Source organism: Clostridium sp. CF012, assembly GCF_018861755.1.
GTDB lineage: Bacteria > Bacillota > Clostridia > Clostridiales > Clostridiaceae > Clostridium_AD.
In genome coordinates this window covers 57,672-99,304 of the sequence record NZ_JAHLEF010000015.1, presented here as the reverse complement: position 1 = coordinate 99,304, position 41,633 = coordinate 57,672, and the positions used below count along the sequence as shown (strand labels likewise).

Sequence of the window (41,633 nt, the reverse complement as noted above, 5' to 3'; positions counted from 1 at the left end):
AATATATGATTTATTATAATAGATATAGATATCAATGGGATTTAGAAAAGATGACTCCTGTTCAATACAGAAATCATCTCCTTAATTTAATATAAGTTTTTTTAAATTGTCATTGACAAAGGGTACAGATTACTAGCGCTCAAACATGAACTTTTCTTAACGTATCTTTCAAAAAATTTAGTTAAGAATTACTAAGCTTGCTCCAATGCATTCTACGCAATATATACTTTTGTTAGCATAATATAAGAAAAAAATACTATTAATTTTGAAAGAACATGAAATTATATGTTTAGCCGACTGTGGTGAAAATATCTCTTTTATTTTTCTTTTGTCTCTCATCATACTTTTCAAGCATCCACATAAATATTGATGATATAAAAGCTACCATACCTAAAATTAGCCAGGCAGATTCTATACTGATATAGCCCAAGGCTTTGCCCATAGTTATGGGTCCTAAGGTATAGCCCATGCCGAATATTATTGGAAGAACGGCATTCATTCTTCCTCTATGGGACATAGGTGTGTGATTTGCTATAAATGGAGCAATACTTATTGACAAAATGATTTCACCTAAAGTAAATATGAAAACAGATACAAAGAAGAATGGTAGTGTATTTAATACACCTAGCATACCAAATCCAAATGCATATAAAAGGCCTCCATAGATCATCTTTCTAATATGTTTCGCGTTTTCTGACATTTTAGTTATCAGTGGAGTAAAAAGCATAACTATTAATCCGTTAAAGCCAGCCATTAAACCATAATATTTAGCGCCAAGGCTTAAAAAATTTAGTTTTGAATGGATCGGCATCATAAATGACCACTGGGAATAAACAAAATTGTAGCCCAAAGTGCATATTGCAAAATATATGAGAATTGGCCTCTTTAATAATACAGATAGTATTGTTCCTTCCTCTCTGGTTTCTAAATATCTACCCTCCCCTGTGACCTCTTGTTTTGTAAGATGTATAGTTTCTTTAATGAAAATAAGTATTAGACTAAGGGATATAAGTGCAGTTACGGCATCACCTATAAATATAAGTGGTAAATAATTTTCATATAGAAGTCCACCAATAATTGGGCCTATGGCGAACCCGATATTCCAACCCATATAGGACAAAGCATAAGCACCATCCCTATTTTTAGGTGTAGTTAAATCTGCAATAAGTGCATCGTGAGCGGGACCAGCTATAGCCATACTCATAGATGCAATCATCAATACGTAAATCATTTTTATAGATGGGTCCATGAATCCACAAACAATATAAAGCATTGCAGATAAGAAATCAAATATAATAATAACTTTTTTTCTGCCAATAATATCAGTTAATTTACCACCAATAATAGCTGCAGGCATAAATAATAACCCAGAGACACTAATGTAAATTCCAGAGATTTCCTTAGATAAACCGATTTTTTCTGTAAGAATAAGGGTAAGTAATGGCATGACAAAGCAGCCCATAGCATTTATAATTTTTGAAACAAAAATCACATATATTTCTTTTGGTAATCCTCTATAAGGATCAAGTAATGCTGATATTCTTTTCATTTTATAGCCCCCCTAGGTAAAAAACTCTCTTATAAAGCTTAGATAATGACATAAAAATCCCTATATTGTATTATAGTTACAATTATATCATTACAATATAAATTTTGTAATGATAAGTTGTTTTTATAAAGTAGTTAGTGTGATATTATTAATTTGAATATAATTTGGTGGTGATTAAAATGATAAATAAGCTAGAACAGATATTTAAAAATAGAGATTCTAAGCCAATAGGTGAATTTAAAGAAAGTGCAGTTATGATATTACTTATGGAGGATGATGGTGAATTAGATCTAGTATTTGAAGTGCGTGCACTTAAATTAAGGAGTCAGCCAGGAGATGTCTGCCTGCCTGGTGGAAAAGTAGAAAAAGATGAGAACCCAAGGGAAACTTCTATAAGAGAAACCATGGAAGAATTAAATTTAGAAAGAGATCAAATTGAAGTTATAGGAGATATGGATTATTATATAAGCCCTTATGGAAATATAATGCATGCATTTGTAGGAAAACTAAAATATGGACAAATAAACCCAAGCGAAGATGAGGTAAATCATATATTTAAAGTTCCATTAAAATTCTTTTTAGAGAATGAGCCACTGCTTTATAAAATGGAAATAGGACCTGTAAATCAAGATGGTTTTCCATTTCATTTAATAAATGGTGGCAAAGACTATAATTTTAGAAAAGGATATATGGATGAGTATTTTTATGAATATAATGACTATATAATATGGGGTTTCACAGCACAGATTATTAAAAGCTTTATTGAGGTTTTGCAAAATAGTGACAGTATTTAAATTATTGCAGTGGATGATTTATTAAAAAGAGTTGTAGCAAAATAGAAATTAATTTCTATTTTGCTACAACTCTTTTTAATAAATAAACTATTTACTACCCACAACCTTGTTCTTCTTAAGAAATATTGAAACACTTAATACAACAACTGCTATATACACAAAAACATATATAATTGAAATTAATCCTGACTTATTAAAAAATTTCAAATAAATAAAAGCGATTTGTGAGATGAAAGCCCAAAAAAGAGAAATAAAAGCCATGATATTATTTCTATGTCTCCAATTGTCAGGGTCCTTCATGGAGCCAATAATTTTATCACGTCTTTTACTTTTATCACCTGTGTTAATTACTAGAAATTTATAATATAAGAAAAATACAAAGGCTATTATAGAAATCCCTAAAAATATATAGGCTAAAGAAAAACTTGTTATATTCAAAAAAATCACTCCTTTTAGAAATATAATTGCTAAAATGATCATAAAAACACATTTTATATAATTAATATGCCCAAAAAGTTAAAACATATGTTTATTTTATATACGTAATATGTAAGCATTGCAGCCTGTTAGCATGCATAATTAAAAAAAAACAAAAAAAGAGTGGATTTTCACTCTTTTTTATAAAAAATTATTCCTCTTTGTCAGAAACAACACTTTCAAAATAATCTGTTCCCCACTTACACATAACATCTAGTATAGGCATTACACTTTTGCCTTGCTTTGTTAAAGAGTATTCTACTTTAGGAGGAACTTCCGCATATACTTTTCTATTAACCATTTCATATGCTTCCAATTCTCTAAGCTGTTGTGTTAGCATTTTTTGTGTTATGCCACCCATAGACCGCTTCAATTCGCTAAATCTTAATACATCATTTTTGGCTAATTTCCAAAGAATAATTGGCTTCCATTTTCCACCTATAATATCCAGTGTTAACTCTATGGCACAACTATATTCTTTGTTATTTATTTTCATTGGGTTATCTCCCATAATTACCTCCTAGTTTCCCTCTGGAGAGGATACATTTATTAATGCAGTAAGCACTTTAGGATACTAAGGCACTAATAAGTGAGTACTTGATTAAAAAACCTTTAATATTTACAATTATATCATTGATATATTTTATATGCAATATTTCTAAAATATAAATCCCATCCAATATATGTGTAAAATCAATTTGAACAAGCTTTAGTAAATTTTGTGCTTAAGAGGTATAATAAATATAGAATTAACGTAAAGCATTTTAAAAAGAGGAGGAAAATAATGAAAGAAATTCATAATTGGCACAATGAGACCATAGGTTTAAAAGCAGTAGATGTTCTTAAGAAAAATGGCTTTTCAGCGCTTTATTGCAAAAGTGGTGAGGAAGCTTCAGAATTTATAATGAACAATGTACATAAGGGTGACAGAGTAGGTTTTGGAGGATCCATGACTATAAAAAAACTTGGGATACAAGAAAAAGTAAAGTCCATGGGTGGACATGTATTAGATCATGGTGACCCGACTTTATCATTAGAAGAAAAAATGGAAACTATGAGGGGGGAACTGCTTTCTGATGTTTTTTTATGCAGTTCTAATGCTGTAACTTTAGAGGGAGAACTTGTAAACATTGATGGAGTGGGGAATAGAGTAGCAGCCATGTGCTTTGGACCTAAAAAAGTCATTGTTGTAGTTGGAGTTAATAAAATTTGTAAAAATGAAGCTTCTGCTTTTGAAAGATTAGAGCAAATTGCGGCACCCATGAATTGCAAAAGACTAAATATGCCAAATCCTTGTACTAAAACTGGAGTTTGCAGTGACTGCAAAGCGGATACTAGAGCCTGTAGAGTTTATTCTGTAATTAAAAGAATGCCTATGAGAACTGATATTACCGTGGTTGTAATTGGAGAAGATTTCGGCTTTTAAAAAAAATTAGACTATTACATTTTGTATGGAAAATCCACTTATATTTATCTATTTATTTATTGTGTGATTATTGTGAATTTTTTTCAAAAAACACTTCAATTTTTTGTTAAAATGTCTTATAATGTTACCACGGTAACAATGTTGCTAGACTAACAAATTATGGGAGTGGGGTGTTAAAATGTTACAGTGTCCTTTTCTAACGACTATGGAAGAAGATATAGACTGTTTTAAGGAGTGTGCATTCTATAAATGGGCGGATAATGGAGGAAAATGCCCATTTCTTGAATTGAAAAATTTCAAACCCTTCACTATAAAGAATATTTCTGACTATGATTTATTTAATGAGGATAAAACCTCCCCATTAAGAATGTTGTATAAAGAAAAATATTCCTAGGATTATTTATTGGTGTATGTGTATTATTTCTAATAATAGGATATAATTTAGTTTATAGTTAATACAATACAAAACAGGGAAGTGAATTTAAATGGAAAGAACCTTGGTCTTAATTAAACCTGATGGTGTTAAAAGAGGACTTATTGGAAAAATTCTTAGTCATTATGAAGAGAAATCACTAGAAATTGTGGCGCTAAAATTGATTGCTGCCACCACGGACGATGCTAAAGAGCATTATAGGGAGCATAAGGGAAGAGAATATTTTGAAGAATTAATAAATTATGTTACTGAAGGCAAAATGTGTGCAATGATTCTGATAGGTGAAAAAGCTGTGGATGTAACACGCAAAATCAATGGAGATAAAGATCCTGTAAAAGCAGAACTGACAAGTATAAGAGGGGAATTTGCACTAGATAAAACTCACAATTTAGTTCATGCCTCGGATTCTACTGAAAGTGCAGAACGTGAAATTGCAATTTGGTTTTCTGAGCTTACCTGCAAAGATAGTTATAAGAAAACTGTGGATTTGTTCCAAAAAATTGATGGTCCAATAATAAATGTATAATAAAAAGTATATATTACTGCAATTGCACTCTAGGTCCTGAGTAATTCTAAGCTGATTTTATGAAAGATACTAAAAAGTAAAAACTCGCTATACGCTCAAGCGTTTACTTTTCTTAACGTGTCTTTCATAAAATTATTTAAGAATTACTCGTGCTTGTTCGAATGCAGTTTACGTAATATATACTTTTTTAAACGTTCTTTATTATTTTCATGTTACAGTGACTGATGTGAACCACAATTTCCAGAGCAACCACCACAGGATTCGCTACCTGATTTAGAACAATTAGTGTCACTCTCTTTTGTGGAAACTGTTTTAATCCAAAATCTAGAATCACTATAGGCTATTGTGAGTTCTACAATGCTATCCAAAAGAGTTTCATCATATAATATTGGCAAATCATCAATATTATTTTTAATGTCCCCTGTTTTGAAATTATCTAAGTAAATGTCAACTTTTGGAGATTTGCAACAACCACTTGCGTGCATAAATCTTACACTGGTATATTCCACGCTCAGTTTAAGCATTTCTATAAGCTTATCATGAGCAGTTTTAGAAAGTTTTATTTTTAAAGTTTGTTCCATAATTCCTCCTTATATTCCTTTAGGAGACAACAATTTTTTTTCTGTTACTCCTCAAAGGTTTCAGAATAATAATTTAATAAACCCTGCTTAAGATTCCATAAATCAGAAGAAAGATCCACATAATATGCATGAGGATTTTCAAATCTTAAAACTTCACTCCATAATTTAGACACTTCCACAGCGGAAAATGCTTTTATTTCCATAACAGAGGGAGATTCATAAATAGACTGTCCATTCTCAAATATTTTAACCATAAGATCTTTTACATAGTAATTCTTAATTTTCTTCTTTTTCCAAGTATAAACAGGATTAAATAATTCAAGGGGCTTACTTTCATCAATTTCCTCGTTGTGTAAGGAAATAAAATCTGCAATAGCCTTGTGTGATGTTTTGTCAAAAATTCTATATAATTTTTTAAAAGCAGGATTAGTGATTTTTTCTTCGTTTTCACTAATTTTAATTTTTGGTATAATTTGTCCATCATTCTCAACAGCAACTAGTTTATAGACACCGCCAAATACTGGTTCTGATCTCGCAGTAATAAGTCTTTCTCCTACGCCAAAGCTATCAATTTGTGCGCCGTTTTCCAAAACTCCTCTTATTATATATTCATCAAGGGAATTGGAAATGGTGATTTTTACATCCTCATATCCAGCTTCATCTAACATAATTCTAACTTTTTTAGTTAAATAGGTAATATCGCCGCTATCAATTCGAATTGCTTTAGGTCTTTTGCCCATAGGTTTAAGTACTTCATTAAATACCCTTATGGCATTTGGAACACCAGAGAGCAGTACGTTATAAGTATCTATAAGCAATACGCAGTTATCAGGGTAAGTTTCAGACCAAGCTTTAAAGGAATCGTATTCATTATCAAAAAGCTGTACCCAACTATGAGCCATGGTACCCATTGCAGGAATACCAAACATTTCTTCAGCTATGGTGCAGGCAGTACCAACACAACCACCAATAACAGCAGCACGAGCCCCATATATAGCACCATCATAACCTTGGGCACGTCTAGAACCAAATTCCATAACAGGTCTGCCTTTTGCGGATCTACATATTCTACTTGCTTTAGTAGCTATTAAGGTTTGATGATTTATTGTGAGGAGTATCATTGTCTCAACGAATTGAGCCTGCATAATAGGTCCTTTAACTATAACTAAGGGTTCACCAGGAAAAACAGGATATCCTTCCGGCACTGCCCATACATCACAAGAAAATTTAAAATCTTTTAGATAATCTATAAATTTTTTTGAAAAAATATTTTTGCTTTCTAAATAGGATATATCTTCATTTGAGAATTTTAAGTTTGAAAGATATTCAATTAATTGTTGTACACCGGCCATAATACAATATCCGCCGCCATCAGGTATTCGCCTAAAAAACATATCAAAATAGGCGATTTTATCTTGAACATTATTATGGAGGTAACCATTCCCCATAGTTAATTCATAAAAGTCTACTAGCATTGTTAGGTTTCTTTCATTCCTCACGTTAAAATCTTTTGAGTGTTTCATAATTTTTTCCCCTTTGAAATTTAATAAGAGTATATAATGGAATTATAACATATTTATATTTTAATGTTTAAATAGGATTAATACAATAGTATTTTGGGTATAAACATAATATATGACAATTTAAAGTAGGTGGATGAAAATGGAGAATAAGCGCAGTATGAATAATAAAATGGTTAACAATAAAATAAATTCAAATTTAAGTGTACAGCAAAGAGCGGCGGTTTTTTCAGATAATAGGAATTTACTAGTTACTGCAGGGCCAGGTAGTGGAAAAACAGTAGTTATAGTTAATAGAATTGTTCATTTAATAAATGAGCAAAACATTAAACCGAGTAATATTATCGTCATTACTTTTACAAGGGCTGCGGCTATTAATATGAAAAACAGGTATATTGCTATGAATGGAAGAGAGAGGGTTCCGTTTTTTGGAACCTTTCATGGCTTATTTTATAAGATTCTTAAAAATTATTATGGTCAGATAAACATAATTGATACGCTAGAGGTGTATAAGTTAATAAAAAATGTATTGATGTCTTATTTGGATGAGGTAAGCGATGAAAAAGTAAAGGAAGTCATAAATAATATTTCTGTATTTAAAACAAGTGGAAAAGCATTAGAAAATTTTGATTCAAGTATTGATAAGGGAATATTTACAGCAGCTTATAATATTTATGAACAATATAGGAAAGAAAGAAATTTATTTGATTTTGATGATCTGCAAATAGGCTGTAGAGATTTGTTTGTAAAAAATTATAAGATACTTCAGGGTTATAGAGCTTTATTTAAGCATATTCTAGTTGATGAATTTCAAGATTGTGATTCTATGCAAGTTGATATACTAAAACTGTTAAATGAAGACAGTTCTATTTTTGCAGTAGGAGATGAGGATCAATGTATTTACGGGTTCAGAGGCTCTAATCCTGAGTGCATGGTGAAGTTTTCAGAGCATTTTGAAGGGGGAGGAAAAGTACCTCTTTCCACCAACTATAGATGTCCGAAGAATATAGTAGAAATATCCATGAATATTATAAAAAATAATAGCATGAGAAATGAAAAAAATATAATAGCGTTTAAAGAGCAAGATGGTGGTATTGCAGTACTTAATAATGTAAATGAGAACTCTCAGGCAGAGGAAATTAGTAACATTATTCAAAGTCGTCATGATTTGCAGGATAAAAATTATAGAGACAATGCCATATTGTACAGAACAAACGTAGAGTGTAGAAGTCTAGTAGATGTTTTTATTAAAAAAAGAATACCTTTTATGCTTTTGGATAAGGAATATGACTTCTTTCAACATTTCATTTGTAAGGATATAATTGCATATTTAAAATTAAGTATTGATGAATCGGATAAAGAGAGCTTTCTTAGAATAATTAATAAGCCTTTTAGATATGTGAGTAAATTAAATTTAGATAATTTAAGAAGAAATATTGTAAAAGAAGATTGTTTTGAAACTGTAAAGGAAATTTCCGGCGTACCTGTTTTTCAAATGAAGATGTTAGATAAGCTAAAAAAGAGTATTCACATTTTAAATAAAATTTCTCTGAGAAGTGCTATAGACAATATAGTTTTAAGTATAGGCTATCACGACTATATTAGAGAGTATTGTACTAAGTTTAAGATTGATTTAGGTGAAATGGAGGATGTTATTGAGGAGTTTAGACAATCGATAGAGGGGTATAACTCTATAATAGCTTTTCTAGCACATGTAGACCAGGTTAAAGAAGAAATTAGTAAGGGAAAGAAACGCACAGATGAGGATGCAGTAATACTTAGTACAATTCATGGTGTGAAAGGTATGGAGTTTAAAAATGTATACCTGATTAATTGTAATGAAGAGAATATCCCACATGTAAATAGCATGGATAAGAATATAGAAGAAGAAAGAAGACTGTTTTACGTAGGAGTAACAAGAGCTATAGATAATGTTTGGTTATGCATTTCCAAAAACGTAAAAGGAAAAGTCAAAGAAACCTCACGATTTGTTGTGGAATGTAATATCGTAGGGGTATCTACAGATTTGCCTTTTCAAGAAGGAGATACGGTATTGCATAAAAGTTTTGGAATGGGAAAGGTAATTTCAATTACAAGCAAAGACTTAGATTTAAGGTTTGAGGGCGGAGTTACAAGGAAATTTGATGCAGCGGTATTATATAATAACTCACTAATATCAAAAGTTTAAAATATGAATTGTTAATAATCAATAGTGTACTTGCGATTTTCTAATATAAGGAGGGATTAATTGTGGCACTTCCAAAAGGGAAAAACTCTATTAATACTGCTATAGAAAAGGCTAAAGGTGTCAAAGCAACGTCAAAGGATAAGCCTACTGAATCTATTGGTAGAAAAGGAAATCTTAAAATGAAGAAAAAAGGAAAACATAAATAGGGCGAATTACAAGGAAAGCTGATGTTGCTAAAGAAGGCACTACCTTAACGGTAATGCCTTAACCCAACTACATTTATACTAGCATTCTTCTTCAAATATTGGAGCATTTATAAGTGTAGCAAATATTAACTCATGGAAATGATCATCAACGACATTAGTTTCAGCCTCTACAAAATGGACATGCTTTCCATCATTGCCAACAGGGATCGGTAGACCAGTAACTGCTTCAATTATATGAAAGTGATCAAAAAAGTCTGTTCTTGTTTTAACTTTATGAACATGTCCACCTTCAACAGGTATTGCAGGACTGGATACTCCAGCAAATCTATGATTATGAGCATCATCTGAACCTAATTCAGCTAATCTGACGCTTCCTTCAAACTCATGGTCGTGAAATTGTGGTTCTTTTTTACAATGATCTTTTGACATTATATCACTCCTTGTCCTTCGACACTATATAATATGTAGATTAATCGAGAATGACACTAAAAACAAAGGAATATACAAATGAACAATAATATAGAATATGTGATATTTTGTATTATATTATGTAGTTGCAAAGTAAAAGCATAACACATATAATGTAATAGGAAGAAATATTTAACATAGTGTGCAATTGTGTTATACTATAAAGATTATTTGTTTATTAAGGAGGAATATAATGGTTGCATTTAAGAAAATGTGGGAGGATGTAGGCCTAATTTTGTCAAATAAAGAATACTCAGATGTAGAAATTGTGGAAAGATTTAATTGTGGATTTACAGTTAAAGAGCGAGATAATATAATTTTTATTACAAGAGATGACTTTGTAGATTTTTGGTGCAAGCTATTATATTATAATGAAGTATCCTTGGAGCAGGTTTTAAAAGAGGATAAATCAAAACCAAAATATATTTACACTATTATAAAACAATTACCTTATATAACAGAAAACTCTGGAGTAATTAAGTTAATACAGTAGTTTTGTTGAAAGTTGCTATATAATGTTATATAATTTTAATAAGCTCATATTCTATGAATATGAGCTTATTAAATTAAAATAATTTTGTGAAAAAGAGGTATAGAAATGGAAATCACAAATGTTAACGCAGAGGATATTATATTTGCTTTAGATATAGGTACAAGATCCATCATAGGAACAGTGGGGGTAATAGCTGAAAAGAAATTTCAAGTTATTGCTGAAAGTTATATAGAACATGAAGAAAGAGCTATGATTGATGGTCAAATTCATGATATTCAATTAGTAGCTAGTGGAGTAAAAAAAGTAAAAAAAGAATTAGAGGGCAACTTAAATAGTTCATTAACGAAGGTAGCTATTGCTGCTGCTGGAAGGTTTTTAAGAACAACTGAAATAAAGTCTGAAATAGAAATAGATGGCGATAATGAAATTGATAGGGAAGTTATTAGAAGTTTAGAGCTTACTGCAGTTAAAATGGCTGAGGATGAAGTAAATAAGTCCACACAAGGTAAGCTTTATTGCGTAGGCTATAGTGTGAAAAATTACTATTTAAATGGATACGTAATCTCAAATCTAAACGCACACAAAGGAGAGAAGATTGCAGTAGAAATAATTGCAACCTTCCTTCCACGCTCAGTGATTGATAGCCTTTATGCTGTTATGGATAAGGCTGGACTTGAAGTTGTAAGTTTAACCTTAGAACCAATAGCTGCTATGGAAGCTGCAGTGCCACAGAATCTAAGATTATTAAATTTAGCCTTAGTGGATATCGGAGCAGGTACCTCGGATATTGCTATTAGTAGTAAGGATAGCATAAGTGCTTATGGGATGGTACCTATTGCAGGAGATGAGATAACCGAAGTAATAGCACAAGCTTATTTAGTAGATTTTAACACTGCTGAAAAGATTAAAAAGCAGTGCAATGGAAAAGACAAAATTCAATTTATAGATGTTTTAGGCTTTGAAAATGAAATAGAGCCAGAGGAAGTATTAAAAATAATTAATCCTACAGTTACGAAGATTTCAGAAGAAATTGGAAATAAGATAATTGAATTAAATGGAGGGAAAGCCCCTAACGCGGTATTTCTAGTAGGTGGGGGAGCACATACACCGTTTATTAAAGAAAATATTGCTAAAATTTTAAATCTACCAATGCAACGGGTTGCAATTAAGGGGAGAGAGGCAGTAGTTGATTGTATATGTGATGGTAACCTTGGAAGCATAGGAGTTACAGTTTTAGGTATTGCACTTATATCAATAAAGAAACTAGGACATGACTTTGTTGACGTCACCATAAATGATAAGATTATAAGTCTATTTAATGCACATAAACATACGGTTATGGATGTAATGGTACAAGCAGGCATAAACCCCAAAATATTGATTGGCAAGAACGGACGTAATATAAGATTTATAGTTAATGGGATAAAACGAGTTGCCTTTGGAACGCTAGCTAAGGGAGCTGAAATAAAGATAAACAAGCTATCTAGCAATATTGATTCTGAGGTAAAAGAAGGCGATGTTATTGATATGGATTTCTGCATTGATGGAAAAAATGCTGAGCCTAAAATTATGGATTTTGTGAAGAATATTCAAGCAGTTGGCTTTTATTTTGAAGATGTAATACAAAACATTGAGCCTGCAGCATTTATTAATGGCGAAAGAGCTTTAATAAACGCTGTAATAAAAGAAGATGACGACGTTAGCATAATATTCCCTACTACCATGCAGGAATATGCAAAGTATTTCCCAGATATTGCAGGTGGTTCAATTTTTATAATGAATAATAAAGAGTTGCAAGTGGATTATATTATAAAAGAAGGGGACAGAATATATAGTGTAATTGTGAAGGATGAAAAAACTGCGCTGCAGGTGGAAGAGTGCAAGGATAAACAAGCGGATATACCCTTTGAAATGAGTAAGGAAATAGAAAAGAAGCAGTCAATAGTTAATGATAACCAGGCTAGCACAAAAGATGTACATACTAAATTAGAAAGCGGAGTGTCAAAAGTTGTAGTTGAAGTTAATAAAAAAAATATTACCCTTAAAAATAAAGAAAAATACATATTTCTAGATATCTTTGATTATGTAGAATTTGATTTGTCTATTTCAAAGGGAAACTTAATACTAATGCTCAATGGAAGTAAAGCTAGTTATTACGAGACGCTAAATAATGGAGATATAATTCAAATATATTGGGAAAATAGCATTATCGCATCTGAAACAAAATAAAATAAATTAGTTATTCTTGTGGATGATTAACAATTAAAGAGGTGTAAATATTGAATTTTTTAGATAGGGCAAAGAATATTGAAAGTGAGTTAATAGAAATAAGGCGCGATCTTCATGAAAATCCAGAACTTGGCTTTGATTTATTTAGAACTTCTCAAAAGGTAAAAGACTTTTTATTAGTGGAAGGCATTGAATTTTATGAGGTAGCTGGAACAGGGATTTGTGCTATTATTCGCGGCAAGGGTGAAAAAACCATTGCGCTAAGGGCGGATATGGATGCACTTCCCCTAGAGGATAAGAAAATATGCAGTTACTCATCTAAAATTCTTGGTAAAATGCATGCTTGTGGACATGATGCTCATACTACTATACTTTTAGGGACAGCTAAAATATTAAATAGTATGAAAGATGAAATTCGCGGCAATGTTAAATTGTTTTTTGAACCAGCAGAAGAAACTACTGGTGGTGCACCATTAATGATTAAAGAAGGAGTACTTCAAAATCCCAACGTAGATGCAATTATTGGACTTCATGTTGAGGAGTGGTTAGAAGCGGGAACTGTTGGTTTAAAAAGAGGCAACGCCTATGCAGCATCAAATCCCTTTACTATAAAAATAATAGGTAAAGGAGGGCATGGTGCAAGTCCACATATGACTATTGATCCTATTGTTATAGCTAGTAATGTTATAATTTCACTTCAAAGTATTGTAAGTCGCGAAATTCCACCCACAGATGCAGCAGTAATCACTATAGGTTCCATTCATGGGGGCACAGCTCAAAATATTATACCAGAAGACGTGACAATATCAGGAATTATTAGAACTACAAAAGGTGAACATAGAGAATATATAAAAAATAGGTTAGTACAGGTAGTAGAGGGCATCACGCACTCTATGAGAGGGAAGTGTGAGATTGATATAGAGGAAAGCTACCCTTGCCTTTATAATAATGATGAACTTGCAGATATGTTTGAAAAAAAATCAAGTGAAGTAATTGGTGAGGACAATGTACATATATTAGACCAACCTACTATGGGAGTGGAAAGTTTTGCTTATTTTTCCAATGAAAGACCAGCACTATTTTATTTTTTAGGAAGTGGTAATGTGGAAAAAGGTATAGTAAATCCGGCCCATGGAAGTTTATTTGACATAGATGAGAGTTGTTTATCAATAGGTGTAGCTATGCAATGTAAATTAGCTTTCGAATTTTTATTGAATTCCTAACCCATATTAGTATATAATTGATACTTGATGTGTTTTTTTAAAATGTAAGTTGATTTATTATAAAATAAATTAGATTATCTGAAGATCGTCATTAGATAAAAGAACGAGAGATAAAAAAAGAAGAGATAGAAGAATTAGGAGGATATGGATGAGGATAGAAATTGGAGCAAATGAAGCAGGACAAAGAACAGATAAATTCATGAGAAAAGTACTTGGGGATGTGCCACTAAGCAGAATATATAAAGCTTTTAGAAAAGGTGATATTAGAGTTAATGGTAACAAAATTAAGGAAAAACATTCATTAGTAGAAGGTGATATTGTTGAAACAAAATATATTACTAGTGATGTTAAAAAAGAAGAGTTTCAAAGAATTGAGAATAACTTAAAAATAACTTTTGAGGATGCCAATATATTAATGGTGGAAAAATGGCCAGGTGTTTTAGTTCACTCTGATAAAGTGGGTGGAGAAGCTACCTTAATAGATTACGTGCTTTCTTATTTATTCGATAAGGGAGATTATAAACCAGAAAATGAAATAACATTTACTCCAGCACCATGTAATAGACTAGACAGAAATACTTCCGGTATAGTTATATTCGGTAAGAATTTCAAATCTCTCAAACTTTTGAATGAAATGATAAGAGAAAGAAACGTTGAGAAATTTTATATGGCACTAGTAAGCAATAGAATTAAAGATGGAGTTTATGAGGGATATATACGTAAAGATGAGGACGCAAACATATCACAGGTATTCGACACTCAAATGCCAAATACAAAGAAAATAGCAATGGAAGTTAAAACCTTGCAAAGCTGTGGTACATTTTCACTAATAGATATTAATCTCCTAACAGGAAGAAGTCATCAGCTTCGTGCACATTTGAGTCATATAGGCAATGCTATTATTGGTGATTCAAAATACGGAGATAAAAAAATGAATAGTTTCTTCAATAACAAATATGGTTTAGATTATCAATTTCTATATGCATATAAGACAACATTTAAGAATTGCCCAGAAGAACTAGCTTATATGGAAAATAAAACTATTGCAGAAAGTTTACCACCAGTATTAAAAAAGATTAAAAAAGACGTATTTAAATTTTAGAGGGCGTTTAGACCACATTACAGCACTGAGGGTGATGATTTAATGAGTGAAAGTACAAATTTAAATAAGCAATCTACCACAAAGGGCTTTGCCATATTAACTGCTGCAGGTTTTATGGTTAAGTTTTTATCGCTATTATATGTTCCTTTTTTGGCAACAATATTAGGCGAGAGAGGGATAGGGGTATATTCTTCTGCATACAATATATTTATATATGTATATATATTGACAAATGCAGGTATTCCTGTAGCTATTTCCAAGATGGTGTCAGAGCTTATAGCACTAGGAAATTATAAGGATGCTGTAAAGACTTTTAAAATAGCTAGATTTTTACTTCTTATATTAGGAATGGTTATGTCAATTCTAATGCTTATTTTTGTGGTACCTATAGCTAATGTAACACAGAGTGCTACTGCAAAATTAGCAATTATGGCACTGGCTCCAACTATTGTATTATCTTCTGTATTATCAGCTTATAGAGGCTATTTTCAAGGGAGAGGAAATATGACCCCTACCGCAGTATCACAAGTATTAGAACAAGTAGCAAATACTATATTTAGTTTGATTTTTGCTGCGTATTTTATAAAATATGGGATAGCAGAAGGTGCGGCAGGCGGAACAATTGGAACATCTGTAGGAGCACTAGTTGCAGTAATATATATGATTAATTTTTATGAAAAAAATAAAGTTTTCAGAGTTCCTAAAGGATATAACCAATTAGATATAAAGAGATTTACTACTAAAAAAATAATAAAAAAATTATTGGGTGTTGCTGTGCCAATGACAATATGTTTAGGAATACAACAATCAGGTTTATTAATTGATTTGTGGTTAGTTAAATCAAGATTGATATCTTCTGGAATGACTAAAGTACAAGCGGATGTATTATGGGGTGTGTTATTTAAATATACAACATTGATAAATGTTCCTATAGCTATTATTTCATCACTTGCCATAACTATTTTGCCGTCTATATCCAGTTTAATGGCACTTAGGGATAAAAAAGCTGTAAGAAATAAAATCAATTATGCTTTCAGGTTATGTTTTTTAGTGGCAGTACCTTGCGCAGTTGGACTTGCAGTTTTAGCAAGCCCCATAGTAGATCTCCTACATTATGGTTCTAGTGTTGGAAGGTTACTTATATACGGATCAGTTGTAATATTACTTATGGCTGTGGTTAGTATTCAAACTTCAATTCTTCAAGGAATCGGGAAAGTCTACTTAGTTACCATTTATGCAATTTTTGGTTTACTAGGGAAAATAATTACAAATTATATTTTTGTAGCAATTCCAAGCATAAACGTATTAGGTGCAATTATGGCCAACGGAGTTAGTTTTGCAATTCTTTTGATGCTGAACTATATAACTATAAACAAGACACTAAGGATTAAAACTAATTTATTTAATCACGCGATTAAGCCTATAATAGCATCAGGTGTCATGGCCATAGTTGCGAGACTAATGTACGGTAACTTTAATTTTATATTTAGTTTTGTTCGCGAAGGAGCTTTTGCGAATGCTGTTGCTTTATTAATTGCTATGATTTTTGCCGTATTAACGTATTTCATCATATTAGTTCTTATAGGTGGAATAACTAAAGAAGATTTAGAAATATTCCCACGTAAGATTACGCGACTTATACCTAATTCTATTTTGAAAAGAATTAGATAAAAACCAAGAACACCTAACAAAGTAGCAAGCCTAATGCTATTAATGCACTAGGCTTGTTTATTTTTTTTTGTGAGTATATGAGAAAATATTAATAGAGAGAAACCCGCAGCGATAATCACTATGTTTTTAGTAATAAACATAGAATTTGGTATAGTATTATCTAAAATTTTTAATACGAAGTATAGGAATATACTAAGACAAATATTGATTGTTAGTTCTACCCCTGAAAACTGTATATAGCAGCTTTTTTTGATGGCAATAATATTCAGTATAAAGCTCACCACGGATGTTATAAGGAGGGTTATACCATAGCCTAAAATATTTATACTTGGAATACCTAATAACACATAAAGCAAGATAAGCTGTAAAACAGCGGTTATTACTGAATTTACTAAAAGAGTTTTCTGTTTGCCAAGTCCATTCAAGATTCCGAAGGTTGAACCAGCCATGTACATGAATGGTGCGCTTAATGCAGCAAGTCGTATGTAGATACCTAAGTCATATCTGTCAAAAAATAGTTTTCCAAGGGAATCTCCAGTACTTAAACATATTATCATAGTTGAAATACCTAGCAAAAGGGAAATCTTTATAACTTCCATTACTCTATTCTCTAGCGCGTTATAATCATTTTTAATAATACTTTTAGAAATATCTGGTGTTAAGATGGTTGCCATGGACATTACAATAATAAAGGGAAAGAACACAATGCTCATAGCCATACCTGAAAACTTACCTATTAGGGCTAAACTGGCAGTATATTCTATGCCTGCATAAACTAGTCTACGGGGTACAATCAAGGTGGACAGTGCTGAAATTATAGTGGTTAAAAACCCATTTAAACTTAATGGCAATGAAACAACAAGAATATTAAATAAAAGTTGAGCTCTTCCTTCTGTTTTCTTTCTGTAATCCCTAAATTTATTTTTGCTTTTTTCATAGAAGATAAATAATAGAATAAAACTTATAAGTTCTCCAATGGTTAAGGAAATATAAGTAGCAGTTACAGTAGAAGTTACGCTTTTTAATGCGAAAAAATTTATTAGTCCAAGTATTATGGCCATTCTTACAAATTTTTCAACTATATCTATGATTGCAGGTACTTTAACATTGGAAATGCCATAGAAATATCCCTTATATATTGAAGAAAGAGCAACGAAAATTAGGGCGGGACAAATAGCCCAAAGGGAATATAGTGTTCTTCCGTCTTTTATTATATATGTGCTAATGTAGGGAGAAAAAAGAAATACTAAAATTGTTATTAAGATAGCCAATGCAAAATCAAATACTAAGGCAGTATGTACAGATTTGTTAAGGTTTCCATAATCATTTATTCCGTAATATGCTGAAGCTTCTTTTGAAATAGCTGTTACCATTCCACCACAAATAAGGCAAATGAATAAATCGTAAATGGGCATTACGAGGCTATATAGTCCCATACCTTCTGCCCCTAATTTTTTTGAAAGTAAAATTGAAAACATAAATCTGAGTATTCCAGCAGTTAAATTTGATACCGTGAGAATTATTGAGTCTCTATAGAAATTATCTTTAATCATAAAAGCCCCCTCTTTCTTTTCACATTAGTAGATAATAGGTATTAATAATTAGTATGTGAAGCTTTATGATTATATTCTAAAAGCACCTGGAAATTAATAAGGATGTAAATATATTAGTCACTGAGTTGATATATTTTTCTTGAGTTTAAATATAAATTTTCTAATAATAATAGTTGAAATTATTTGACATGAGATTTTTTAAAATATATAATACAAATTATAAGATATGTATTTTGCGAAAAAAGTTAATGCAATGCGATTATAAATAAAAAAATATGCATACAAATGTATCTATACGACATTATAATGCAAAATACCTTATAATATTGTGTGGGAATTATTAGGAGGAGTTAAGGTGAGTGAACAGATTATTCAGCAGTACATAAAATCTTCTTTTCTAAAAAGACAATTTTTTAGTCTTAAAGTAATTGGTGCTCTTAAAAATTGCAAGAGGATTAAGGAATATTTGCTTAGTAAGGATTATTTAAGTAAATTTGATAATAATTTGAATTTAATAACCTCTGATGGATATAGCAATGAGGTGGTAAATAGTTATTTGTTATATAAGGGCTATAATAAGGATGGAAGTATTAAGCCTACAAGAAAATATACTATTATAAATGGCGAAATAGTAGAGCATCGCGATGCTATTAATTGCGATATTATTATTTTAGATTTATATGAAAAAAGTATATACCTACATAATCATATTAGAGATGATAATTACATTACAGGCTATTTAGTTAAAGAGGAAAAAATATCTGAAAAAAATAAAACGCTGATTTTTAGCAATGAAAAAGTTAAAATTAATATTAAGAATATTAATAAATGTGAGACTATTAATGCAATTGATGATTTTGTAAATAAATTTATTATGTAAAAGGCTCTCCAAATGGAGAGCTTTTTATGTTAGAATAATTTTATTAGTATATTAGTCACGTAGAAAAATCAACAAGTCAAAATAGACTAGCATAGGATTTGTGAAAATCCTGGGTGTGAATTAAGGAGAATAATAATATGAAATGTTTAATATGCGGGATGAATATAAATATAAACAACTTCAGTATGAATAAAGTTGGCTTATTAGAAACCAATGAAAGAGATCATATTAAATATTGCCCATTTTGTGGTGTAAGTGCGGTGTATTTAAAACCAGAAGACGAAATGAATTTTAAAGAAGAAATGTATAAGGTCCCTGTTGAAAATTTAGATAAGGATACTTTAATAATATTAGAGCATGCTATGAAGCTTGAAATATTTAATTCGGAATTTTATAAGGCAGCGGTAAAGCTTGCTCATAGCTTGGATGTTAAAGAAACTTTTGAAGCGCTCTCAAAGATTGAATATGTACATGCTTTAGTTCATCAAAAGCTAGGAGGTTTCAAACAAATACCTACACTAGTTAATATAGATTACAGTAAACATAAAAGCGACAAAAGCTTAATGGACCTTGCAGAAAATAGAGAGATTCATGCTGTTATGTTTTACGAAAAACAGGGTGGGAAAATAAACAATTCAATTGTTAAACAAGTATTCCACGCTTTAGCTGAGGTTGAAAGAGAACATATACAAATTGCTAGAAATTATTAACACATATACTCTAATCTATGTAAATATATATAGATTAGAGTATTTATAATTTAGGGGGCAAGTATGAAGAAGACCATTGGTTTTATAGTGATTTTAGCTACAATGGCTTTTGCACTGTTTTCATTAAAGGGTTCTTTAAGTGAATATAGGATAACGCTGAAAGATGAAGCTATAAAATCACAGATCCTGTTTAAGGGCTTGAGTGGGGCAGTAGATTTTACGAGTGACAGCGAAGGGAACTATTACGTAGCTTTTAAAGACAGTGTACAGTACATCGATAAAACTGGCAAAGCATATAATATGTTTACAAACAAGCAATTAAGTATAACTAGTTTAGATTATAACAATAGTGTATTGTATTATGCATCCGGTGCAATGGTATATTCTTATGATTTAAAGTCAAAGGAAAGTAGTGAAATAATTAAGAAAATACCAAATTATGGGGATTATAATAAGAGTTTAATTAAAATTAATGGAGAATATCTATTTGTTACTATAGGGTCGGCTACAAATTCCGCTGTAGTGGGGCCAGATAATTCGTGGCTTAAGGATTTTCCAGATAATCATGATGTTTCACCAAAAAATATAACTATAAAAGGAATTAATTTTGGAGAAGAAGAAACAGGATCATTTGTTTCATATAAAACTAAAAATATAAAGGGGCAAATTGTAACGGAACATAAGCCTGGAAATTCATCCATAATAATTTACAATTTAAAAACTGGAGCGCAGGGAAATTTTGCTTGGGGTATAAGAAATATAAAGGGCATAGATTTCAACAGCGAGGGAAAAATAGTAGTTACTGTTGGAGGAATGGAGGATAGAGGTCTAAGACCTGTGAGTGGAGATAGTGATTATATATACCAAATTAAAAAAAATGCATGGTATGGTTTTCCAGATTATAGTGGTGGAGATCCGATAAGTTCCCCAAAATTTAAAGGGATAAATAATAGCACTATACCATTTATTCTAGATCTGCAACCTACAACAAACCCACCTGCACCAATTTACCAACATAGTACAGTAGATAGTTTGGTAAGTTTATCAGTTGATGGAAAAGGAACACTTGGAGAAAAAGGCTGTATATATTTTTATGAAAAGAATGATAATAGTATCTATAGTTTAAATAAAATCAATGCACTTAAAGAAAGGATTAACTTTGGAAGTGGCACCTATATATCTAGCATGAAGTTTTTTAATAATCTAATTGTTTTAGACTCTAAGAGTGGGTATATATCTAGTATAGAAAAAAAGCAAAGTGATGATACTCGCAAAGGAATGCAAAGATGTAATTACTATTTATTAACTATTGTTATAACTTTAATAGTTTGCATACTTGTGGGACACGGCAAAAAGAACTAGAATAAAATAAATATATATTGTTGCAACTTATTAATATGTTTTCAAAGTAAATTTAGTGTATACTAAATTAAGAGGTGAACAGGGTGAAGAAAAAAATTGAAGCTACTTATGGAAAAACTTTAAAAGCCTTAATGATAACAGTAAATCCAATTAAAAAAAAGATTATGAAAACTCATTGTATTGTGCATAAGTTTATAAATATTCAAGCTATCGAAATATTAAAAAATAAGGAATATGATGAAGTTCATAATTTTTACAAATCACATATAAAGGAATTAAATAATGGAGTGACCTGGGCAGATCAAGATTTTAAGAGCTCAAATCATTTTTATCATCATTATAAGGGTACTGGCCTTTATGGATTTTCAAATGCATTAACTGAATTCCAAAAATATTATAATAGGGCTTTAAAATTTGTGGAGGCAGGGGACATTAGGCAAGGAATGTTTTATTTTGGAGCAGCCTGCCATTTAATTCAAGATGCTACAGTTCCACAACATGTGAACAATAAACTGCTGAAAAGCCATAGAAATTTCGAACTTTGGATTATAAGTAAATTAATGAGTGATTATTCATTTCCTATTTTCAATGAAATAATTGAGGAGGATAATATAGAAGACTATATAAAAAATAATGCATTATTTGCTAATAAAACTTATATTTCTTACGCAAATTTAAAGAACAAGGAAGAAAAGTACAATAAAATATCTGTACTTATAGTGCAGAGGGCACAAAAGACTACAGCAGGCTTAATGTTGAACTTTTATAATGAAATTAAGAAATAATTCCTTTATTTTAGAGGAATTATTTTGTTTTTGAAGAATAATTTAAAAACAAGTAAAATATATAAAATTATATTTGATGAGGGGGCCAATAATTGAATAGGGAGGTTTTTATAAATTTAGAGAAAGAAATTTTCAAAGGAAATGTATTAGACATAGGTTTTTCTAATCATGGAATCATTTACAATATATGCAAACAATATATTGATGATAGCAAAAGCGTAGAGTATATAGAAGGCAAATGGGATAAGATAAAAATAGATAGGGGTTCCTATGACACCTGTGTATTATTCCTTACTTTAAGTGATATAAAATTTACACAAAGTAAAAAAAATTTGATAAAAGATGTATATAAATTTTTGAAAAGTGATGGGGTATTATATATATGGGACATAGATAAGGGCTTTGCTAAAACCTTTAATTCTAGAATAAATATTATGTTACCAGATAAAAGTACAAAAAAAATAAATTTAAGAGATTTAAACTTATTTAAAAATAGCTCTAAAGAAAATACAATTAAAATCTTGCAGCCTTATTTTGAAATAATGACTATGAAAAATTCTGACAATATTTATTACATGATATGCAAAAGGAGAGAGAAATCAAAAGATGAAAGTATTATTAGTGGGGATTAATTCCAGATTTACACATAGTAACCTTGCAATTAGGTATTTAAAAGCGTTTACTAAAGATTTGAATTATCAGTGTCTTATAAGAGAGTTTTCTATAAATGATAGAGTGGAGAGAATTGTTCAAGAAATTATAGCAGAAAAAGCGGATATTGTGGCTTTTTCTTGTTATATATGGAACAGAGATTATGTTAAACAAATATCTGATTTGCTCAAACTTATAGATAATAATATAAAATTGCTATATGGAGGGCCAGAAGTATCTTTTGACAGTGAAAATTATTTAAAAGATAGTTTTGCAGATTATTTAATTGAAGGAGAAGGGGAAGAGACCTACAGAGAATTTATAGAATATATGATAGCAGGTATTGACCTTAAAGGTATTAAAGGGTTGTATTACAAAGAAAATGACGAAATATTGTATGGCGGGAAGAGAAAGCTTATGGATTTAAATAAGCTTGTTTTTCCATACACAAGCGATGATGATTTAAATAACAAAATAATATATTTCGAAGCTTCACGGGGATGCCCATTTAATTGTAAATATTGTCTTTCTTCAACTATCCGTGGAGTTAGGTTTATGGATTTAGAAAGGGCTAAAAAAGATTTAAAGTTTTTAATAGATAGGAAGGTAAAACTTGTAAAATTTGTTGATAGAACTTTTAATTGTAGTGACGAATTTGCTATGGGAATTTGGGAATATTTGATGAATTTAGATACGCAGACCACTTTTCATTTTGAAATCTCAGCGGATATATTAAGTGATAAGCAACTTAAACTTTTAGAAAAGGCGCCAAAGGGTAGATTTCAGTTTGAAGTAGGAGTTCAGACTACAAATAATGAAGTATTAAAAAATATAAACAGATTTGTGATTTTTGAGGATATAAAAAAACAGGTAATGGAACTAAATAAATACGGAAATATAAAGCAACATTTAGATTTAATTGCAGGACTTCCTGGGGAGAACTTTGAATCCTTTAAAAAGTCGTTTAATGATTTGTACGTCATAGAGCCGGATGAAATACAACTAGGGTTTTTGAAAATATTAAAAGGTGCGCCTATGAAAGATGAAGCAGAGAAATGGGGGATCGTACACTCAAACTATACTCCTTATGAGGTGCTGAAAACTAAAGATATAAGTTATGATGAGATCATTCTTCTAAAAAGGGTCGAAGAGATGGTGGATAAATACTATAATTCTGGGAAATTTAAAACTATATTGAAATATTTTATTCCTAAATTTGAATCTGTCTTTGATTTTTATTTGTGTTTAGGCACGTTTTTTTATGATAGGGGTTATCTTAGTAGAAGTATATCTTCTGTAGATTACTATAAGATGTTTATTGAATTTAATGAAGAGAAATTTAATAAAGAAAAACTTAGTGGTGAAAACTTAGCTTTAAAAGAGATTGTTAAATATGACTATCTTAAATATAACAAAAAAAAGTGGCTTCCAGATTTTTTATTTAGAGATGTGAATAAGGAAATAGAAAGAACGGTTAAAGACAAGTTTCTTCAAAATAACATTACAAAAAATGCAAATAACATCCATGTTGAGAAATTTATGATTAATATTTTAGATTATATAGAAAATAATATTATTTGTGAGGAACCTCATTATTTAATTTATCACATTAATGATGAGGAAAATATAGTGGACATAACTTCTATTATAGATTAAAGGTTAAAAACAAATAATGAGTTACAAAAAAGTATATTATTCCTTTAAAATGACATATATTGCAACTGGATATGTTAATATTAAGAATATTCATTGATTTTAAAAAAAAGAAGTTGAAATTTATATTAATTCTAAGTATAATACAAGTTGTATTCAATACTACATAAAGTATGATAATAAATACCATACTCAGTATTTACTATTATAAAAAGTATTAATAATTGAACTATACTCATTATACCTATTTAGGTACATCAAAATAAGTAAACTAGCAAACTTGCTTGTTATTTATTGGAAGGTGCCTTCTTAGAAAAAAGGTGGTGATATTTTGGCATTAGAGGCAATAAAAAGTATAAAAAATGCGGAGCAGCAAGCAGCAGATAATATTAGTAAGGCAATTGACCGTAGTAAAGAGATAATAAAAAAATCTGAAATTGAAGCTGAAGCTCAGTACAAAAGGGTTCTGGATGCTGCCAAAGAAGAGACTAAAAAAATAATCGAAAATGCTAAAGAAGAAGGTAGAATAAGTTCTGAACCAATTTTTGAAAAAGGTAAAATAGAGGTAGAGAATATACTCAATTTAGATAGTGGGAAATTTACTATGGCAGTTAATACGGTGGTTGAGAGGATAGTGAAAAGCAATGGCAATAGTTAAAATGAGTAAATTTACATTATTAGCCTTTGAATCACAAAAAGAAACTTTGTTAGATAGCCTTCACAAATTTGAAAATGTTCAATTTATAAATTTACAAAAACTTGAAGAAGAGCATTTACAATCGCTTGTAAAAGACTCGGAAAATGAGAAAGTTTCTTATTTAGAAGGTGAACAAGCAAAAGTAAAATTTGCTCTTGAGCTATTACTAAAACATACAGAAAAAGAAGGCGCTATAAAATCTTTAGTCAAGGGCAAGAGTATATTGGATTATGGGCAGTTAGAGTCACTAGCTAAAAAATCAAACTATAATGAAAACTATAAAAAGCTAAAAGAGAAAGATGATTATTTGTTACAAATGAAAAGTGAAAAATCTAAGATTAATTCTGAAATAGAAGTATTAACTCCTTGGATACCACTCGATACAACTTTTGAAGATTTAAAAACATTAAATTCCACCATATTTCTAATGGGATCATTACCAAAAACTTTTAAAGAAGCTTTTAGAGAAAAATTTGAAAGTGAAATTCCATACTCGTACTTAGAAATTATTAGTGAAGTTAAGGAGGCTATGAATGTAATTCTTATAGTTTATAAAGGTTATGAGGATAAAGCTAAGGAAATACTTAAAAACTATAATTTCAGTAATATTAATTTAAAATATGATGGAATTCCAGCACAGGTGGTCAGCGAATATAAGGCTAGATTAGAAGAGATATCAAAGGAAGAAGAAAGAGTAAACGTTGAAATAAAAGATGACTGTCAGTATTTAGAGGATTTTAAAATAGTATCTGAATACTTATCAAATAAACATATAAAGGCATCTGCTTGTGAAAATTTCTTAAAAACAGAAAGTGTTGTTGCTATAGAGGGGTGGGTACCAACAGGACTCACAAGTGAATTAGAACAGTCAATAGTGGCTATAACTAAAGAAAACTTTTATTTAGAGCTAGAAGATGCTACGAGTGAAGATATTGACGTACCTATACTCTTAAAAAACAATGCAATTGTAGAACCTTTCGAGATAATAATATCAATGTATAGTTTACCTGAATATTCAGAGATAGATCCAACACCTGTAATGACACCTTTTTATATGTTGTTCTTTGGGATGATGCTGGCCGATCTTGGGTATGGGATAGTAATGTTTATAGCCTGCGCAGTTGCATTAAAGATGTTTAATTTAGATGAAGGTCAACGAAAATTTGTTAAATTTTTCTGGTTATTAAGTATACCAACAGCAGTGGCTGGTGTAGTTTATGGAAGTTTCTTTGGAGATTTAATTAAATTTAAAAGCTTAATTAATCCTGGAGAAGATATATTGAAATTACTTATTATAGCTATAGTAATAGGTGCAGCCCAGATTTATTTTGGTCTTGCAGTTAAAGGTTATATATTAATTCGCGATGGTAAGCCAATGGATGCTATTTATGATGTTTTAACATGGTACGCAGCATTAACTGGAGCATTTTTATTTATACTTGGAGCAGCTTTAAAATTAAGCCCAGGTGTAATCAATATGGGTAAATGGGTAATGATTATAGGAATGGTTGGACTTGTATTAACACAAGGAAGGTCAAACAAAGGTATAGGCGCAAAGCTTGGTGGAGGCCTATACGGTTTATATGGTATATCAAGCTATATAGGAGATTTGGTTTCATATTCAAGACTTATGGCACTAGGACTTGCTGGCGGATTTATAGCAGCTTCCTTTAATATGCTTATTAAAATGATACCATCACCATTTAATATTATTTTTGGAGTATTTATATTTGTGTTTGCGCAAACCTTCAATTTATTATTAAGTGCATTAGGAGCTTTTGTTCATAGTGCAAGACTTCAATATGTAGAATATTTTAGCAAGTTTTATGAAGGTGGAGGAAAAGCCTTCAATGCATTTAAACCAAAAAATCAATATATTAGTGTAATAAAAGAAAAGCAAATATAAGGAGGAATTAATCATGACATTTATGGAATTTTTAGCTAAGAACGGCGGATATGTTTTTGCCGCAATGGGTATGGCACTTGCAGTAATTTTACCGGGAATAGGATCAGCAAAAGGGGTAGGTATAGTTGGTGAAGCAGCAGCGGGACTCACAACTGAAGAACCAGAAAAATTTGGTAAGGCTCTTATTCTTCAGTTACTACCAGGTACACAAGGACTCTATGGTTTTGTTATAGGACTTATGGTACTACCTAAATTAGCTACGGCTATGACTTTAGATACTGGATTATACTTGTTTATGGCTTGTTTACCAATAGCGTTTGTAGGATTATATTCTGCAATATCTCAGGCTAAAACAGCAGCGGCTGGTATCGCGATAGTAGCTAAAAAACCAGAGCATAGTACAAAAGCTATTATACTTGCAGCAATGGTTGAAACATATGCAATTTTAGCATTCGTTGTTTCAATAATCTTAGTAAGTAAGACATTCTAATTTTAAAACTAAGAAGTTAGAGGAAGTGAATATATGTCAAATTTAGATAACTTATCAACTAAGATAGTAGAGGATGCCAGTGTTAAAGCAGAGGCTATATTAAAAGAAGCTAATGATAATGGCAAATTAATGGTAGAAAATAAAACAAAAAAGGCAGAGGTGCTTAAAGGCCAAATGCTAGAAAAAAGTAAAATTGAAGCTATTACAGTTAAGCAGAGAATTGTATCTAACGCTCAGTTAGCTGTAAGAAATGAAAACATTGTGGCTAAGCAAAAAATGATTGATAAGGTATTTGTAGAAGCACTAGAAAAGCTAGTATCCATAAAGGATGAAGAATATTTAGAACTTGTAAAAAAATATCTTTTATCAATGCCAATAGTTGGAGATGAAGAAATAATACTTCCTGGGAAATATACAAACCTTGTAACAGAGGCATATTTATCCGAAGTAAACATAGCACTGATAGCTTTAGGGAAATTAGGTGAAATTAATGTAAGCTCTGAGGTCCGAGGCATAAAGAGTGGATTTATAGTAATTAAAAATGGTATAGAGATTAACAATACTTTTGAAAGTCTAGTTAATTCCTTAAGAGATGAGCTTGAATCAGAAATAGTTAAAGAACTATTCAATTAAATTTAAGGAAGAGAACTATTGAAACTGTTCTCTTCCGAAAAGCAAAACAAGGAGGATAGCCATATATGGATAATATGAATTTTACACAAGCTGTGGCTAGGCTAAGAGTATTAGAAACAAGACTCCTGAGTAAAGTAAAGATTGATAGAATGATTGATAGTACCTCCGCGGAAGAAGTGCTTAAGATCTTGCAGGAAACTGAATATGCAACTTTGATGGGAATTGTAAAAAGACCAGAGGACTACAATTTATTACTTAAAGAGGAGTTAAATAGAGTATATTCACTTATGTATAGTGTTTCTCCAGATCCTGCTATAGTAGATATTATGAGTTTGAAATATGATTATCATAATATTAAGGTAATACTGAAAGGCAAGGCTTTAGACAAGGACCTTTCTCATATGTTAATTCCTGTAGGCACAGTAGATATAGAAAAATTAAAAATCTACATGATAACAGAAGATTATAGGGAATTAAACCCTAGTATGAGAGAAGCTATAAATAAGTCCGAAGAAGTCTACCAGGAACTTAAAGATCCTCAAAAAATAGATATTATTTTAGATCAATATATGTATATAGACATGTTAGCTAGGGCAAAAGATACAAAAAATAATTTTATAATTAATTATGTTGTTAGAAGTATAGATTTTTCTAATATAAAGTCAGTTATTAGATTAAAGAAGCAAGAAAAAGATATAAAATTTTTAAAAGAAGTTATCCTTCTCGGTGGAGATATAGCTGTGGATATTTTAATAAAAGCCTTTAATGAGCCTATTGAAAACATGGCAGCTAAATTTGCAGCATCAAAATATGGGGAAGTTGTAAGGCTAGGACTAGAGGAATATATTAAAACTGGTAAACTTTCTCTTCTTGAAAAGTTTTCAGAAAATTATATTATGAAAGATTTGAAAAATGCTAAATATGTAACTTTTGGACCTGAGCCAGTATTTGCTTATATCGCAGCAAAGGAAACAGAAATAAAAGTAATAAGAATAATTATGGTTGGAAAATTAAATAAGGTTGAAACGGCTGTTATAAGAGAAAGGGTGCGTGAGGTTTATGCATAAAGTAGGAGTAGTTGGAGATAAAGATTCGATCCTTGCTTTTAAAGCTCTTGGAATTGACGTATATCCTGTTATTGAAGTTGAAGAAGCTAGAAAAATTATAGATAAAATGGCATTAGATAATTATGCAGTTATATTTGTTACAGAGCAAATAGCTCAGCATTTGGATGAAACTATTAAAAGATATAATGCACAAATGCTTCCTGCCGTTATATTAATACCAAGTAATCAAGGCTCACTAAATATAGGAATGCAAAGAATTCGCGATAATGTGGAAAAAGCAGTGGGCGTAAATATTTTATAGAAAGGTAGGGAGATAACTTGAAAATTGGTAAAATTGTGAAAGTTTCAGGTCCATTAGTTGTTGCAAAAGACATGGATGAAGCTAATATATATGACGTAGTTAAGGTTGGAGAAAAGGGTCTTATTGGCGAAATTATCGAGATGAGGGGTGATAGAGCCTCAATTCAAGTATACGAAGAAACCTCAGGCCTAGGACCCGGAGATCCAGTAGAGTCTACTGGTGAACCACTAAGTGTAGAACTTGGACCAGGGCTTATGGAATCAATGTTTGACGGAATTCAAAGGCCCCTTGAAGCAATAAGAGCCATAGCTGGAAATTTCTTAACAAAGGGTGTAAATGTTTCACCTTTAGACAGAACTAGAAAATGGAATTTTGTTCCTACAGCTAAAGTTGGAGATGAAGTTTCAGCTGGTTTTGCTATTGGCAGCGTGGTGGAAACTAGTGTTATCACTCAAACAATAATGATACCTAACGGAATTTCTGGAACTATTACTTCTATAAATGAAGGAGAGTTTACTGTAGAGGAATTAATAGCAGAAGTACAAACTACAGACGGCATTAAAAGGATTACACTAATGCAAAAATGGCCAGTAAGACGTGGAAGACCCTATGCAAGTAAATTAAATCCAATAGAGCCACTAGTTACAGGTCAAAGAGTAATAGATACTTTTTTTCCAGTAACTAAAGGCGGTACCGCTTGTGTTCCAGGTCCTTTCGGAAGTGGTAAAACTGTAGTTCAGCATCAATTAGCAAAATGGTCAGATGCAGAAATAATTGTTTATATTGGTTGCGGTGAACGTGGAAACGAAATGACAGATGTTTTGAATGAGTTTCCAGAACTTAAAGATCCTAAAACTGGTGAATCACTAATGAAAAGAACAGTTCTCATTGCAAATACCTCTAATATGCCAGTAGCAGCTAGAGAAGCTTCAGTTTATACAGGAATAACTATTGCAGAGTACTATAGAGATATGGGATTCTCAGTAGCAGTAATGGCGGATTCTACGTCACGTTGGGCAGAAGCACTTCGTGAAATGTCCGGAAGACTTGAAGAAATGCCAGGGGACGAGGGTTATCCAGCATATTTAGGTTCACGTGTAGCGGATTTTTATGAAAGATCAGGAAAGGTAGTTTGCCTTGGAGATAACGAGCGAGTAGGAGCACTTACGGTTATTGGTGCAGTATCCCCACCAGGTGGAGATTTATCAGAGCCAGTTACTCAAGCAACGCTAAGAATAGTTAAAGTATTCTGGGGGCTAGACGCTCAACTTGCTTATAGAAGACATTTCCCAGCAATAAATTGGTTAGATTCTTATTCACTTTATTTAGATAAAATAGGTAAGTGGACAGATAATAATGTTGCAGAGGATTGGGTTGAACTTAGAATGAAAGCTATGACTATTCTGCAAGAGGAAGCAAAGCTTGACGAAATAGTAAGACTTGTAGGTGTAGATGCGCTTTCTGAAAAAGATAGATTGAAACTCGAGGTTGCAAAGTCAATTAGAGAAGATTATCTGCAACAAAATGCTTTCCATGAGGTTGATACTTATTCATCCTTGGATAAACAACATAAAATGTTAAGGTTAGTTTTAGCATTCCACGTTGAAGCAGAAAAGGCTTTGGCTGCAGGGGTTTATTTCAGTAAAATATTACAAATGGAAGTAAGAGATAAAATAGCAAGAGCAAAATATATTCCTGAAACTGAAATGTCAAAAATTGATGATATAAATACAGACTTAACTAAGGAAGTAGAAAAATTAATAACGGAAGGAGGGGTTATTAGTGCTTAAAGAATACAGAACCATATCAGAAGTTGTAGGACCCCTTATGGTTGTAGAGAAAGTTCAAGGAGTTAGATATGATGAACTAGTTGAAATAGAATTACAAAACGGTGACATTCGTCGTGGAAAAGTACTTGAAATAAATGAAGATAAAGCAATGGTTCAGTTATTTGAAAGTTCTGCAGGAATTAACTTAAAAGGTAGTAAGGCTAAATTTTTAGGTAAACCACTGGAACTTGGAGTATCAGAAGATATGCTTGGAAGAGTTTTTGATGGACTTGGTAGGCCTAAAGATGGCGGACCTAAAATTATTCCTGAAAAGAAATTAGACATAAATGGAGAAGCACTAAACCCTGTAGCTAGAGACTATCCGTCAGAGTTTATTCAAACAGGTATTTCTGCTATAGATGGACTTAATACACTAGTTAGAGGACAAAAATTACCAGTGTTTTCTGGAGCTGGGCTTCCTCATGCGCAACTTGCGGCTCAAATAGCAAGACAAGCGAAAGTATTAAATTCAGATTCGAAATTTGTTGTTGTATTTGCAGCCATAGGAATAACTTTTGAAGAAGCACAATTCTTCGTAGATGACTTTACTAGTACTGGTGCAATAGACAGAACTGTATTATTTATGAATCTTGCAAATGATCCAGCTATTGAGAGAATAGCTACACCTAGAATGGCTCTAACTACAGCTGAGTACCTTGCATATGAAAGAGGATATCATGTTCTTGTAATTATGACTGATATTACAAATTACTGTGAGGCTCTACGTGAAGTTTCAGCTGCAAGAAAGGAAGTTCCAGGTAGACGAGGATATCCAGGATATCTTTATACTGACCTTTCAACGCTTTATGAAAGAGCGGGTAGAATTAAAGGACTTGAAGGTTCAATAACTCAAATTCCTATTCTTACAATGCCTGAAGATGATATAACTCATCCGATTCCAGATCTGACAGGATACATAACTGAAGGGCAGATTATTTTAAGTAGAGAACTTTATAAAAAAGGTGTTATGCCTCCAATAGATGTTCTACCTTCATTATCAAGACTTAAAGATAAGGGAATAGGTAAAAATAAAACAAGAGAAGATCATGCTGATACAATGAACCAATTATTTGCTGCATATGCTCAAGGTAAGCAAGCAAAGGAACTAGCAGTTATTTTAGGAGAGTCAGCATTATCTGATGCAGACAAAGCCTATGCAAAATTCGCTGATGCTTTTGAAAAACAGTATATAGCTCAAGGCTTTGAAACTAATAGAACTATTGATGAAACAATAAATCTAGGATGGGAGCTCCTATCTATACTACCAAGAACTGAACTTAAGAGAATTAGAGATGAATATCTTGAGAAGTACTTACCTAAAAAAGAGGGTGAGTAAACATGGCAAGGTTAAGTGTTAATCCAACTAGAATGGAGCTTACTAAGCTTAAAAAAAGGTTAGCTACAGCAGCTCGTGGACATAAATTATTAAAAGATAAACAAGATGAACTTATGAGAAGATTTATTGACCTTATAAAACATAATAATGAACTCAGAAAGAGCGTTGAAGAAGAACTACAAAACTCTTTTAAGGATTTTGTTATGGCAAGTGCATTAATGTCTTCAGAATTTCTAGAGGAAGCTATTGCTTATCCGAAAGAAAATATTTCTGTAAAAGTTGACACAAAAAATCTTATGGGTGTTAATGTTCCAGTAATGGAGTTTAAAAGAAAATTAGAAGAAGATGCCGGAAGTATATATCCATATGGATTTGCTAGCACTTCAGCAGAGCTTGATGGAGCTATAGAAAAGCTATATCTAATTTTACCAAAGCTTTTAGAACTTGCAGAAGTAGAAAAATCTTGTCAGCTCATGGCGGACGAGATTGAAAAAACTAGAAGAAGAGTTAATGCCCTTGAATACATGATCATCCCTCAGCTTCAAGAAACCATAAAGTATATAAGAATGAAGCTTGGTGAAAATGAAAGAGGTGCTTTAACTAGACTTATGAAAGTTAAAAACATGATGGAAAAAGCTCAGGCAATAGCAGATGCTAAGAAAATTACCACATAAATAGATAGAATTAAGGTGTTTTTTATGACACCTTAATTTTTTTTTATAAAATTAAGTTGATGTATACTGCTATTTATAATAGAATATGTACTATAAGAAACTAAATTTTATTGCGATTGAAAGCAATTAATATAAGTTAAAGGAGAATGGTTATGGCAGTTAGAAAGATTTTACAATATGGAGACAAGCGTCTTAATACAGAATGCGCAAAGGTTTTAAAAGTAAATGGGGAAATATTAGACTTAATCGATGATATGATGGATACTCTTTACGAGGGTACTGGAATAGGTCTTGCAGCTCCTCAAATAGGTGTTTTAAAAAGAGTTATCTTAATTGATTTAGGAGATGAAAAGGAAGAACCAATAATAATTATAAATCCTAAAATAACAGCGCAATCTGGAAATGAAAAGGATTATGAGGGCTGCTTAAGTTATTTAGGACATGAAGGTGAAGTCTTTAGACCTACGAATGTTACAGTGGAAGGAATTAATATTAAAGGAAAACCAGTAACTCATAAAGCGGAAGGGTTACTAGCAAGAGCCTTCTGCCATGAGATTGATCATTTAGATGGAATACTATATATGTCTAGAGCAGAGCAAATGTACGAGCTAGCTGAAGAGGAAGAAGAGTAATTATTCTTAGATTATGCTATAACGAAAAGTATATATTGCTGGAATGCGCTCACTTCGCCAAGTAATTCTAAACTAATTTTAGTGAAAGATACTAAAAAATGCAAACTCGCTAAATCGCTCAAACATGCATTTTTCTTAACGTATCTTTCACTAAAATTAGTTAAGAATTACTAAGGCTTGTTCATACGCATTCTGCGCAATATATACTTTTGTTAGCATAATCTAAGAATAAACTCTTCTGCCAACCCTTCTGTATTACTAATAGGCACTAACCAGTTGTTAATTGTTTAGCAGCGTACATGTTGAACATTTATAATGTCCCTAAAAAAATATATACTGTTAAAAATGAATACTGTTAGAAGAGCATGCTGGGTGATTTCAATATCATAAGGTATGCTTTTTTTTCTGAGCATATTGATATATAAGTATACAAATGCTATTATAGTATATAATGCAGGTGTATATACACTTGTATACACATATATAAAGAGAGAGGTATAAATAAATGCAAGAGTTAAAAGAAAAGATTCGACAATTGAAAGTAGAAAAAAATGCTTTGATTCTAGCACATTATTATGAGAATGATGATATTCAAGAGATAGCCGATTTTGTAGGAGATTCTTATTATCTTAGTAAAATAGGAAAAGAATGTAATGAGAATACTATAGTATTTTGTGGGGTTAAATTTATGGCTGAGAGTGCAAAAATACTTTCACCAGAAAAAACAGTGCTTCTTCCCAATATAGAGGCAGGATGCACTATGGCAGATATGATTAATGGACAAGATGTTAGGGAACTTAAAAAGGAGCATCCAAAGGCGAAGGTTATATGTTATATAAATTCCACGGCAGAAGTTAAAGCAGAAAGTGACATATGTTGTACTTCTTCCAATGCATTAAAAATAATTAATAACTTAGATAAAGAGGAGATAATTTTTATACCAGATAAAAATCTAGGCGAATATATAAATGAAAAAGCTAAGGGTGTGGACATGATTTTATGGAATGGTTTTTGCTGTGTCCATGAATTTGTAAACGCAGAAGAGCTTATTGAAGTTAAAAATGGGAATAGTGATATAAAAATTTTAGTTCACCCTGAATGTAATAGAGAAATTAGAAAACTAGCTGACTTTGTAGGAAGTACTGGAGATATTATTAAATTTGCGACTGAAGATGATTGCGAAAAGTTTATGATTGTAACAGAGGAAGGTATTCTTTATGAGTTAAAAAATAAAAATCCTAATAAGAAATTTATAACACCAAAAACAGCCATGATATGTAAAAGCATGAAGAAAACTACCTTAGAGGATGTTTATAACAGTCTTTTTAGCAAGCAATATGAAATAACCTTAGATGAAGATGTAAGAAGAGCAGCAGAGAAATGTCTAAATGCAATGCACGAAATGGCAAGGTGATTATATGGATATTTTTGTAGATGTGCTTATAGTTGGAACTGGTGCAGCAGGCTTATATGCCGCATTAAACTTAAGAGAAGACTTAAATATACTTCTAATAACTAAAGATGTAGTAAATAAATGCAATACCTTTTTAGCTCAAGGTGGTATTTCAGTAGCTAGAGATGAAAGTGATTACGATTTGTTTATACAAGATACACTAAAAGCAGGAAAGTATAAAAACTCTATAAAAGCAGTACAGACTTTAGTATATGAATCTATAGATAATATAAATAAAGTAATAGATTTTGGAGTAAGCTTTGATAGGGAAAAGGATGGAGTTAAATATACAAAGGAAGGTGCACATAGCATAAGCAGAATTGTCCACAGCAAGGATGAAACTGGAAAAGAGCTTTTTTTATCTTTGTTGGAAGCACTTAAAAATAAAAAAAATGTGAGTATATTAGAAAACACAACCTTGGTTGATATTATTACTAGAAATAATATCTGTTGTGGTGGCATAGCAACTAAAGGTCAAAAGAGAATAAATATCTATTCTAAGGCAACTGTTTTAGCAACAGGTGGTATTGGAGGTCTCTTCAAGAATTCAACTAATAGAAGAAGCTTAACGGGGGATGGCATAGCTATCGCCTTGCGACATAACATTAAAACTTCTAATTTAGACTATGTTCAATTTCACCCAACTGCACTGTACGATGATAAGGAGAATTGTGAAAAATTCCTGATATCGGAATCACTAAGAGGCGAAGGTGCAAAACTTTTAAATGAATCGGGAAAAAGGTTTGTAGATGAACTGCTGCCAAGAGATGTAGTTTCTAAGGCAATTTATGTAGAAGAAAAAAAGAGTAGTCTGCCTTTTGTATTTTTAGATATTTCATTTAAAGGCAAGGATTATATAACTAATAGATTTCCAGGCATTTACAACCACTGTTTGCAAAAGGGTATAGATATTACAAAAAATAAAATTCCAGTAACTCCAGTACAACACTATCACATGGGAGGAATTACTGTTGACTTACATTCTAGAACATCAATGGATAATTTATTTGCCTGTGGTGAGGTGAGCTGCACGGGAGTACATGGAGAAAATAGGCTAGCAAGTAATTCATTATTGGAGGCCCTAGTTTTTTCTAGAAGAGCTTCAGAGCTTATAAATAAGTACATTGATAGGAATATTTTTCTAAACCCTGAAGATATAAATGGGAAAAAGGGGATTAGAGAGTATAGTGAAATCAATAAAACTATAGTTATAGATAAATTCAAGAAAATGGGAGAGGGTATAAGGCATGAACTGGTTAATTATTGATAATCTTATTATAGAGGCAATAAAAGAAGATGTACCTCAAAACGATATTACAACGGAATATATTATAGGGGAAGAATCTAATTGTAGCGTAGATTTAATTGCTAAAGAAGATGGAGTAATAGCTGGACTTCCTGTATTTGAGAGGGTTTTTAAAATACTTGGAGGGGTTAATATAGAGTTTTTTAAAAAAGATGGGGATGAAGTGTTTGAAGGCCTGTGCATTGCAAGGTTATGTGGAAAAACAAAGCACATATTAACAGGGGAAAGAACTGCATTAAACTTTCTTCAAAGAATGAGTGGAATTGCCACATTAACTAAAACTTATGTAGAAAAATTAGCTGGAAGTGAAGTGAAGATTTTAGATACAAGAAAAACCACACCTAACATGAGAATATTTGAAAAATATGCTGTAAAAATTGGTGGAGGCTATAACCATAGATATAATCTATCTGACAGTGTATTAATAAAAGAAAATCATATAAGTGCGGCTGGGGGAATAACGGCAGCAGTTAATATTATTCGCCAGAATGTCTCCTTTGTTAAAAAAATAGAAGTTGAAGTTGAAACCTTGGAACAAATTAATGAGGCTTTAGAAGTTGGCGTTGATATCATAATGCTAGACAATATGGATGCTCTTACTATGAAAAAAGCCGTAGAGGTAATTAATAAAAAAGCACTAGTTGAGGCATCGGGAAATGTAACTTTAGATAATATTTTGGATGTAGCTGGAAGTGGCGTTGACTATATTTCTGTAGGAGCATTGACGCACTCTTTTAGAGTTTTAGATTTGAGCATGAAGAATTTAGTTAATAGCTAATACTAAAATATTTTTCTTGGATTATGCTAACAAAAGTATATATCGCTAGAATTGCTTGGCGAAGTGAGCGCATTTCTAGCGATATATACTTTTCGTTATGGCATAATCCAAGAAAAACTACTATATGATAGTTTATAATCTAACACCCTTGACTCCCAATATGGAGCCGAAAAATGGGATTTTAAATTTCTGATATACATATATATCTTTGCTTAGGATAAGCTTTTTATAAAGGTATACCTTAACACCCTCATATTCCATTAAAATAAATTGTTCAGAAGGAGAAAAGTTCTTCTGAGTCTTAACCACGAGGGTTCTTGTAGAAGTACCTCCTGAACAACAAGAAGAAGAAGTACTTAATGAAGGCTTAATCACTAAAACTGAATTATCTTGTCTAATAGCAATAATTGCTTTATGGTCTATAGTTAACATTAAAAAACCTCCACACTTATACCCAATAAATATCAATCATCCAATATTGGCTTGGAAGTCTCACAGAATCTTATAATCTGACGCCTTTGATTCCATATATGGAGCCGAAAAATGGGATTTTTAATTTCTGATAAACATGTATATCTTTATTTAGGATAAGACTTTTATGAAGGTATACCTTCACACCCTCATATTCCATTAAAATAAATTGTTCTGAAGGAGAAAAATTTTTCTGAGCCTCAATCCAGAGACTTCTTGTAGGTGTGCCTCCTCAACCACAAGAATTTATTACAGCCTTAGCCACTAAAACCGAATTTGATTTTCTTATAGAATTAATTGCTTTATCGTCCATAGTTAACATAAAAACACCTCCATACCCATAGTGGGTATACTATACTGATATTCTATTCTGAAAGTGCCTAAATGTCAATGCAATATGAAATTTTAACATTTAAAATGTATAGGTACGGCGGAAAATTACAAGTCATTAAATTAGTCTAGCCTATTTTAAATTTCCTTATTAATATAATCTTTCAGTCTAACATTCCAAGGTGGAATTTCAATATCAAGGGAGCTTTTTATGTGAGAACTATTCACACAGGTGTACTTAGGTTCTTTGATGATATTTGATAAAAGATTATCTGAATTTACAATCAAAGGAATATTAAGGTTACCCAATTCTATTATACTATTTATTAGTTCTGATTTTGATAAACAACCTTCATTTGTATAGTTATATACTCCATATTTATCAGTAGCTAGAAGCCTCAGAATAACTGCAGTTAAATCTTCAATATAAGTTATGGAAAGAGTGGGATTTGAAAACAGATATATTGCAGTATGCTTACCTTTTAGTAGCTTTCTAACAAAACAATCATTGCCACCAAATATATTTGAGCTGCGAAGAATAAAATATTTGGTGCAAATAGTTTGGATTAATTCTTCTGCCCCGAGTTTACTCTTGCTAAAGGCGTTTATTGGAGTACATTCATCAATTTCACTATATGGGGAAGATTTAATATCACCGTATACATCTGTGCTAGATAGGTATAATATTGGTATATTAAGAAAATTACAACAGTTAGCAATATTTAAAGTTCCTAGGGTATTTACACCATAGGCTAAAGTATCATTGTACTCACAAATGTATTTATTTGTTATAGATGCAGTATGAATTACAACATCCGGATTTAATTCACTTAGAGCCTTCTCAGTAGATATTTTATCCATTATGTTAAGCTCAGTTTTACCTAGTCCATATATAGTATGTGATGTTGACAAGACATTACAAAGATATGTTCCAATATTACCCTTTGCACCAGTTATTAAAATATTCATAAATACCTCCTTAAAGTTCATGGTATTAAAGTATATGATGTAGTATTTTTATTATTAAAGAATTGCTTATTTTTTCGAGATGTCTTATAGTGGGGAGTTGTGTCAATGGCAATAAATAAGAAGGAAATGGAATTTGAAAATAAGAACCTAAAGGAAACTATAGACTGGTTGAATGTGCAAATTAATCTAGCTGTGGAAAAAGAAGAAGAGTTAGAAAAAAAAGTATCTATGTTAAAGAAGAGTTCAGGTGGTACCTATAGTGAAGAGTTAGCTCTAGCTGAGCAGGTATATGAGTTTGCAAATAGGAATTTACAAAAGTACACGCAGGTAGCTCACAAACCGTATTTTGCAAGAATTGATTTTAGAGAGAGCAGAAGAGACACGGAAAGTTATTATATAGGTAAATTTGGTTTAAATGATAGGAGTCAGGGAGAGGAAAAGGTAATTGATTGGAGAGCACCAATTGCAGAATTATATTATAGTGGGCAACAAGGGGAAGTTAATTACAAGGCACCTATAGGTTTTGTAGAAGGTGAGCTGTCGCTAAAACGCAAATTTCTTATTAAGGATGAAAAGTTAGAAAATGCTTTTGATGAAGGTATTAATGATATAATCTTAAGATCTTCAAATGACGAAACTGAGGAAAATGCATTAGTAGATGAATTCTTAAAGATAAATTTAGAACAAAGCATAGGAAGTAAGCTTAAAGATGTAGTAGCTACTATTCAAAAGGAACAGAATGAAATTATAAGGGCCAGTAAGAATACAGTAATGATAATACAAGGCTCTGCAGGTTCAGGGAAAACAACAGTGGCTCTACATAGGCTAGCATATCTCATGTACAAATATAGTGAAAATTTAGAAACCCAAGAAATATTAGTTGTAGCACCTAATAAGCTGTTTCTGGATTATATTTCAGATATACTACCTAGTCTTGGTGTAAGTGGGGTTGTGCAAAGCACCTTTGAAGATATCGCCTGCAACATATTAATTTATGGTGGTAAAATCAATACAAAGGATATGAAGTTTTCTTCAGTTATGGAAGAAACGGATAATGACAAAGTGAAATTTATAACCACTAGTAGCAAATTTAAAGGAAGCATGACATTTAAAAGCATTATAGATAGATACTTAAAATATATAGAAAATAAAGATATCCAAGTGGAGGATATTATAGTTTCGGAACATATACTATTTAATTCAAATGAAATAAAAAGATTATACTCTAAAGACTTACTAAACCTGCCATTAAACAAGAGAAAAGAAGAAATTAGAAGATATTTCAATTTAAAATTAAAGAATATAATTCCAGAAATTATGGAAAAAGTAGATTCTACCTATGATAAATCCATCCAAAGAGTAAAAAGAGAGATTAAAGATGAAATTTCTAAGAGAAAGAAAATTATTGAACTTTATGATAAAAGAGATGAGGAAAAAAACATTTTAAAGCTAATGCTAAAAAAGTCATGGATGAGTATTTTAAAAAATGGTCACAAAAAAGTGTAATTGACTTATATTTTAATTTACTTGCGGATGAAGAAGTCTTTAATGAACTTACTGAAGGAAAGATATCAACAAAACTATATGCCTTTATTAAAGCCGAGAGTATCGTTAATATGAATGATAAGATTATCGATAGTGATGATTTAGCCGCTTTACTTTATTTAAAGCTTAAAATTGAGGGCTTAGAGAAATTTAACTTTTCCCATATCGTCATAGATGAAGCTCAGGATTATAGTAATTTTCAATTATTGATGCTTAAAAACATTGCACTTAATGATTCTTTTACAATTGTAGGTGATATTGGACAGGGGATTTATTATTATAAGGGTATCGAGAGTTGGCAAAAGCTTATCAGTGAGGTTTTCAAGGGACAAGCAAATTATATTCCACTTACGCAAAGCTATAGATCAACAATAGAAATAATAAACGTTGCAAATAAAGTACTTCAAAAGCAACAAAATTATATAACGCCAGCGAGTCCTGTACTAAGACACGGTGAAAAACCAGAGTTAATTGCATATACCTTAGAAAAGGATTTTGCTGAAAAATTAGATGAAATAGTAAAAAAAATAAAGAAAAGTGGAAAGAAAAGCATAGCAGTTATTGGAAAAACATTTAGTGAGTGTAAATATATAAAAGCACAACTTAAAAAGTATAGTAAAGATGATTGGGAGTTAATAAAAAATACAGATAAGAAGTTTCAGTCGGAAAGAATAATTATACCCTCATATATGACTAAGGGCTTAGAATTCGATTGTAGTATTGTATACAATTGTGA

General features: G+C 31.3%; 40 protein-coding genes and 1 pseudogene (1 of these 41 only partly in view). 32 read left to right on the top strand and 9 right to left on the bottom strand.

Annotation, left to right across the window (positions count from 1 at the left end):
- The coding region (locus tag KPL50_RS14730) for an IS3 family transposase (protein WP_216297197.1) at window positions 1–95 on the top strand (95 nt) is incomplete at its 5' end.
- 194 nt (window positions 96–289) lie between these two features.
- On the opposite strand, the gene KPL50_RS14725 is transcribed toward KPL50_RS14730, so the two are convergent.
- On the bottom strand, window positions 290–1,549 hold the full coding sequence (locus KPL50_RS14725) for an MFS transporter (RefSeq protein WP_216299289.1): 1,260 nt from the start codon (window positions 1,547–1,549) through the stop codon (window positions 290–292).
- A 179-nt stretch (window positions 1,550–1,728) separates the two neighbouring features.
- Between KPL50_RS14725 and KPL50_RS14720 the strand changes: the two genes are divergently transcribed.
- Window positions 1,729–2,343 carry a CoA pyrophosphatase gene (locus KPL50_RS14720; RefSeq protein ID WP_216299288.1) on the top strand — a complete coding sequence of 205 codons (615 nt, stop codon included), beginning with the start codon at window positions 1,729–1,731 and terminating at the stop codon, window positions 2,341–2,343.
- Between the two features lie 87 nt (window positions 2,344–2,430).
- Here the strand turns inward: KPL50_RS14720 and KPL50_RS14715 are convergent, their stop codons facing one another.
- Window positions 2,431–2,781 carry a hypothetical protein gene (locus tag KPL50_RS14715; protein WP_216299287.1) on the bottom strand — a complete coding sequence of 117 codons (351 nt, stop codon included), beginning with the start codon at window positions 2,779–2,781 and terminating at the stop codon, window positions 2,431–2,433.
- Window positions 2,782–2,971: 190 nt separating this feature from the next.
- Window positions 2,972–3,331, bottom strand: coding sequence for a helix-turn-helix domain-containing protein (locus KPL50_RS14710; RefSeq protein WP_253200636.1), 360 nt, complete (start codon window positions 3,329–3,331; stop codon window positions 2,972–2,974).
- A 273-nt stretch (window positions 3,332–3,604) separates the two neighbouring features.
- Here KPL50_RS14710 and KPL50_RS14705 point away from each other — a divergent pair, with 273 nt between their 5' ends.
- The 3 genes from KPL50_RS14705 to ndk all read left to right on the top strand — a co-directional run bounded on the left by KPL50_RS14705 (window position 3,605) and on the right by ndk (window position 5,205).
- The gene (locus tag KPL50_RS14705) at window positions 3,605–4,246 is read left to right on the top strand and encodes a lactate utilization protein (protein WP_216299286.1); all 642 of its coding nucleotides are present in this window, start codon (window positions 3,605–3,607) and stop codon (window positions 4,244–4,246) included.
- A gap of 205 nt (window positions 4,247–4,451) precedes the next feature.
- The gene (locus tag KPL50_RS14700; protein ID WP_253200635.1) at window positions 4,452–4,640 is read left to right on the top strand and encodes a hypothetical protein; all 189 of its coding nucleotides are present in this window, start codon (window positions 4,452–4,454) and stop codon (window positions 4,638–4,640) included.
- Window positions 4,641–4,731: 91 nt separating this feature from the next.
- Window positions 4,732–5,205 carry a nucleoside-diphosphate kinase gene (gene ndk, locus KPL50_RS14695; RefSeq protein ID WP_216299284.1) on the top strand — a complete coding sequence of 158 codons (474 nt, stop codon included), beginning with the start codon at window positions 4,732–4,734 and terminating at the stop codon, window positions 5,203–5,205.
- 212 nt (window positions 5,206–5,417) lie between these two features.
- Here ndk and KPL50_RS14690 read toward each other — a convergent pair whose 3' ends face one another.
- Window positions 5,418–5,786, bottom strand: a complete 369-nt coding sequence (locus KPL50_RS14690) for a hypothetical protein (RefSeq protein ID WP_216299283.1) — start codon at window positions 5,784–5,786, stop codon at window positions 5,418–5,420.
- A gap of 44 nt (window positions 5,787–5,830) precedes the next feature.
- The gene (locus tag KPL50_RS14685; RefSeq protein ID WP_216299282.1) at window positions 5,831–7,309 is read right to left on the bottom strand and encodes a nicotinate phosphoribosyltransferase; all 1,479 of its coding nucleotides are present in this window, start codon (window positions 7,307–7,309) and stop codon (window positions 5,831–5,833) included.
- A gap of 139 nt (window positions 7,310–7,448) precedes the next feature.
- Here KPL50_RS14685 and KPL50_RS14680 point away from each other — a divergent pair, with 139 nt between their 5' ends.
- Both KPL50_RS14680 and KPL50_RS14675 read left to right on the top strand, forming a co-directional pair.
- Window positions 7,449–9,494 (top strand): ATP-dependent helicase, encoded by a 2,046-nt coding sequence (locus KPL50_RS14680; RefSeq protein ID WP_253200634.1) that lies wholly within the window; start codon window positions 7,449–7,451, stop codon window positions 9,492–9,494.
- Window positions 9,495–9,556: 62 nt separating this feature from the next.
- Entirely contained in the window at window positions 9,557–9,700 is a 144-nt protein-coding gene (locus tag KPL50_RS14675) for a hypothetical protein (RefSeq protein WP_164959668.1), read from the top strand.
- Window positions 9,701–9,778: 78 nt separating this feature from the next.
- Here KPL50_RS14675 and KPL50_RS14670 read toward each other — a convergent pair whose 3' ends face one another.
- Window positions 9,779–10,129 (bottom strand): YmaF family protein, encoded by a 351-nt coding sequence (locus tag KPL50_RS14670; protein WP_216299281.1) that lies wholly within the window; start codon window positions 10,127–10,129, stop codon window positions 9,779–9,781.
- A gap of 232 nt (window positions 10,130–10,361) precedes the next feature.
- Between KPL50_RS14670 and KPL50_RS14665 the strand changes: the two genes are divergently transcribed.
- The 5 genes from KPL50_RS14665 to KPL50_RS14645 all read left to right on the top strand — a co-directional run bounded on the left by KPL50_RS14665 (window position 10,362) and on the right by KPL50_RS14645 (window position 16,886).
- The gene (locus tag KPL50_RS14665) at window positions 10,362–10,661 is read left to right on the top strand and encodes a hypothetical protein (protein WP_216299280.1); all 300 of its coding nucleotides are present in this window, start codon (window positions 10,362–10,364) and stop codon (window positions 10,659–10,661) included.
- A 105-nt stretch (window positions 10,662–10,766) separates the two neighbouring features.
- Window positions 10,767–12,890 carry a cell division protein FtsA gene (locus KPL50_RS14660; protein WP_216299279.1) on the top strand — a complete coding sequence of 708 codons (2,124 nt, stop codon included), beginning with the start codon at window positions 10,767–10,769 and terminating at the stop codon, window positions 12,888–12,890.
- 50 nt (window positions 12,891–12,940) lie between these two features.
- Entirely contained in the window at window positions 12,941–14,113 is a 1,173-nt protein-coding gene (locus KPL50_RS14655; protein WP_216299278.1) for a M20 family metallopeptidase, read from the top strand.
- Window positions 14,114–14,261: 148 nt separating this feature from the next.
- The gene (locus KPL50_RS14650; protein WP_216299277.1) at window positions 14,262–15,215 is read left to right on the top strand and encodes an RluA family pseudouridine synthase; all 954 of its coding nucleotides are present in this window, start codon (window positions 14,262–14,264) and stop codon (window positions 15,213–15,215) included.
- Between the two features lie 42 nt (window positions 15,216–15,257).
- On the top strand, window positions 15,258–16,886 hold the full coding sequence (locus KPL50_RS14645; protein ID WP_216299276.1) for a polysaccharide biosynthesis protein: 1,629 nt from the start codon (window positions 15,258–15,260) through the stop codon (window positions 16,884–16,886).
- A 47-nt stretch (window positions 16,887–16,933) separates the two neighbouring features.
- On the opposite strand, the gene spoVB is transcribed toward KPL50_RS14645, so the two are convergent.
- Window positions 16,934–18,439 (bottom strand): stage V sporulation protein B, encoded by a 1,506-nt coding sequence (gene spoVB / locus KPL50_RS14640; protein WP_216299275.1) that lies wholly within the window; start codon window positions 18,437–18,439, stop codon window positions 16,934–16,936.
- 355 nt (window positions 18,440–18,794) lie between these two features.
- Here spoVB and KPL50_RS14635 point away from each other — a divergent pair, with 355 nt between their 5' ends.
- From KPL50_RS14635 to nadC, 19 genes are all read left to right on the top strand, one after another.
- The gene (locus KPL50_RS14635) at window positions 18,795–19,319 is read left to right on the top strand and encodes a hypothetical protein (RefSeq protein ID WP_216299274.1); all 525 of its coding nucleotides are present in this window, start codon (window positions 18,795–18,797) and stop codon (window positions 19,317–19,319) included.
- 137 nt (window positions 19,320–19,456) lie between these two features.
- Window positions 19,457–20,029 carry a ferritin-like domain-containing protein gene (locus tag KPL50_RS14630; RefSeq protein WP_216299273.1) on the top strand — a complete coding sequence of 191 codons (573 nt, stop codon included), beginning with the start codon at window positions 19,457–19,459 and terminating at the stop codon, window positions 20,027–20,029.
- A 63-nt stretch (window positions 20,030–20,092) separates the two neighbouring features.
- Window positions 20,093–21,391, top strand: a complete 1,299-nt coding sequence (locus KPL50_RS14625; RefSeq protein ID WP_216299272.1) for a hypothetical protein — start codon at window positions 20,093–20,095, stop codon at window positions 21,389–21,391.
- A gap of 83 nt (window positions 21,392–21,474) precedes the next feature.
- On the top strand, window positions 21,475–22,176 hold the full coding sequence (locus KPL50_RS14620; RefSeq protein ID WP_216299271.1) for a zinc dependent phospholipase C family protein: 702 nt from the start codon (window positions 21,475–21,477) through the stop codon (window positions 22,174–22,176).
- A 92-nt stretch (window positions 22,177–22,268) separates the two neighbouring features.
- Entirely contained in the window at window positions 22,269–22,808 is a 540-nt protein-coding gene (locus KPL50_RS14615; protein WP_216299270.1) for a class I SAM-dependent methyltransferase, read from the top strand.
- Window positions 22,783–24,483: a B12-binding domain-containing radical SAM protein gene (locus tag KPL50_RS14610; RefSeq protein ID WP_216299269.1), complete on the top strand. Its 1,701-nt coding sequence runs from the start codon at window positions 22,783–22,785 to the stop codon at window positions 24,481–24,483. The genes KPL50_RS14615 and KPL50_RS14610 overlap by 26 nt, the downstream gene beginning before the upstream one ends.
- A gap of 328 nt (window positions 24,484–24,811) precedes the next feature.
- Complete coding sequence (locus tag KPL50_RS14605) at window positions 24,812–25,138, top strand: ATPase (protein WP_216299268.1); 327 nt, start codon at window positions 24,812–24,814, stop codon at window positions 25,136–25,138.
- A gap of 1 nt (window position 25,139) precedes the next feature.
- A complete protein-coding gene (locus KPL50_RS14600; protein WP_253200633.1) occupies window positions 25,140–27,083 on the top strand; it encodes a V-type ATP synthase subunit I in 1,944 nt (647 codons plus the stop codon).
- Window positions 27,084–27,096: 13 nt separating this feature from the next.
- Window positions 27,097–27,573, top strand: a complete 477-nt coding sequence (locus KPL50_RS14595) for a V-type ATP synthase subunit K (protein ID WP_216299266.1) — start codon at window positions 27,097–27,099, stop codon at window positions 27,571–27,573.
- 33 nt (window positions 27,574–27,606) lie between these two features.
- Window positions 27,607–28,206 carry a V-type ATP synthase subunit E gene (locus tag KPL50_RS14590; protein ID WP_216299265.1) on the top strand — a complete coding sequence of 200 codons (600 nt, stop codon included), beginning with the start codon at window positions 27,607–27,609 and terminating at the stop codon, window positions 28,204–28,206.
- A gap of 65 nt (window positions 28,207–28,271) precedes the next feature.
- Window positions 28,272–29,273 (top strand): V-type ATP synthase subunit C, encoded by a 1,002-nt coding sequence (locus tag KPL50_RS14585; protein ID WP_216299264.1) that lies wholly within the window; start codon window positions 28,272–28,274, stop codon window positions 29,271–29,273.
- Window positions 29,266–29,574, top strand: a complete 309-nt coding sequence (locus tag KPL50_RS14580) for a V-type ATP synthase subunit F (protein ID WP_216299263.1) — start codon at window positions 29,266–29,268, stop codon at window positions 29,572–29,574. The genes KPL50_RS14585 and KPL50_RS14580 overlap by 8 nt, the downstream gene beginning before the upstream one ends.
- A 17-nt stretch (window positions 29,575–29,591) precedes the next feature.
- The gene (locus tag KPL50_RS14575) at window positions 29,592–31,364 is read left to right on the top strand and encodes a V-type ATP synthase subunit A (protein ID WP_216299262.1); all 1,773 of its coding nucleotides are present in this window, start codon (window positions 29,592–29,594) and stop codon (window positions 31,362–31,364) included.
- Window positions 31,357–32,739 carry a V-type ATP synthase subunit B gene (locus KPL50_RS14570; protein WP_216299261.1) on the top strand — a complete coding sequence of 461 codons (1,383 nt, stop codon included), beginning with the start codon at window positions 31,357–31,359 and terminating at the stop codon, window positions 32,737–32,739. Before KPL50_RS14575 ends, KPL50_RS14570 begins: the two co-directional genes overlap by 8 nt.
- A 2-nt stretch (window positions 32,740–32,741) precedes the next feature.
- Window positions 32,742–33,413, top strand: coding sequence for a V-type ATP synthase subunit D (locus KPL50_RS14565; protein ID WP_216299260.1), 672 nt, complete (start codon window positions 32,742–32,744; stop codon window positions 33,411–33,413).
- A 152-nt stretch (window positions 33,414–33,565) separates the two neighbouring features.
- Window positions 33,566–34,045: a peptide deformylase gene (gene def, locus KPL50_RS14560; RefSeq protein ID WP_216299259.1), complete on the top strand. Its 480-nt coding sequence runs from the start codon at window positions 33,566–33,568 to the stop codon at window positions 34,043–34,045.
- Window positions 34,046–34,550: 505 nt separating this feature from the next.
- Window positions 34,551–35,459: a quinolinate synthase NadA gene (gene nadA / locus KPL50_RS14555; protein ID WP_216299258.1), complete on the top strand. Its 909-nt coding sequence runs from the start codon at window positions 34,551–34,553 to the stop codon at window positions 35,457–35,459.
- 4 nt (window positions 35,460–35,463) lie between these two features.
- Window positions 35,464–36,765 carry an L-aspartate oxidase gene (locus tag KPL50_RS14550; protein WP_216299257.1) on the top strand — a complete coding sequence of 434 codons (1,302 nt, stop codon included), beginning with the start codon at window positions 35,464–35,466 and terminating at the stop codon, window positions 36,763–36,765.
- On the top strand, window positions 36,746–37,582 hold the full coding sequence (gene nadC, locus KPL50_RS14545) for a carboxylating nicotinate-nucleotide diphosphorylase (RefSeq protein ID WP_216299256.1): 837 nt from the start codon (window positions 36,746–36,748) through the stop codon (window positions 37,580–37,582). Before KPL50_RS14550 ends, nadC begins: the two co-directional genes overlap by 20 nt.
- 132 nt (window positions 37,583–37,714) lie before the next feature.
- On the opposite strand, the gene KPL50_RS14540 is transcribed toward nadC, so the two are convergent.
- Both KPL50_RS14540 and KPL50_RS14535 read right to left on the bottom strand, forming a co-directional pair.
- Window positions 37,715–38,014, bottom strand: a complete 300-nt coding sequence (locus tag KPL50_RS14540; RefSeq protein ID WP_216299255.1) for a hypothetical protein — start codon at window positions 38,012–38,014, stop codon at window positions 37,715–37,717.
- Between the two features lie 507 nt (window positions 38,015–38,521).
- Window positions 38,522–39,352, bottom strand: a complete 831-nt coding sequence (locus tag KPL50_RS14535; protein WP_216299254.1) for a sugar nucleotide-binding protein — start codon at window positions 39,350–39,352, stop codon at window positions 38,522–38,524.
- Between the two features lie 105 nt (window positions 39,353–39,457).
- Between KPL50_RS14535 and helD the strand changes: the two are divergent.
- A pseudogene (gene helD, locus KPL50_RS14530) lies at window positions 39,458–41,633 on the top strand (RNA polymerase recycling motor HelD) (it continues 118 nt past the right edge of the window).

Bases quoted from the DNA above. Each gene is read 5' to 3' on its own strand.
- KPL50_RS14610 (WP_216299269.1), top strand. From the start codon at position 22,783: ATGAAAGTATTATTAGTGGGGATTAATTCCAGATTTACACATAGTAAC.
- KPL50_RS14580 (WP_216299263.1), top strand. From the start codon at position 29,266: ATGCATAAAGTAGGAGTAGTTGGAGATAAAGATTCGATCCTTGCTTTT.
- KPL50_RS14540 (WP_216299255.1), bottom strand. From the start codon at position 38,014: ATGTTAACTATAGACCATAAAGCAATTATTGCTATTAGACAAGATAAT.
- KPL50_RS14670 (WP_216299281.1), bottom strand. From the start codon at position 10,129: ATGTCAAAAGATCATTGTAAAAAAGAACCACAATTTCACGACCATGAG.
- KPL50_RS14660 (WP_216299279.1), top strand. From the start codon at position 10,767: ATGGAAATCACAAATGTTAACGCAGAGGATATTATATTTGCTTTAGAT.
- KPL50_RS14590 (WP_216299265.1), top strand. From the start codon at position 27,607: ATGTCAAATTTAGATAACTTATCAACTAAGATAGTAGAGGATGCCAGT.
- nadA (WP_216299258.1), top strand. From the start codon at position 34,551: ATGCAAGAGTTAAAAGAAAAGATTCGACAATTGAAAGTAGAAAAAAAT.
- KPL50_RS14680 (WP_253200634.1), top strand. From the start codon at position 7,449: ATGGAGAATAAGCGCAGTATGAATAATAAAATGGTTAACAATAAAATA.
- KPL50_RS14625 (WP_216299272.1), top strand. From the start codon at position 20,093: ATGAAGAAGACCATTGGTTTTATAGTGATTTTAGCTACAATGGCTTTT.
- KPL50_RS14630 (WP_216299273.1), top strand. From the start codon at position 19,457: ATGAAATGTTTAATATGCGGGATGAATATAAATATAAACAACTTCAGT.
- KPL50_RS14585 (WP_216299264.1), top strand. From the start codon at position 28,272: ATGGATAATATGAATTTTACACAAGCTGTGGCTAGGCTAAGAGTATTA.
- spoVB (WP_216299275.1), bottom strand. From the start codon at position 18,439: ATGATTAAAGATAATTTCTATAGAGACTCAATAATTCTCACGGTATCA.
- KPL50_RS14650 (WP_216299277.1), top strand. From the start codon at position 14,262: ATGAGGATAGAAATTGGAGCAAATGAAGCAGGACAAAGAACAGATAAA.
- ndk (WP_216299284.1), top strand. From the start codon at position 4,732: ATGGAAAGAACCTTGGTCTTAATTAAACCTGATGGTGTTAAAAGAGGA.
- KPL50_RS14720 (WP_216299288.1), top strand. From the start codon at position 1,729: ATGATAAATAAGCTAGAACAGATATTTAAAAATAGAGATTCTAAGCCA.
- KPL50_RS14565 (WP_216299260.1), top strand. From the start codon at position 32,742: ATGGCAAGGTTAAGTGTTAATCCAACTAGAATGGAGCTTACTAAGCTT.
- KPL50_RS14645 (WP_216299276.1), top strand. From the start codon at position 15,258: ATGAGTGAAAGTACAAATTTAAATAAGCAATCTACCACAAAGGGCTTT.
- KPL50_RS14705 (WP_216299286.1), top strand. From the start codon at position 3,605: ATGAAAGAAATTCATAATTGGCACAATGAGACCATAGGTTTAAAAGCA.
- KPL50_RS14725 (WP_216299289.1), bottom strand. From the start codon at position 1,549: ATGAAAAGAATATCAGCATTACTTGATCCTTATAGAGGATTACCAAAA.
- KPL50_RS14710 (WP_253200636.1), bottom strand. From the start codon at position 3,331: ATGGGAGATAACCCAATGAAAATAAATAACAAAGAATATAGTTGTGCC.
- KPL50_RS14550 (WP_216299257.1), top strand. From the start codon at position 35,464: ATGGATATTTTTGTAGATGTGCTTATAGTTGGAACTGGTGCAGCAGGC.
- KPL50_RS14700 (WP_253200635.1), top strand. From the start codon at position 4,452: ATGGAAGAAGATATAGACTGTTTTAAGGAGTGTGCATTCTATAAATGG.
- KPL50_RS14665 (WP_216299280.1), top strand. From the start codon at position 10,362: ATGGTTGCATTTAAGAAAATGTGGGAGGATGTAGGCCTAATTTTGTCA.
- KPL50_RS14595 (WP_216299266.1), top strand. From the start codon at position 27,097: ATGACATTTATGGAATTTTTAGCTAAGAACGGCGGATATGTTTTTGCC.
- KPL50_RS14600 (WP_253200633.1), top strand. From the start codon at position 25,140: ATGAGTAAATTTACATTATTAGCCTTTGAATCACAAAAAGAAACTTTG.
- nadC (WP_216299256.1), top strand. From the start codon at position 36,746: ATGAACTGGTTAATTATTGATAATCTTATTATAGAGGCAATAAAAGAA.
- KPL50_RS14690 (WP_216299283.1), bottom strand. From the start codon at position 5,786: ATGGAACAAACTTTAAAAATAAAACTTTCTAAAACTGCTCATGATAAG.
- KPL50_RS14535 (WP_216299254.1), bottom strand. From the start codon at position 39,352: ATGAATATTTTAATAACTGGTGCAAAGGGTAATATTGGAACATATCTT.
- def (WP_216299259.1), top strand. From the start codon at position 33,566: ATGGCAGTTAGAAAGATTTTACAATATGGAGACAAGCGTCTTAATACA.
- KPL50_RS14685 (WP_216299282.1), bottom strand. From the start codon at position 7,309: ATGAAACACTCAAAAGATTTTAACGTGAGGAATGAAAGAAACCTAACA.